The following is a 54,825-nucleotide window of genomic DNA, read 5'->3' as shown; positions in this document are numbered from 1 at the left end:
ACCATGGACCGCAAGCTCGACCTGCTGCAAAACTGGCTGCAACGCGTCTGGATCGATGGCGATCTGGACACGATCGGCCAGGACTTCACCCCTGCCGCCTGCGCCCGCGGGCTGATGGCGGGGCTGGAAATCCATCCCGATGAATTCGGCGAACTGGTGCCCGCGCTGCGTGCCCTGCTGACCGGGATCGACCTGCAGATCGCGCGCCATGTGGTCGCGGGCGACTGGCTCTGGGCGCTGATCACGGTCAAGGCGCAAGCCATGCAAAGCATGGCGCCAGTGGAATTTTCCGGCCAGCTGATGCTGCGCTTCGAAGGTGACCTGTTTGCCGAGGCGTATAATCATTTCGACATGATCTCGATGTTCGAACATCTTGGCGCGCTGCCGCCCGAAACCATGGCGCTGTGCCTGTCGGGGGAACGGCTGCGCTAGGCGGGCATTGGCCGCGGCGGGGCGCGGCCCCGGCCCGGCCCCCCTTCCCTTACGGCGCGAATCTCCTATGCTGTGGCGACCGAGGCGAAAGGACGGACATGGCGCGCAGCATCGATTACGGAAACCTCATGCACCGCGCGATGCGCGGCCTGATTCAGACCGTTCTGGCGGATGTGGCGCGTGACGGCCTGCCGGGCGAACATCATTTCTTCATCACCTTCGACACCCGCCACCCCGGGGCACAGCTGGCCGACTGGCTGCGCGCGCGCTATCCCGATGAAATGACCGTGGTGATCCAGCACTGGTTCGACAACCTTGAAGTGACGGACGACGGCTTCTTCGTGACACTCAACTTCGGCGATTCGCCCGAACCGCTGTATATCCCCTTTGATTCGATCCACACCTTCGTCGACCCGTCGGTGGAATTCGGGCTGCGCTTCGAAACCCAGTTGCATGACGACGACGAGGACGAAGACGACGACCCCGAAGAGCCCGATCCCACGCCGCGGACCGAGGCTGAGGTGGTCAGCCTGGACAAGTGGCGCAAATAAGGGACTGGCTGGCGGGGGCCGTACGGCGCCGTTAGCGGTATACATCTGCATGCCGATTGCAAAACGCCCCCCCAGCCCTTAAGACCCCCGGTAACATTTCCGTGGAGGTCCCCATGACTGCTACCCGCACCGAAACCGACAGCTTCGGCCCGCTTGAAGTTCCCGCCGACAAATACTGGGGCGCGCAGACGCAGCGTTCGATCCAGAACTTCCCGATCGGCTGGGAACGTCAGCCGGTGGCGATCATCCGCGCGCTGGGCGTGATCAAGAAGGCCTGCGCGCTGGTCAACATCGAACAGGGTGACATCGACGCCACCATCGGCAACGCCATCGCCGCCGCCGCGACCGAGGTGATCGAAGGCAGGTTCGACGACAATTTCCCGCTGGTGGTCTGGCAGACGGGGTCCGGCACGCAGTCGAACATGAACGCCAATGAGGTGATCAGCAATCGCGCGATCGAAATGCTGGGCGGGGTCATGGGCTCGAAAAAGCCCGTCCACCCGAACGACCATGTGAACATGGGCCAGTCGTCAAACGACACCTTCCCGACCGCGATGCATGTGGCGATCGGCATGGTGGCGCGCGACGTTCTGATCCCGGGCCTGCGCAAACTGCACGCGGCGCTGCTGGCGAAATCAGGGGAATTCAAGGACATCATCAAGATCGGCCGCACCCACACGCAGGATGCGACGCCGCTGACGCTGGGCCAGGAATTCGGCGGCTATGCCCATCAGGTCGCCATGGGGATCAAGCGGGTCGAAATGTGCCTGCCCCAGATCCATGAACTGGCGCAGGGCGGCACGGCCGTCGGCACCGGCCTCAACACCCGCGTCGGCTGGGACACCCGCGTCGCCGCGCAGATCGCCGCGATCACCGGCCTGCCCTTTGTCACCGCGCCCAACAAGTTCGAGGCGCTGGCCGCGCATGACGCGATGGTGATGTTTTCCGGCGCGCTGAAAACCGTGGCCGCCAGCCTGTTCAAGATCGCCAACGACATGCGCCTGCTGGGATCTGGTCCCCGGTCCGGTCTGGGTGAGCTGATCCTGCCGGAAAACGAACCCGGTTCGTCGATCATGCCGGGCAAGGTCAACCCGACCCAGGCCGAGGCGCTGACCATGGTCTGCGCGCATGTCATGGGCAATGACGCCGCCGTGGGCTTTGCCGGCAGCCAGGGCCATTTCGAGCTGAACGTCTACAACCCGATGATGTCCTACAACGTGCTGCAATCCATGCAGCTGCTGGGCGATGCGGCAGGCAGCTTTACCGACAACATGGTGGCGGGCACGCAGGCCAACACCGCGCGCATTGAAAAGCTGATGAAGGAATCGCTGATGCTGGTGACGGCGCTGGCGCCGACCATCGGCTATGACAATGCCACCAAGGTCGCCAAGACCGCGCACAAGAACGGCACCACGCTGCGCGAAGAGGCGATCGCGCTGGGGTTCGTCGATGGCGAGACCTTTGACCGGATCGTGCGCCCCGAGGACATGATCGGCCCCAAGGGCTGAACGCGGGCTGAAAAGCGATTGGAGAGAGGGGGGCACTGCCCCCCTCTTTGCGTTTCACGCAAGTTCATCCCCCCAAATTTACCCCCCCCCAAATTCCCCCTAGGTATTTAGGGCAAGGTGAAAGGGCCGCGCGATCAGGGGGCTTCGGCCGCTTCCAGTGCTTCAAGCGCGTCCAGCCAGAGCGCCTCGGCGCGGGTAAGGCCTTCGCGCGCCTCGGCATGTTTCTTCATCCATTTTTCCGCATCCGCCGCGCGCCCGGGTTCATAAAGCGCCGGATCGGCCAGGATCGCATCCAGCTTGCCGATCATCCCGGTCAGCGTGGTCACGCGGTCTTCGCATTTGCGCACCTGGGCGCGCAGGGCCAGGATCGCATCGCGCGACGGGCGCGCGGGCTTGTCCCTGACCTTGGGCGCCGGTTTGTCGGCGGGATCGCCGGCCAGCAGTTCGGCCCGGTAACTGTCCAGATCGCCGGCATAGGGCGCAACGCCCCCGCCCCTGACCAGCCACAGGCGGTCGGCCACCAGCGACAACAGGTGCATGTCGTGGCTGACCAGCACCACAGCGCCGGAATAGGCGGTCAGCGCCTCGACCAGCGCCTCGCGGCTTTCGATGTCGAGGTGGTTGGTCGGTTCGTCCAGGATCAGCAGATGCGGCGCATCCAGCGTCGCCAGCAGCAGCGACAGCCGCGCCTTCTGCCCGCCCGACAGCTTGCGCACCTGCGTTTCCGCCTGGTCGGCCAGCAGGCCAAAGCCCGCCAGCCGCGCGCGCAGCCGGGGCTGGCCCTCATCGGGGCGCAGGCGCTGGATATGCTGCAAGGGGGTTTCGTCCAGATCCAGTTCATCCACCTGATGCTGCGCGAAATAGCCGATCCGCAGCCTGGCTGACCGGGTGATCCGCCCCTCGAAGGGTTCCAGCTTGCCCGCCAGCAGCTTGGACAGGGTCGATTTCCCCTCACCATTGCGGCCCAGAAGCGCGATCCGGTCGTCCTGGTCGATCCGCAGCGACAGACGCTTGAGCACCGGCGGCCCGCCATAGCCCACCGCGCAGCCCTCCATCGCGATGATCGGGGGGGACAGCTGCTCGGGCGCTGGGAAGCTGAACACCTGCTTTGCCGCCTCTTCGGGGGGGGTGATCGGCTCCATCTTTTCCAGCATCTTGACCCGGGCCTGGGCCTGCGCCGCCTTGGTGGCCTTGGCCTTGAAGCGGTCGACAAAGCTTTGCAGATGCGCGCGCCGGGCCTCTTGCTTCCTGGCCTCGGCGGCCAGGGCCGCGCGGGCGGCAGCGCGGGCGCGGGCGAACTGGTCGTATCCGCCCGACCACAGCGTCAGCTTGCGGTTGTCCAGATGCAGGATCGCGCCCACGGCCCGGTTCAACAGGCCCCGGTCATGGCTGATGATGATGACGGTATGGGGATATTTCGCCAGATAGCTTTCCAGCCACAGCGCCCCTTCCAGATCCAGATAGTTCGTCGGCTCGTCCAGCAGCAACAGGTCAGGCTGGGCAAACAGAACCCCCGCCAGCGCCACCCGCATCCGCCACCCGCCCGAGAAATCCGAACAGGGCCGGCGCTGCGCCTCGGCATCAAAGCCCAGGCCCTTCAGGATGGCGCTGGCGCGGCCCTCGGCCGACCAGGCGTCGATATCGGCCAGCCGGGTCTGGATCTCGGCGATGCGATGCGGATCGGTCGCGGCCCCCGCCTCGGCCAGCAGCGCCGCGCGTTCGGTATCGGCCGCCAGCACCGTATCCAGCAGGCTGGTCGCGGAACTGGGCACCTCTTGCGCCACGCCGCCGATGCGGGCGCGGGCGGGCAGGCCGATCCCCCCGCCCGCGGCCGCAAGTTCCCCCCGGATCAGGCGGAACAGCGTGGTCTTGCCCGCGCCATTGCGCCCGACAAGGCCCACCTTGTGGCCCTCGGGAATCGTGGCGCTGGCGCCTTCAAACAGCGGGCGGCCTTCGACGGAATAGGTCAGGTCGGTAATCTTCAGCATGGGCCCGAGCGATGAAGCACCGCGCGGGCCTTGTCAATCGGCCAGGGGCCCCGGCCGGGCTCAGTTCAGCAGCGCCGCGACCCGCTCGACCGGCCAGGACCGGAAGCCCACCATGGGCTGGTCGTCCTCTTCGGAAAAGGCAAAGACATGGATTTCATCGTGCAGCATCGCCATGCGGCAGAACCGCCCCTGCAGCGCCAGATCCGCCGGACAAACCTCCAGGTCGACATGCGGCACCGCCGCCTCGAACATCTGATAGTTCAGCGGCAGCGGCGCGCTGTCGGCCAGAACAGGTGCAGGCAGCAGCGCAAGGGACAGCAGGACAATCGGGCGCATCGGGGTCTCCTTTCAAGGGTGTGCATAATGGCGCGCACAATTCCTGACTTTTTTAATATGTCTTTTCGATGCGGCGCACTGTCACACCCCCATGCCTCTTCGGCTTTGCGCAAATATCCTCGGGGGGTGAATTGGCGCATCGCGCCAAGAGGGGGCAGACAGCCCCCCGGCCCCGCCCGCCACAAACCCGATTTTTTCGATCAGGTATTGACCCGATCAGTTTTGTCAGGTTTACACAGGCCATATCCCGACCAAAGGAGTCACCCATGACCGCGCGATTCGCCCTGACCCTCACCACCGCCCTGATCGCCCTGCCCGCGCTGGCCGAGGAAGTGAACGTCTATTCCCACCGCCAGCCCGAACTGGTCCAGCCGCTGTTTGACGCCTTCACCCGGGAAACCGGAATCGCCGTCAATGTGGCCTTCGTGGACAAGGGCATGGTCGAACGCCTGCAGGCCGAGGGCACGCGCAGCCCGGCCGATCTGGTGATGACCGTCGACATCGCGCGCCTGCAGCAGGTGGTCGGGGCGGGCGTGACCCAGCCCGTCGCCTCGCCCGCGCTCGAAGCCGCGATCCCTGCCGAATTCCGCGATCCGGCGGGCCATTGGTATGGCCTGACCTCGCGCGCGCGCATCGTCTATGCCAGCAAGGACCGCGTCGCCGAGGGCGAAGTGACCAGCTACGAAGACCTGGCCGATCCGAAATGGAAGGGCCGGATCTGCACCCGCCCCTTCACCAGTGACTATAACGTCGCCCTGACCGCCGCCCATCTGGCCCATCACGGCGAGGCGGATACCCGCGCCTGGCTGGAAGGCGTCAAGGCCAACCTTGCGAAAAAGCCCGAGGGCAATGACCGCGGCCAGGTGAAGTCGATCTGGTCGGGCGAATGCGACATCAGCCTGGGCAACACCTATTACATGGGCCAGATGCTGGCCGACCCCGAACAGAAGGAATGGGCCGACAGCGTGCACATCGTCTTCCCGGTCTTTGACGGCACGGGCACGCATCTGAACGTCTCGGGCGTGGCGATGACGACCGCGGCCCCGAACAAGGCGGCCGCGCTGAAACTGATGGAATTCCTGGCCTCGGATGCCGCGCAGGCGATCTATGCCGAAAGCAACCACGAATTCCCGCTGAAAGAGGGCGTGAAACGCTCGGATCTGGTCGCCAGCTGGGGCGACTTCACCGCCGACACCCTGCCCCTGGCCGAGGTCGCCCGGCTGCGCCCCGCCGCGCTGAAGCTGATCGAAGAGGTCAATTTCGACGGCTGACCCCGGTGCGGGCACCCGAAAGCCCCGGCCCCCGCCGGGGCTTTCGCTTTGGGCGATCTGGACAAGGACGACCGGCCAAGCCACTGTGCCGCAAACCATCAGGAGAGCCCATGACCGCGCCGCGCAAGATCATCATCGACACCGACCCCGGCCAGGACGATGCCGTGGCGATCCTGCTGGCGCTGGCCAGCCCGGACCTTGAGGTGCTGGGCATCACGGCGGTGGCGGGCAACGTGCCGTTGCAGCTGACCGCGCGCAACGCCCGCGTGGTCTGCGAACTGGCGGGCCGACCCGACATCCGGGTCTTTTCGGGATGCGCGGCGCCGATGACGCGCCAGCTGGTGACGGCGGAATATGTGCATGGCAAGACCGGCCTCGACGGCATCGTCCTGCCTGATCCCACCATGCCGCTGCAGGATCAGCACGCGGTCGATTTCATCATCGACACGCTGCGCGCCCTGCCCGAGGGCGCGGTCACGCTCTGCCCGCTGGGGCCCCTGACCAATATCGCCACCGCCTTCACCCGCGCGCCCGACATCATCCCCCGCGTGGCCGAAATCGTGCTGATGGGCGGCGCCTGTTTCGAGGTGGGCAACGTCACCCCCGCCGCCGAATTCAACATCTATGTCGACCCCGAAGCCGCGGACATCGTGTTCGGATCCGGCGTGCCGCTGGTGGTGATGGCGCTGGATGTGACCCACAAGGTGCTGACCACCCGCCCCCGGGTCGAGGCCTTCCGCGCGCTTGGCACCCGTGTCGGCCATGCGGTCGCCAGCTGGACCGATTTCTTCGAACGCTACGACATGGCGAAATACGGCAGCCAGGGCGCACCGCTGCATGACCCCTGCGTCATCGCCTATCTGTTGCGCCCCGACCTGTTCGAGGGCCGCCATGTGAATGTGGAAATCGAGACGCGGTCCGACCTCACCCGAGGCATGACGGTGACCGACTGGTGGCGCGTCACCGACCGGCCGACCAATGCGATGTTCATGGGCAGCGTCGATGCCGAAGGCTTTTATGCGCTGCTGACCGACCGGATCGCCCGGCTTTGAATCCCGCGCGCCCGTGCCGGCTGCGGGACGCCTCCGGCGGGGGAGTATTTGGACCAAGAAGAAGCCGCATGTTTCTTCTTGGCAAAAATACTCAGGCCCGGCCCGCCACAGGCGCCACCTTGCGACGGGGGCGACGCGGCCTATATCCGGGGCAAGGAGAAGGTGATGACGCTGCGCTTTGACAACAGCTATGCCCGCCTGCCGGGCCGGTTTTATGCCCGACAAGCCCCGGTGCCGGTGGCAGCGCCAGGGCTTGTCGCGGTGAACCGGGCCCTGGCTTCGCGGCTGGGGCTGGATGCCGGCTGGCTGGAAAGCCCCGCGGGCGTGGCGATGCTGGCGGGCAATGCCGTGCCCCAGGGCGCCGAGCCCCTGGCGCAGGCCTATGCCGGGCATCAGTTCGGCGGCTGGGTGCCGCAGCTGGGTGATGGCCGCGCGATCCTGCTGGGCGAGATCGTGGCCCCCGATGGCGCCCGGTTCGATCTGCAACTGAAAGGCGCGGGGCGCACACCGTTTTCGCGCGGCGGCGACGGGCGGGCCTGGCTGGGGCCGGTGATCCGCGAATATGTCATGTCCGAGGCGATGGCGGCGCTGGGGCTGCCCACCACGCGCGCGCTGGCCGCGGTCACCACCGGCGAGCCGGTCCTGCGCGGGACGGACGCGATGCCGGGTGCGGTTCTGGCGCGGATCGCGGCCAGTCATATCCGGGTGGGCACGTTTCAGTATTTCGCTGCGCGGAACGATGAAGATGGTTTAAGGGCGTTGTGCAACCACATGATAAAACGCCATTACCCGCAAGCTGATGGCCCCTTGGGCCTGCTGCGCGCGGTGGTGGCGGCGCAGGCGCGGCTGATTGCGGGCTGGATGTCGTCTGGTTTCATCCACGGGGTGATGAACACCGACAACATGGCGCTGTCGGGGGAAACCATCGACTATGGTCCCTGTGCCTTCATGGATGCCTATCACCCGGGCCGCGTCTTTTCCTCGATCGACCGGGGGGGGCGGTATGCCTATGCCAACCAGCCGCAGATCGGGGCCTGGAATCTGGCGCAATTCGCCACCTGCCTGTTGCCGCTGATGGGCGAACGCGAGGCCGCGATCGAAGCCGCGACCGAGGCGGTTCATGGCTTTGGCCCCGCCTTCCAGGCCGAATGGCTGGCGCGCTTTGGCGCCAAGATCGGGATTGCCGCCGCCACCGGGGCCGATCTGGACCTGATCGAGACGCTTTTGTCGCGCATGGCGCTGCTGCGGGCCGATTTCACCCGCACCTTCCGCGGCCTTTTGGATGGTACGGCGCGCGCGGAATTCGCGGAACCCGATGCCTTTGACCAGTGGGCCGGTCTGTGGCGCGACCGGCTTGCGCAAGAGGCCGATCCGCGCGCGGTGATGGCCGCGGCCAATCCCGCCCGCATCCCGCGCAACCACCGCGTGGAAGAGGCGATCCAGGCCGCGGTCGCAGGTGATCTGGCCCCCTTCCACCGCCTGAACGCGGCGCTGGCCCGGCCCTTTGAGGACGATCCGGCCCTGGCCGATTACAGCCTGGCGCCGCGGCCCGACCAGATCGTCCACCGCACCTTTTGCGGCACCTGATCAGTCGCGGTGCTTGCGGAACCAGCGCCGGTTGCGCGCGACGAAATCGCCAAACACCCCGGTAAAGCCGCCCAGTTGCCGCCCCTTCAGCCAGGCAAAGCCCGCCAGCGCGCCGATGCTGGCGCCGATCACGTCGACGATCAGGTCGCCCATCGTGTCCACCAGCCCCGATTTCTGCATGTTCAGGCCAAAGATCTGATCCATGCCGAATTCGAAGATTTCCCACAGGGCGCCGATCGTGACCGCGATGGTAAAGCCGATCAGCGCCAGCGCCCAGGCGGGGGCGGCAAAGCGGTCGCCCTCGAACAGCATGAAGGCAAAGAGGAACCCCAGCATCCCGAAGCCAAGCGCCGAGCCGCCGTGCAAAACCACATCCCACCACCAGTATCTGTTATAGAAATCAAAGGCCTCGCCCAGAAAGATCGTGGCAAAGATGAACAGCGTGATCCCCACCAGAAAGGCGGTGGGCAGCCGCAGCCCCATGCGTGAGGACAGATAGATCGGCGCCAGCGTCAGCGCCGCGGTAATCGTGGCAACCCCCGCCAGCGGCCATTGGCGTTCCCACAGCGCCACCAGGAACTCCACCGCCAGCGCCGCCCAGATCATCTGGATCGCCAGGGGCTGCGCCCGCACCCGCTGCCAGTGATCCTTCATCATCCCCATCCACACCAAGTTGATCGCGGGGATGCATTTTGGCACTGCATTCGCGCGCATGATCCCCCCATATCTGCAACATGACCATCCGCATCGCGTCTTACAATGTGCATAAATGCGTGGGCTCGGACGGGCTGCGCGATCCGCATCGCGCGGTGGCGGTGATCAACGCGCTGTCGGCCGATATCGTCGCCCTGCAAGAGGTCGACCTGCGGATGGGCCATCGCCCCGCCGCCCTGCCGCCGCGCATGATCGAAGAGGAAACCGATTTCGAGGTGGTCCCCTTTGACCGCACCGGCCCCAACAGCCTGGGCTGGCATGGCCAGACGGTGCTGGCACGGCGGGGGCTGCGGGTCTCGCAGGTGCATCCCATCACCTTGCCGGGGCTGGAGCCGCGCGGCGCATTGGCCCTTGAGGTCTCCGAGGCGGGCCTGCCGCCGTTCCGGCTGGTTGCGGCGCATCTGGGGCTGCGGCGGGTGGACCGGCGCGCGCAACTGCACAGGATCGGCGAATATCTGGCGGCGGCGGCGCCGCGCCCGGCGCTGGCGATCGGCGATTTCAACGAATGGTCGCGCAAGCGTGGCTTTGAACCGCTGGCGGGCTTTGCCGTTCACGCCCCCGCCCCCACCTTCCCCGCCCGCGCACCCTTTGGCCATCTGGACCGGCTGGTGCTGGGGCCGGGGCTGCAGGTGGTGCGGGCGGGCGTGCTGGACACGCCGCTGTCGCGCCACGCTTCGGATCATCTGCCGCTTTGGGCCGATGTCGCGGGGCTGCGCGGCTGACGGACGCGCAACGGGGGGGAATTGTGGGGGGGGGAATTGTGGGGGGGGGGAATTGTGGGGGGGGGGAATTGTGGGGGGGGGGAATTGTGGGGGGGGGGAATTGTGGCCCACACAATCGCGCGCTTTACGCCGCCCCCCGCCGCGCGCTAAAGCCTGCCCGCGCGGGATTTGACCGCAGGGAAAAAGGCGGTTCGGAACAGATCATGGAAAACCTGCGCGGCAGCCTGTTGATGGTGGCGGCGATGGCCGGATTTGCCATCGAGGACATGTTCGTCAAGTCCATGTCCGCGCGCCTGCCCGTGGGCGAGATCCTGGCGCTGCTGGGCGCGGGCGGGGCGATCATCTATGCCGCCTTCGCGCGCGCCCGCGGCGAGCGGCTGATCAGCCGCGATCTGATCGCGGGATCGGTGATCCTGCGCAATCTGGGCGAACTGGTGGGCACCATCGCCTTCATCTCGGCCGTCGTCTTCACACCGCTGGCGCAGGCCTCGGCGATCCTGCAGGCGACGCCGCTGGCGGTGACGCTGGGCGCGGCGCTTTTCCTGGGCGAAACGGTCGGCTGGCGGCGCTGGTCGGCGATCGCGGTGGGGTTCGTGGGTGTGCTGATCGTGATCCGCCCGGGGACCGAGGGGTTTTCGGCACATTCGCTGTTTGCCGTGGTGGCGGTGCTGGGGCTGGCGGGGCGCGATGTGGCCACCCGCCGCGTGCCCGGCGCCATCACCTCGCTGCAGCTGGCGACCTATGGCTTTGGCGTTCTGGTGCCGGCAGGGCTGATCCTGGCCTGGGTGGCGGGCACGCCGCTGGTGGCACCCGATGCGGTCGAATGGGCCCGGATCGCGGGGGCGCTGGTGGCGGGCACGGCCGGCTATTACGCGCTGATCGCCGCGATGCGGCTGGGCGAGGTCGCGGTGATCACCCCCTTCCGCTATACCCGGCTGGTCTTTGCGCTGATCATCGGCTGGCTGGTCTTTGACGAAGCCGTCGATGCGGCAACGCTGCTGGGCGGCGCGGTGATCGTGGCCTCGGGGCTTTACACCCTGCTGCGTGAGGCGCGGTTGCGTCGCTAACACCGCCGTTATCGCCACCACACCCTTCCCGTGGAATAAACCCCGGGCTATAGAGCGGCCAACGGAACACACCCGAAGGGACCCGAGCCATGAGCACGATCATCGATATCCACGCCCGCGAAATCCTGGACAGCCGGGGCAACCCGACCGTCGAGGTCGATGTGGTCCTGGAAGACGGCACGCTGGGCCGCGCCGCGGTGCCCTCGGGCGCCTCGACGGGCGCGCATGAGGCGGTGGAACGGCGCGATGGCGACAAGGCGCGCTACCTGGGCAAGGGCGTGCTGGAAGCGGTGATGGCGGTGAATGGCGAAATCGCCGAAAACCTGGTGGGTGAGGACGTCACCGAACAGGTTGAAATCGACCGCATGATGATCGAACTGGACGGAACCCCGAACAAGTCGCGTCTGGGCGCCAATGCGATCCTGGGCGTGTCGCTGGCCGTCGCCAAGGCCGCAGCCGATTTCACCACCCAACCGCTTTACCGCTATGTTGGCGGCACCAACGCGCGCATCCTGCCGGTGCCGATGATGAACATCATCAACGGCGGCGAACATGCCGACAACCCGATCGACATCCAGGAATTCATGATCATGCCGGTCAGCGCGGGCAACATCCGCGAGGCCGTCCGCATGGGCGCCGAGGTATTCCACACGCTGAAAAAGGAACTGTCGGCCGCGGGCCTGGCCACCGGCGTCGGTGATGAGGGCGGCTTTGCGCCGAACCTGTCCTCGGCCCGCGACGCGCTGGACTTCATCCTGCGCGCGATCGAAAAGGCCGGCTACCGCCCGGGGGACGACATCTGCCTGGCGCTCGACTGCGCCTCGACCGAATATTTCAGGGGCGGCAAGTACGAGATGAAGGGCGAGGGCAAGACCCTGTCGATCGACGAAAACGTCGACTACCTGGCCGCCCTTTGCGCCGATTACCCGATCCTCTCGATCGAGGATGGCTGCGCCGAGGATGACTGGGCCGGCTGGAAGCTGCTGACCGAACGCCTGGGCGCATCGGTTCAACTGGTGGGTGACGATCTGTTCGTGACCAACCCCGCGCGCCTGGCCCGCGGCATCAGGGAAGGCTGCGCCAACTCGCTGCTGGTCAAGGTCAACCAGATCGGCACCCTGACCGAAACGCTGGACGCCGTCCGCATGGCAGACCGCGCGCGCTATACCAGCGTGATGTCGCACCGCTCGGGCGAGACGGAAGACGCCACCATCGCGGATCTCGCGGTCGCCACGAACTGCGGCCAGATCAAGACCGGCAGCCTTGCGCGATCGGACCGGCTGGCGAAATACAACCAGCTGATCCGCATCGAGGAAATGCTGGGCGAAACCGCCGAATACGCCGGCCGCTCGATCCTGAAGGGCTAAGCCCGCCGGGGGCAAGGCCCGCCCTTGCCCCCTTCTTCTTGGCCCAAATACTCACGGCCCGCGGATTGCCAGCCGCGGGCCGTGAGTATTTGGGCCAAGAAGAAGCCAGACGCGCAGGACCAGGGATCAGCGTGGCATGCTGATCTTTCCCCCACCCACATGCGCGGCAACGCCCGTGGTGGCGGGCCCCGATGTCGGCAGGCCGCGCGCCACCCGGACCGCCAGGAAGGCGAAGGCCTGCGCCTCCAGCATGTCGCCGTTCAGGCCCAGATCCTCGACTGGCGCCACCGGGCAGGGCAGACGGCGGGCAAGTTCGACCATCAAGGCCTCGTTCAGCCGGCCCCCGCCCGCGACATGGACGGCGGCGGGGGGGATCGGGAAATGTTCGCCCCCCCGGGCAACGGCTGCGGCGGCGCAGGCGGTCAGGGTCGCTGCGGCATCGGCATCGGCCAAGGCCGCGACCGCCCGAAGCAGATCGTGGAAATCGTTTCGATCCAGCGATTTGGGCGGCATCCGCAGGAAGAAGGGATGGGCAAGAAAACGGTCCAGCACCGCCGCATCGGCCTGCCCCGACAAGGCCAGAGCGCCCCCTTCATCGCAATCAAGGCCAAGGCGTTCCTGCATCAGATCGTTGACCGGCGCATTGGCGGGCCCGGTATCGAAGGCCAGCACCGCGCCGGGGGTCTCGGGGGCGGGCTGGCGCGGATCGACCCAGGTGACATTGCCCACCCCGCCCAGGTTCAGGAAGACCGCGGGCTGGCGCAGCCCTGCCCGAAGCGCGCAGGCAAAGTGAAAGAAGGGCACCAGCGGCGCGCCCTGCCCGCCCAGTTCCACATCGCTGGAGCGGAAATCCCAGACCACCGGCCGATCCAGGACGCGTGCCAGCACGGCCCCATCGCCCGCCTGATGTGTGCGCCGCCGCCCCTGGCGGCCTTGCGGGTCATGGGCCAGCGTCTGGCCGTGAAAGCCCACAAGCCCGGCCTCGGGGAAGGCCGACAGCAGTTCGGCATGGGCGGTCTCGACCACTTCGGCGGCCTCTTCCACCCCCGCCTCGCCCGGCCAGCGCCCAAGGGCCGCGCGCAGCACCGCCCGTTCGGCCTCGCTGTAGGGGCGATAGGCGTGGCGGCCAAACTCCAGGATCTGCCGCCCGTCGGTCAACACCAGCGCCGCATCGACCCCGTCCAGCGACGTGCCCGACATCGCCCCCACCGCCCAGACCGGCCCCGTTTTCAACATGGCTTCCCCTTCGCCCCTTGCGCCGATATATGCATTCCCGTCAAAGAGGGACAAGCACGATGACCTACCATCCGAAATCAGACTTCATGCGCGTGATGATCGAGCGGGGCTATCTGGCCGACTGCACCGATTATCAGGCCCTGGACGAGGCGCTGATCAAGGGCGTCGTGCCGGCCTATATCGGCTATGATGCCACGGCGGCGTCCTTGCATGTGGGCCATCTGCTCAACATCATGATGCTGCGCTGGCTGCAAAAGACCGGGCACAAGCCGATCACGCTGATGGGCGGGGGCACGACCAAGGTGGGCGATCCGTCCTTCCGGTCGGAAGAACGCCCGCTGCTGACGCCCGGCCAGATCGACGCCAACATCGCCGGCATGAAGCAGGTCTTTGCCCGCTACCTGCGCTATGGCGAGGGTGCGAATGACGCGATCATGCTGAACAATGCCGAATGGCTGGATCAGCTGAACTACCTCGATTTCCTGCGCGACATCGGGCGGCATTTCAGTGTCAACCGCATGCTGTCGTTCGAATCGGTCAAGTCGCGGCTGGACCGGGAACAGTCGCTGTCGTTCCTGGAATTCAACTACATGATCCTGCAGGCCTATGACTTCCTGGAACTGAACCGCCGCTATGGCTGTCTGTTGCAGATGGGCGGGTCGGACCAGTGGGGCAACATCGTCAACGGCATCGACCTGACGCGCCGGGTGCTGGACCATGAAATCTATGGCCTGACCTCGCCGCTGCTGACCACCAGCGACGGGCGCAAGATGGGCAAATCCGCCGGCGGCGCGGTCTGGCTGAACGGCGAGATGCTGAGCCCTTACGAATTCTGGCAGTTCTGGCGCAACACCACCGATGCCGATGTGGGCCGGTTCCTGAAGCTTTACACCGAATTGCCGGTGGACGAATGCGACCGCCTGGGCGCGCTGCAGGGGTCCGGGATCAACGCGGCCAAGATCATCCTGGCCAATGAGGTGACCGCCCTGCTGCACGGGCCCGAGGCAGCCGCGGCCGCCGAGGCCACCGCGCGCGCGGTCTTTGAAAAGGGCGGCGTGGGCGACGATCTGCCGACGCTGGCGCTGAGTGCCGCGGATGTGGCCGAGGGTATCAGCTTTGCCCAGCTGATCCTGCGCTCGGGCCTGGCCAAGACCGGCAAGGATGCGAAACGGCTGATCCTGGAAGGTGCGGCGCGGGTCAACGATGAGGTCGAGGCCGATCCGGGGCGCATGTTCGGCGCGGGCGATCTGGCCGGGCCGCTGAAACTGACCGCGGGCAAGAAGCGCCACGCGCTGGTCACTCTGGGCTGAGCCCGCGCTGCCGAAACAAAAAAGCCCGGTCCGAAATGGCCGGGCTTCTTCTTGGCAAAAATACTCTGCAGGTGGTCCGGAGGGTGCAAAACCCTCCGGCGGGGGGTCCGGGGGGCTGGCCCCCCGGCCTGGCCTTATTCAACCACCGTCGCGCTGGCGATGTAATCGGGCGCGGCCACCAGACCGTTCAGCGCCGGATCGCCCTTGGCCAGGGCATCGACGACCTGCATCCCGTCCAGCACATGACCGACGATGGTATATTGCCCGTCCAGATGCGGGGCCGCGTCGAACATGATGAAAAACTGGCTGTTGGCCGAATCCGGGTTCTGGCTGCGGGCCATGCCGACCATGCCGCGCACGAACGAGCGGTTGGAAAATTCCGCCGGCAGATCGGGGCGGTCTGACCCGCCCATCCCCGCCAGCTTCGTGTCGCCGCCGCGTTTGCCGAACTGCACATCGCCGGTCTGCGCCATGAAACCATCGATCACCCGGTGAAACACCACATCATCATAGGCGCCTTCGCGTGCCAGCGCGGTGATCTGCTCCACATGCCTGGGCGCGACATCGGGCAGCAGATCGATCACGATCTGGCCGGTGGCCGATCCGCCCACCTCCAGCACCAGATTCGGGCCGGGCGTGTCGGCAATGCCCGTGCCTTCCGCCAGCGCCGCGCCCGAAAGCGCCAGCACCGCGACGATCGACAACCCCGCCTTACGCATCCCCGCCTTACGCATCGGCCGCCACCGTGACGGAAATCATCCGGTCGGGATTCGCCGGCGGCTCGCCGCGCGCGATCTTGTCGACATGTTCCATCCCCGAGATCACCCGGCCATAGACGGTATACTGGCCATTCAGGAAATGGTTGTCGTTGAAGTTGATGAAGAACTGGCTGTTGGCCGAATTCGGGTTCATCGACCGTGCCGCCCCCAGCGTGCCGCGATCATGCGGCAGCCTGGAAAATTCCGCCGGAAGATCGGGCAGGTCCGATCCGCCCGTACCCGCGCGCCGCGCATCCCAGCCTTTTTCCATATTGGCATTTTCCACATCGCCGGTCTGGGCCATGAAGCCGTCAATCACGCGGTGGAAGGCCACGTTGTCATATTGTCCGGCGCGGGCCAGCACCTTCATGCGCTCGCAATGTTTGGGCGCGACATCGCTCAGCAGCTCGATGACGACGGGGCCATCCTTCAGCTGGATGATGATGGTGTTTTCGGGGTCCTTGATCTCGGCCATGTCACTCTCCTCGGGGTCTTTGGGCGGACCTTAAGCCGCCACGGGGGGCAAGAAAAGGGCAAAGCGCGGGCCAGACGTTGCCTTTCCCGCCCGCGCGGGGCAAGTTTGCGCCAAATCAGGAACGGAGTTTTCGCGATGGGCTGGAAGACGCTCGACGAGGTGGATCTGAACGGCAAGGTCGTGCTTGTGCGGGTCGATATCAATGTGCCGCTGGAAGACGGGCGGGTGGCCGACGCGACGCGGATCGAAAAGATCGTGCCGACGGTGCGCGACATCATGGCCAGGGGCGGCAAGCCGGTGCTGCTGGCGCATTTCGGCCGGCCCAGGGGCAAGCCCGTCCCGGAAATGAGCCTGGCGCCCCTGGTCCCGGCGCTCGCGCAGGCGCTGGGGGTCAAGGTCACCTTCGCCGAGGATTGCATCGGCGGCCCGGCCAAGCGCGCGGTGGGCGCGATGAACGACCACGAGGTGGTGTTGCTGGAAAACACCCGTTTCCATGCGGGCGAGGAAAAGAACGACGCGGAACTGGCCGCCGCCATGGCCGCGCTGGGTCAGGTCTATGTGAACGACGCCTTCTCGGCGGCGCATCGCGCGCACAGTTCGACCGAGGCGATCGCCCATATCCTGCCCGCCGCCGCCGGCCGGCTGATGGAGGCGGAACTGAAGGCGCTTGAATCCGCGCTTGGCAAGCCGCAGCGCCCGGTCGCGGCGGTGGTGGGCGGCGCCAAGGTGTCGACCAAGCTGGATCTGCTGGGCAATCTGATCGAGAAGGTCGACCATCTGGTGATCGGCGGCGGCATGGCCAATACCTTCCTGGTCGCGCAGGGGCTGGATGTGGGCCGGTCGCTGGCCGAACATGACATGGCCGACACCGCCGCCGCGATCCTGGCCAAGGCGGGAACCACCGGCTGCACGATCCACCTGCCCGTCGATGTGGTGGTGGCGCGCGAATTCCGCGCCGGCGCCGCGACCGAGGTGGTGGCCGCCGATGCCTGCCCTGCGGATGCGATGATCCTGGATGCCGGCCCCCGGGCGGTGGCGGACATCGCCGCGGTTTTTGACCGCGCCCGGACGCTGATCTGGAACGGCCCGCTGGGGGCCTTTGAAATCTCGCCCTTCGATGCCGCCACCAATGCCGCCGCGCAAAAGGCCGCCGAACTGACCGAGGCGGGCAGGCTGATTTCCGTCGCGGGGGGGGGCGATACGGTCGCGGCGCTGAACAAGGCCGGTGTCGCGGCGCGCTTCAGCTATCTGTCGACCGCGGGCGGGGCCTTCCTGGAATGGATGGAGGGCAAGGACCTGCCGGGCGTGGCCGCGCTGATGCGCCAGGCCGGGTAAAGATCAGCCGGGCGGGGGCCTGGCGCCCTGCCCGTTAGCGCGATCACAATTGCGCCGCAGACCGTGACCGGCTATCTGCGGGCGCAAGGAATTTCCCGTTCAACAGGTTCATCGCAGGGGACAGATCATGCCGAATGCCAAGCAGGCCGAACAGATGCGCAACGGGGCGGGGTTCATCGCCGCGCTGGACCAGTCGGGCGGATCCACGCCCAAGGCGCTGCGGCTTTATGGCGTCGAGGAAAGCGCATATTCCACGGAAAGCGAAATGTTCGACCTGATCCATGCGATGCGCGCGCGGATCATCAGGTCGCCCGCCTTCACCGGCGACAAGGTGATCGGCGCGATCCTGTTCGAACAGACGATGGACCGCGACATCGACGGCATCCCCACCGCCACCTACCTGTGGGACAAGCGCGGCGTGGTGCCCTTCCTCAAGATCGACAAGGGCCTTGAGGCCGAGGCGGACGGCGTGCAGCTGATGAAGCCGATCCCGGGGCTGGATGACCTGCTGGCGCGCGCCGCCCGGGCCGGCATCTTTGGCACCAAGGAACGTTCGGTGATCAACGCGGCCAATCCCGCGGGCATCCGCGCGGTGGTCGATCAGCAATTCGATCTGGGCGCGCAGGTTCTGGCCCACGGCCTGATCCCGATCATCGAGCCCGAGGTGACGATTTCCATCGCCGACAAGGCCGAGGCCGAGGCGATCCTGCGCGACGAACTGCTGCGCGCGCTGAACGCCCTGCCCGCCGACCGCCAGGTGATGCTCAAGCTGACCCTGCCCAGCGTGCCCAATTTCTACAAGCCGCTGGTCGATCATCCCCGCGTGATGAAGGTGGTGGCCCTGTCGGGCGGCTACAGCCGCGATCAGGCCAATGCGATCCTGGCGCAGAACACGGGCATCATCGCCTCGTTCAGCCGCGCCCTGACCGAAGACCTGAGCGCGCAGCAATCGGACGGCGAATTCGACGCGGTGCTGGGCGCGGCGATCGACGCGATCCACGCCGCCTCGGTCGCGGGCTGACCGCGGGGCCGCGCATCCGCAGGCCAGTTTTCTGAACCGGGGGCCAATCGGCCCCCGTTCGCATCAGGGCCCCGAATTCCGGCAATTCCCCGCCGGCGGGGATTCCCTTTCGCGCGCCCCTGTGGCATCATTCGGCCAGCCGCCCGGCAGAGGCGGCATGGGCGGCAATGGGACAGGCACATGAACAACAAGCGCCGCGGGTTCGGACCCTTGATCTTCTTCACCGCAGCCATCGCGATGGGGGCCTATTTCACCTTCGCCGCCGTGCAGGGATCTTACGGGATCTTCCGGCGCGTCCAGATCGAGGCCGAGATCGCCGCGCTGGAAACGGAACGCGACCGCCTGCGTGGCGACCTGACGCGGATGGCAAACCTGACCAGCCGGCTGTCGGATGCCTATCTTGACCTTGATCTGCTGGACGAACGCGCCCGCGACGTGCTTGGCACCGTGCGCGCGGACGAGATCGTGATCCGCTGATTGCATCGGCGCTGACCTTGCGCTATGGAATGGTTTAACATTGAACTATTCCATTCGCAGGGGAGGCTGCCTGATGGCGACACGCAAGAACCCCGAGACGAAAGGCGCCCCCCGCGCCAATGTCTCGAAGGACGAGCTTCTGAAATACTACCGTGACATGCTGCTGATCCGCCGCTTTGAGGAAAAGGCCGGTCAGCTTTACGGCATGGGCCTGATCGGTGGTTTCTGTCACCTCTACATCGGGCAAGAGGCCGTCGTCGTGGGCCTTGAGGCCGCCGCGAAAGAGGGCGACAAGCGCATCACATCCTACCGCGATCACGGCCATATGCTGGCCTGCGGCATGGAACCGGGCGGGGTGATGGCGGAACTGACCGGCCGGATCGGCGGGCTGTCCAAGGGCAAGGGCGGCTCGATGCACATGTTTTCCAGGGAAAAGCACTTCTATGGCGGCCACGGCATCGTGGGCGCGCAGGTGCCGCTGGGCGCGGGTCTGGCCTTCGCCGATCTTTACAAGGGCAACGGCGGCGTGACCTTCACCTATTTCGGCGATGGCGCGGCCAACCAGGGCCAGGTCTATGAAACCTTCAACATGGCCGCGCTGTGGAAACTGCCGGTCGTCTTCGTGATCGAGAACAACCAGTATGCGATGGGCACGTCGCAGAAACGATCCACCTCGACCCCCGACATCTACACCCGGGGCGAGGCCTTCGGCATCCCCGGCGAAACCGTCGACGGGATGGATGTGCTGGCGGTGAAGGCGGCGGGCGAACGCGCCGTGGCCCACTGCCGCGCGGGCGATGGCCCCTATATCCTTGAAATCAAGACCTACCGCTACCGTGGCCATTCCATGTCGGACCCGGCAAAATATCGCTCACGCGAAGAGGTGCAGAAGGTGCGCGACGAACGCGACGCGATCGAGCATGTGCGCGAAATGCTGCTGCAGGGCGGCCATGCCAGCGATGAGGATCTGAAAGCCATCGACAAGGAAATCAAGGCCATCGTGAACGACGCGGCCGAGTTCTCGAAGGAAAGCCCCGAGCCCGATGTTTCCGAGCTCTGGACCGACATCTACGCGTAAGGGAGAGAGACGAATGGCAACCGAAATCCTGATGCCCGCCCTGTCGCCGACGATGGAGGAGGGGACGCTGGCCAAATGGCTGGTGAAAGAAGGCGATACCGTCAGCGCCGGCCAGATCATCGCCGAGATCGAAACCGACAAGGCCACGATGGAATTTGAGGCCGTCGACGAAGGCGTGATGGGCCGTATCCTGGTGGCCGAAGGCACCGCCGGCGTCAAGGTCAACACCCCGATCGCCGTGCTGATCGAAGAAGGTGAAACCGCCGATGCCGCCCCACAGGCGGCCCCCGCCGCCCCCAGGGCACAGGCGGCCGCCGCCCCGGCCACCCCTGCCCCGGCCACCCCGGCGCCCCAAACACCGAAAGCCGGTACCAGCCCCGACTGGCCCGAAGGCACCCCCATGAAAACCATGACCGTGCGCGAAGCCCTGCGCGAGGCGATGGCCGAGGAAATGACCCGCGACGAAGACGTCTATCTGATGGGCGAAGAGGTCGGCGAATATCAGGGCGCCTACAAGATCAGCCAGGGCCTGCTCGACCAGTTCGGCGCCAGGCGCGTGATCGATACGCCCATCACCGAACACGGGTTCGCCGGAATTGCGGTGGGTTCGGCCTTTGGCGGGCTGAAACCGATCGTCGAATTCATGACCTTCAACTTCGCCATGCAGGCCATCGACCAGATCATCAACTCGGCGGCGAAGACGCTTTACATGTCCGGCGGCCAGATGGGCTGCCCGATCGTCTTCCGCGGCCCCAACGGCGCCGCCGCCCGCGTGGCCGCCCAGCACAGCCAGGATTATGCCGCCTGGTATGCGCAGATCCCGGGGCTCAAGGTCGTGATGCCCTATTCCGCCGCCGATGCCAAAGGCCTGCTGAAGACCGCGATCCGCGATCCGAACCCGGTGATCTTCCTGGAAAACGAAATCCTTTATGGCCGCAGCTTCGATGTGCCGGCGATCGATGATTTCACCATCCCCTTCGGCAAGGCCAGGATCTGGCGCGAAGGCGGCGATGTGACCATCGTCTCTTTCGGCATCGGCATGGTCCATGCGCTTGAAGCCGCCGACAAGCTGGCCGCACAGGGCATTTCCGCCGAGGTGATCGACCTGCGCACCCTGCGCCCGATCGACTATGACACCGTTCTGGCCTCGGTGATGAAAACAAACCGCTGCGTCACCGTGGAAGAAGGCTGGCCCGTGGGCGCCATCGGCAACCACCTGTCGGCGGTGATCATGGAACGCGCCTTCGACTATCTGGACGCGCCCGTGATCAACTGCACCGGCAAGGATGTGCCGATGCCCTATGCGGCCAACCTTGAAAAGCTGGCGCTCGTGACCTCGGATGAGGTCGTGGCGGCGGTGAAAAAAGTCACCTATCGCTAAGGGGGAAGCACCATGGCAACCGAAATCCTGATGCCCGCCCTGTCACCCACGATGGAGGAAGGCACACTTGCCCGCTGGCTGGTGAAGGAAGGCGACGCGGTCAAATCCGGCGACATCATCGCCGAGATCGAAACCGACAAGGCCACGATGGAATTCGAGGCGGTCGACGAAGGCACCATCGGCCGCCTTCTGGTGGCCGAGGGCAGCACGGGCGTGAAGGTCAACACCCCGATCGCGGTCCTGCTGGAAGATGGCGAAGACGCGGGCACCGCCCCTGCCGCCAAGGCCAGCCCGTCCGCACCACAGGCCCCCGCCGCCGCGCAACCCCCCGCCTCGGTCCCGGCTCCTGCGCCGACGTCTCCCGCCGCCCCGGCGCCTGCCGGCACCCGCGTCTTCGCCTCGCCGCTGGCCCGCCGCATCGCGGCGGAAAAGGGCATCGATCTGGCCGCGCTGCAAGGTTCAGGTCCGCATGGCCGGATCGTCAAGGCGGATGTCGAGGGCGCCACGGCCCGCCCGGCCGCGGCCCCCGCACCCGCCGCCGCGCCCGTCCCCGCCGCGGCACCCGCCCCCGGCCCGGTTTCCGCCAGCGCGGTCGCCAGGCTCTATGAGGGCCGCAGCTTCGAGGAAGTCCCCCTTGACGGCATGCGCAAGACCATCGCCGCCCGCCTGACCGAGGCCAAGCAGACCATCCCGCATTTCTATCTGCGCCGCGAGGTGCGGCTGGATGCGCTGATGGACTTCCGCGCCCGGCTGAACAAACAGCTGGAACACCGGGGCGTGAAACTGTCGGTCAACGACTTCATCATCAAGGCCTGCGCGCTGGCGCTGCAGGCCGTTCCCGCCGCCAATGCGGTCTGGGCCGGCGACCGGGTGCTGAAGATGAAAGCCTCCGATGTCGCCGTCGCCGTCGCGATCGAAGGCGGGCTCTTCACCCCTGTCCTGTTCGATGCCGAAGCGAAAAGCCTGTCGAAACTGTCCGAAGAGATGAAGGACCTGGCCACCCGCGCCCGGTCGCGCAAGCTGGCCCCGCATGAATATCAGGGCGGCAGCTTTGCCATCTCGAACCTCGGCATGATGGGGATCGAGAATTTCGACGCCGTCATCAACCCGCCCCATGGCGCGATCCTGGCCGTCGGCGCGGGGCTGAAAAAGCCCGTGGTGAACGCCGAAGGCACGATCGAGGTGGCAACCGTCATGTCGATGACCCTGTCGGTCGATCACCGCGTCATCGACGGCGCGCTGGGGGCCGAACTGCTGCAGGCCATTGTTGCAAATCTGGAAAACCCGATGGCGATGCTGGCCTGACCGGCCAGCCCGCAAACAGACCCCGCAAAAGGACAGGGCCGCCGGGATCCCGGCGGCCCTGTCCTTGCCCTGCATCAGATGCAGATCAGACCGTCAGCCCCCGCAGTCGCAATCCTTCAGCCGCTGGTCCATCGACACCGAAGGCTGATCGCAGCCCGCATCGCCCACGATGCGCGCAGGCACCCCCGCCACCGTCTTGCAGCAGGGCACATCCTGCAACACGACCGAACCGGCCGCGATACGGCTGTTCGCACCGATGCAGATATTGCCCAGCACCTTTGCCCCCGCCCCGATCAGCACGCCGTCACCGATCTTGGGATGGCGGTCCTCTTCCTCCTTGCCGGTGCCGCCCAGCGTCACCGAATGCAGCATCGAGACATTGTTGCCCACCACCGCTGTTTCGCCGATCACGATCGAATGGGCATGATCGATCATCACCCCGCGCCCGATCCGCGCCGCCGGGTGAATATCGACCCCGAACATTTCCGAGGTGCGCATCTGCACGAAATAGGCCATGTCGCGCCGGCCCTGCCGCCACAGCCAATGCGCCACGCGATAGGATTGCAGCGCCTGGAACCCCTTGAAGAACAGCAGCGGCTGCAGAAAACGGTGGCAGGCCGGGTCGCGTTCAAAGACCGCGACCAGATCGGCCCGCGCCGCCTGCGCCAGATCGGGGTCCAGGCCATAGGCCTCATCGGCGATCTCGCGCAGGATCTGCTCGCTCATCTCGCCCGAGGCCAGCTTGAGCGAGAACCGATAGGCCAGCGACCGTTCCAGACTGCCATGGTGCAGCACGCCCGAATGGATCAAGCCACCCAGCAGCGGCTCATCACGCACCGCGGCGCGGGCCTCGTCGCAGATCCGCGACCAGACCGGATCGATCACGGTAACTTTCGCTTTGGTTTCCACCATCTCGGCACCTCTCGGCTTGTGCGTCCAGCCTATCACATAGGTCGCCGCCCTGATAGCGGAAGGCGCGGGCGGAAAAAACCCGCCATTGCATCGCCGCTGGCCCAGGGCGTCCGCGACCAGCGCAATGGCGGCCAGAAAACCCGGGTCCGACAGGCGCGGCTCGGGCGGCAGCCCGGCCCCCGCCTGCGCCACCGCCCACAGGCTGCCATTGCCCCAGGCCGGATGCGCCCGGCCGAACCGCTTGCGGTACAGATCGGCCGCATGGGCACGACCCAGCAACCGGCCCAGCGCCGCCTCGGCCTCGGCCCGTGGCAGATCGCACACCCGCCGGGCGGCGGCGATCAGATCACCCCAAAGAACCGCGCGCATCCGCCCCCGCGCCCTACAGCCCCGGCAGGCTGATCTGCAGGTAATGCACCGCCAGCCGCACCCTGCCGCCCCCCGCGAAAACCCCGCCATCTGCGCTCAGGACCAGCGGCTCGGGCGCGTAGAAAGTCATCGGCGCGGACAGCATCCCCCGCACCCAGGACCCGCCCGACAGGCCCAGCCCCGTGCCGAACCGGTCCCCGGCCCCCGGATTGCCCAGCCGCCAGCCGCTCAGCGTGCCTGCGATCGCCTCGGTCACCCGCCCGCTGACCCCGATCACCATGGCGCCCGCGGGGATGATTGCCTGCGTCACCGAAACGTCCCCCGCCGTCACCACATGATCGATCTCGGCCAACCCCGCGACCAGTCCCGCCCCATGCGCCGACAGGGTCAGCGCCCCGGGCACCCAATCCTCGCCATCGTGCATTACCTGCAGGCCCTGATCGGCAATGAAACCGCGCCAGCCATAGCCCGGGGCCGCAAATACCCAGCCCCCGTTCGTGCCGATCGCAACCTTGCCCTCCTGCCCGCTCCAGGCATTGACCGCGCCGACGGGCACGCCATAGCAGACCCCATCGCCCACCACGCCCGGCGGCACCACCTGCGTGACCGATTGCAGCACCAGGTTCACCAGCCCGTCCAGCCGCACCATCGCCTCGTTCACGGTCACATGCTTTTGCGCCTGCGCCGGTTGCAACAGCGGCAGCGCCAGTCGGTTCGTCTCAGTCATTGATCGTGACTCCTGTGAATGGTCCGGGCCCGAAGACCTCAGAGATTTGTGCAACCGCAATTTCAAAGGCCCCCGTCAGGCCATCGCTCTCGCGCATCGCCGCGGTATAGTTCCAGGCGGGCGCGGTCGTGACCGCTTCGCGCCGGATCGCGCCCGCCTGCAGCACGCGCACCAGATAGGCCTCACGCGCCTCGCCCAACGGCACATCCAGCCCGGACCAGCTGTCGCCATCGGTCCGCGTGCGCCGCACCCAGCGGATCCCCCAATCCGCCCCCGACCGCTGCGCCCGCAGATGGCAGGGCGACAGCGGCCGCAGTCCGATCCCCTTGAAAGCCTCGACCCGGTGCACACAGGCCGGATCGTCATAGGACCGCGCCGCCGTTCCGATGCGATAATGCCGCGACACATCGCGTGCCGATGGCGCCAGCGTGATCTGCTGCGGCGCGCCATCCATCAGCACGACCATGCTGCCCGCGGGCCAGACCTCGGGCAGGATCGCATCGCTGCCCGCCTGACCGCGCAGCCGCATCGAGATGTCCCACACCCCCGGCTCCACCGGCAGGGCTTCGGCGAATTGCATCACCTCCCAGCGGTCCGAACTGCCGTCGCCGATCGCCAGCACATTCGCCCCCGCCAGAACCCGCGCGGCGGATGCCGCCTCCAGCGTGCCGCCCTTGACCCGAACCCGCAGCGCCGGGCCCCTGTCCCACAGGCCCGGCCGCGCCGCCGCCAGCGGCACCAGCGTCTGCCCGATCACCGCCGGCCGCTCGATCAGCCGGTTCAGCGCATAGCCCGCATCCTCGGGCGCGGAATAAACCGCCACACTGCCCGGCCAGGGCGTTGCCGCCACCGCCAGATGCGGCACATGGGGCAGTTCCTCGCCGGTCAGCAGCGGCAGATCCAGAAACACCGGCAGAACCGGCACCGGGGCAGCGAAGGGCACGGGCAGAACCCGCTCTTCCGCCTCGTCAGAGGCCTGATAGATCCCCGGCTCGACCCGCACCGCCTCAAGACGCCGTACGCCCGCAACCTCGGCCCGGTCGATGCGATAGCGCCGCGCGCGGCCCTGATGCGTCAACTCGACCACATCGCCCGGCCCCAGATGGCCCAATGATGGCGGCAAAGCAAAGGCAACCCCATCACGCGCCACCCGCGCCTCGGCCAGCCAGCGTTCGGCGATGCGGTGCCCCTCGGACCGCGTCAGCGCCAGCGCCAGTTCGGTGCCCGCCACACCGCTGGCCCGCTCATCGGGCATCAGCGCCTCGACCGCGCGGATCTCATAATCGCCATCCGCCTCGACATAGGCCAGCCGTACCCGCCCGGCCACCTCGGCCTCGGGCGCGCGCACCGCCTCCAGCGCGGGCCCCTCGCCCAGCGCAAGGCTGTCAGGACCCAGCCGCGCCGCAACACGCCCGTCGCGCATCGCAAAGACCAGCCGCCCGTCGCGTTCGGCCGCATCGAAACCATAGGCCAGCATCAGCCCCTGCAGCAACGCCCGCCCGCTCAGGCCCGGTGCCGGCTGATAGCCCCGCACCACCCCATGCAGCGCGCTGACATCCACATCCGCCAGCCCCGCCGCGCCGCAGATCTCGGCCACCACATTGGCCAGCGGCTGCGCCGTGGCCCGGCCCGAAATCCAATGCCCGCGCGCATGGTTCGCACCATCCGACCACAGATCGCGATTCCCCGGAAACTGCGGATAGGGCCGCGCATCCCAGGCCCAGACATGGCACCGCGCCACATCCACCATCGGCCCGCCATAGACCTCGGACACCGGGTTCGCCGCCGGGTCTGTCCAGTAATCGGTCATCACCCGCAGATACTGCATCTGGATCAGCTCATCGCGCCGCCCGTCGGAATAATGCGGCACCTGCGATTCCGAGCTTTTGGGATCCAGGAACTTGTTGGGTTCATTCGTGCCCCTGTCCACCGCGGCACAGCCCAGTTCCGTAAACCACACCGGCTTGGATCGCGGCACCCAGGGGCTGGCCTCGGCCTGCCGCACCCCCCCGATCCGTTCGTGATGGGGGGTGTCCCACCAGCTGCGGATGTCCTTGTAGCGCCAGATCCAGGGCTCGCCCAGATGATCCTCGATCGGCGTGCGGATCTGCGCATCCCGATGCGCCTGCGAAGCATAGAACCAGTCATAGCCCTCGCCGCCCTCGACATTGGCGCGCAGGTAGTCGGGGTTATAGATCGATCCCCACCGGGCATCGGCATGATCCTCGCCCGAACGCCAATCCGACAGGGGCATGTAATTGTCGATGCCGATGAAATCGATGTTCTCATCGGCCCAAAGCGGATCGAGGTGAAAGAACCTGTCGCCCGCCTCGGTCTGATAGCCGAAATATTCCGACCAGTCGGCGGCATAGCCGATCTTGCAGTCCGGCCCCAGGATCGCGCGCACATCCGCGGCCAGCGCGCGCAGCGCCGCCACGGCGGGAAAGCTGTTGCCCGGCCCCCGGATCTGCGTCAGCGCCCGCATCTCGGACCCGATGCAAAAGGCATCCACCCCGCCCGCCATCGCGCACAGCCGCGCGTAATGCAGGATAAAACGGCGAAATGACCATTCCTGCGGCCCGTCATAGGCCACGGTCGCCGATGCGGGCACGAAATCCCCCGGCCCCGCCGTGCCGAAGAACGCCGCCACCTCGGCCATCGCCGCCGCCGTTTCATCGGGGCTGCCGGGCTGGCCGGGGGCGGCCGACAGCGTGACCCGGCCGCGCCAGGGCAACACCGGCTGATCGGCGGCCCCCGTCCAGGGGTCGGTCAACCCATTGCCCGCCAGCTGCTCCATCAGGATGAAGGGATAGAAGGTCACCGCCTTCCCCGCCGCCTTCAGCGCCGCGATCGCCTCCAGCACCGCGGCATCGGCCGGCGTACCGCCATAGACCGGGCGCCCGTCCAGCCGCGCCACCTCTTGCGCCGCGCCCCGTGCCAGCCCCGAAACCCGCCAGGGCATCGGCACGCCATCCACCGCCACCGTCTCGACCTTGGGCATGATCCGGCACTGCCCGCAGCGCAGATCGTCGCCGAACCACGACACCACCAGCGACACCGCGCCACAGTTCGGCAGCTCTTCCCCCAGCGCCGTCAATGAGGTTTCCAGGTCCGTCCGCCCCGAGGGGCTGTTTTCATTCACCGAAACCTTCTCGCCCAGGCCCAGATCGTGATGCACCGGCGTCGTCGCCAGCGCATATTCGCCCGTGCCCGGGATCATCGCCACCGCCCTGATGCCCCGGGTCAGGTCCGGCAACGGGTCCACCAACGGCCCCTGCGCGGGGCGCACCACCTCAAAGCTGAACAGCGGCACACGATTGCCAAACCGCTCCAGCGCCAGATTCTCGATCACCACATAGGCAATGCCACGATAGGCCGGGGCCAGACCCACCCCCTCGACCGCCTCGATCTTCGGATCGGGCAGCTGATCCTCGGCCCCCGTATAGACCCGCATGTTCAGATCGCGCGGCGCCAGCTCGATCCCGTCCGCCCAGATACGCCCCACGCGCAGGATCTCGCCCTCGCACAGCGCCAGCGCCAGGCTGACCGAATAGCCATAGCTCGTCACGCTCTGGCGCGGCGCGCCCTTGCCGCCACTCTGGGTCCGCGCCGTCTCGATAAAGCGCGTGGCCCAGATCACCTGGCCGGGCAGCCGCATCCGCCCCCACAGCCGCGCCACCCCTTCCCCCTCCGAGGCGCTGGTCAGGCGGAACCGGTCCACCCGCCCCGTCTCGATGCTGGCCGACCCGCCGCCCAGCAGCTTCTGGTCGATCGCCCGGCCCAGCGTGGCGCCAACCGCGCGCCCGATCACCGCCCCGGACAGGCCCAGCACCGTGCCGCCAAAACCTGCGCCAATTGCGGCCCCCGCCGCTGAAAGCAATATCGTCGCCATCATCAGGCTCCTGAAGGAAAATTGAACCGCGCCACGATCCGCCGCTGCCAGGGGCGCGACAGCGGGCTTTCGATCACCCCATGCCCGGTATAGGCATGAATGAAACTGGCCCCCGCACCGATCCGGGCCGTGATGCCCAGATGTTTGGCGACCGCACCATCGCGCATCCGAAACAGCAGCACCTCGCCGGGGGCCTGCGGAACGCATCCCGGCAGCGCCACCAGATGGCGCACCGCCGCCGCCCACAACACCTCTGCCCGCTGCGGTTCGGACCAGTCGGGCGTATAAGGCGACACCGCCTCGGGCTCGGTGCCGTAAAGCGTGCGCCAGATGCCGCGCAACAACCCCAGACAATCCGTCCCCACCCCCCGGACCGATCCCTGGTGCAGATAGGGCGTGCCCAGCCAGTCGCGCGCAATCGCCTCTGCCCGAAGACCGATCATCGGAACAGGCTCCCGCCATCATTGCTGCGCCCCGACACCGGGTAAGAGGTCAGCCAGTCTTCACCCGGAATATGCGGAAAGCCGCGGAAATTGTTGAAATTGGCAAACTTCAGCCGGCAGGTATCGGCCTGCCGGTCACAGCCCGCCACGATCCGTACCCGGTCGCCCGGCGCCACCGCCGCCCCCAGCCGCTGCCACAGCTCCACCGTGCGCGCGCCATCCGCGTCCAGCCGGTCGTTCTTGACCACCCCGTCCAGCCCCGCCGCAACCCCATCCAGCACCTCGAACCGGCCCTTCTCGAACCAGCGATCGGTGAAACCCGCCATCTGCGCAAACCGGAACAGCTGCGACCCGGTCACCGCCTCGACCACCCGCTCCACCGCATAACCCGGCCTGCCCAGGTCAAAGCGGCACTGCACATCGCCCAGAACCGCGGCACAGGCCGGATGATAGATCCGCCCGGTTTCGGCACCCAAAGCCTCGCCCAGGCCCCGCAACTCGGCCCGGAACGCGCCCCCGGCCCGCGCCACCTCGCCCAGATGTCCACGAAATATCAGCGCCCGGTCGCCCGGATCGGCCCAGTTCACCAGCCAGATCCGCACCTCGGCCCCGTCATAGCGCCCCGCCAGCAGGTCGGCCTCGCAGATCGCCTCCGACCGCAACGCGCCCAGCGCCTCGGTATTGTCCACCGACAGCCCCGTCGTCTGCTGCAACGCCTGCGCCGTCATGCCGCTGTCGGGGACAAAGTCCACGCCCTCAAGGCGCAGCACCCGGTCATGATCGGTAAACCCCAGCACCCGCCCGTCGCGGCGCCGGATTTCCCAGGCCCGCGCCAGTGTCGTCGCCCCCGTGGCCAGATGGGCCCGCACCCCTTTGGAAAACCCGTTCACAGCCGCACCTCGATCACCGGAACCTGCGGCAGGTCGCCCGCCTGGAACGAGGCGACCGAAACCTGGATCCGGTCGGTATCAAACCGCACCGGCACATCGAATTCGAACCCCGCCGTCACCCGCGCGCCCGGGGGCGGCGCCTCGGCAAAGGTGACCACCCCCGTCGCCGGATCGACCCCGAAACTCACCGCCTCGGCCTGATGATCGCCCTGCAGCCCCACCCGCACGCTGCCCGCCACCGGCTTGGCAATCGGGCGCACATAGCTGACCCCGCCCGAGACATAGGTCTTGACCAGCTGGAACGCCGTGGTGACCCCGTCGCCGGTGCCGATGCGCTGATCCTCGAACCCCACCACCCCCGAGGCCAGGCAGGATTTGTAATCCGCCCAGTCCTTCCAGCGAAAGCCGTGCAGCTGTCCCTGCCGCGCCTCGAAAAAGGCGATCAGCGCCTCCACATCGTCCAGACCGCGCAGCCCGACACCCGCATCATAGCGCCGGCGCGAATGGGCCCAGGGGCTGTTGCGCTCTTCATAGCCATTGGACAGGGTGACGATTTCGGTGCGCCGCTCGGGGCCCCCGATCGACCCAAAGCTCAGGTTCGCGGGAAAGCGGATTTCGTGAAAGGCCATGATGTTCTCCTCAACGGTTGCGATCGCCACGCGCCAGCGCGCGCGACAGCTGTGCCGCGATCTGGCTCTGGCTGCGGGCGAAACCCGCGACATCGGGGGTGGTGATGTTCATCACCACGCTGACCGCACGTCCCCCGCCCGCGGCCTGCACCCCCAGACGCCCGTCAGGCCCGCGCGCCAGCGGCATGATCGCCTCGGGGCCCGCCTCGCCCATCAGCCCACGCCCGCCCCGCATCGGGAACGTCACCGGCGAGGATACGACGCCCCCCCTGGCAAAGGGCATCACCCGCCCCTGCGCAAAGGCCCCGCCCGCGGCAAAGGGCATCAGCCCGCCAAGCATGTCGTTCACCCCCTGCACGATCGCCCCGCCCAGCGCGCTCTGCACCGGCCGCATCGCCACGCCATAGACGCTGTCGGCCATCGTCCGCGCCACGCCCTGCAACGCATCCGACAGCTTCATCCCGTCAAAGACCAACCCGTCAAAGGCGCGCCGCAGGCCCCGCCCAAGGCTGTTGCTCAGAACGCCAGCCTCGCGCCCGGTGAACACCAGGCTTTCACGCATGCGCCCCAGTTCGGCATTGAAGGCCCCCGCCATTGCCTCGGCCCCGCCCAGACCACGCTCAAGCGCCGCCGCCTGCTGGCCCAGACTGTCCAGCCCGTCCACCTCGATCATCACCTGTTCCTTTCCCACCATCCGGCCCAACCGCATCCGGCCACCGCGCGGCCAGCTCCTCCAGCCGCGCGCGTGTCAGGGGCGGCGCGCCAGCCACCTCGCCCAGCATCAGCGCCAGTTCCGCGGGCGTCAGCCGCCAGAAGGCCGCAGGCGCAAGCCCAAGCCCGCGGATGCCCACCCGCATCAGCCCCGGCCAATCCAGCCCGCTCATCGCCGCCCCGGCCCCATTCCCGGCCCCGATCCCGGCCCCGATCCCGGAACCGTGAAGGCCCGCGCCAGCAACGTCGCCGCCACCCGCGCCGCCTCGACCGGGCCACCGCCGATCTCGACCGTGCGCAGATCCTCGGCCGTGCCCTGCCAGCCCCCGCCACGCAGCCCCGCCACCAACAGCGCCAGCACATCGCGCGTGCTGAACGCGCCCGCCTCAAGGCGCTCCACCATGGCGATCATGCTGCCTTCGGCCAGCTCCGCCTCCAGCTCGGCCAGGGCCCCCAGCGTCAGCCTGGCCACATGGCGCCGGCCATCCAGCCAGACCGCCACCTCTCCTGCCCAAGGGTTCGCCATCAGATCGCCGCAAAGCTCAGGGCACCGGCCGAGGCCATGCTCAGCTCATAGGTGGCCTCGCCGTTGTGGCTGCCCGCATATTCGATCGCCGTGATCATGAAGGGCCCCTGCACGATGCCGAAATCGGGAATGATGACCTGGAACTGCGGCACCTCGCCGTCGAAAAAGATCTGCCGCGCGCGTTCATCCGTCGCGGCATCACGAAACACGCCCGACCCCGAAACCGCCGCCGATCGCACCCCCGCGCCGCCCAGCAATTCGCGCCATCCGCCCTGCGATTCCAGGCTGGTCACATCCACCGTTTCCGCGTTGAAGCTGATCCGCGTGGCGCGCAGCCCCGCGATGGTCTCAAACTGCCCGCCCCCGTTCAGGTCGAGCTTGATCAGAAGGTCCTTGCCGTTCTGCGCCGCCATGTCGTCTCTCCGATTGAATGATGAAAGGCCCGCCCCCGGGCCAGCCCAAAGCGCGCTCAGCCCTCCAGCCGGGCGCGAAACACCAGATCGATGCGCCGCAGCGCGCCCGTGTCCACCCGCCGCGCCCGCGCGCGCAGGAACCAGATCCCCACGACCCGCCCGCGCGTCAGCGTCAGCGCCGCGCCCGCCAGTGCATCCGACACCGCCGCCGCCACCGCCTTGGCGGCCTGAAAGCCCGCCGCATCCGTGATCACCGAAACGGTGAAATCATGTTCCGCCCCGGCTCCGCTGACATCCGAGGCATCGCGCACATCTTCCGGGCCAAGGCTGACATAGGTCCCCGCCACGGGCCCGGGCGGGACCGCATCGAACACCGCATCGCCCACCAGCCCCGCCACCTGCGCATCCGCCCGCAGCCGCTGATAAACCGCCGCCTGCAACGCCGCGCCCATGCCATAGCTCATGCGGCCACCTCCTCTTGGGCAAAACAGACCAGGTAATGGCCGCGCGGATCGGCCTCGGTGACGGCCAGGATGCGAAAGATCCGCGCGCCCTCACGAAAACGCTGATCCGGCCTGGGCCGCGCGGGCGCCCCCACCGGCGCCGCCCGCACCGTGATGCGCAATGAAACGCTGGCCAGCGTCACCACCTCACCCGCCCGCGCGCGCCCGGTGCCGGGCCTGACCTCGGCCCAAAGCGTGCCCAGCGCGCGCCAGACCAGATCAACCCCCCCCGCGCCATCGGCGACCCGCTCGGACGCCTCCAGCACCAGCGCGCGGGCCAGAACGGGGGGCTTCATGCCCGGCTTCCCAGGCTGCGCACCGTGCGCCAACGCTCGATCAGCGCCATCACGCCAAAGGGCATCGCCCCGCCCGCGCCCATGCCTTCATGGCGCAGCTCGTAATACTGCGCCGCCAGCAGGAACACCGCCTGCGCCAGATCGACCGGCAGATCCGCCCAGGCCGGCCCGAATCCCGCGGTAAAGCCGATTTCGACCACGCCCCCCGGCGGGATCGCCGCCAAGGCGCCCCCCACCGCCTGCAGCCGCGGCCGTGCCAGATCCGCCACCAGCCGGTAGCGCGCCGGGTCGACCGGCACCTCGGCGCCGTCGCGCGCCCGCATCCGCACCGCGCCCAGCGCGCGCACCGGGGCCACCGGCAGCGGCTGACAGGCCTCACCGCGCCAACGCTCCAGCACCAGCACGAATTCGCGCGCCATCAGCACCTTGCTGGTCCGCCCCTCGATCGCGGCCATCGCCGCACGCAGATAGGCTTCCAGCGCGGCATCCTCGGCGCCCGGATCGGCAAAGCCCGTGCCCAGCCGCAAATGGTCACGAAACTGCGCCAGCGGCAGCGCCGCGCCGGGCACCGCCGTCACTTCGTTCAGCATCATCGGAACTCTCCTGAAATCCTTCCCCGGGGATCCCGGGGCATCGGGCGCGGACCCTCCCGCCATCGCTCGGACGGAGGGAGCAGCTAGACGACAGCGGTCGAACCCGCGCCCGCCCGAAACCGGGGGTCACCCCCCGGCCCGATCCGCCAGCCTCAGGCGATGGCGAACTTCAACACCTTGATCGCCGCGAAATCGCTGACATCCCCGCCCACGCGCTTGGACGCATAGAACAGCACATGCGGCTTGGCCGAGAAAGGATCGCGCAGCACCCGCAAATCGGGGCGCTCGGCAATCGTGTAACCGTTGCGGAAATCGCCAAAGGCAATCGCATTGGCGCCCGGGCCGATATCGGGCATGTCCTCGGCGATCAGCACCGGATAGCCCATCAGCCGCGCGGGTTCATGCGCCTGCAAGCCGTCGGTCCACAGGAAGCGGCCATCGGCATCCTTCATCTTGCGCACCGCACCGGCGGTCTTGGAATTCATCACGAAGGTCGCATTGGCGCGGTATTCGGCATCCAGCGCATAGACCAGATCGACGATCGCATCGCTGGCATTGGTCGCGGCGAAATCGCCCTCATTGCCGGTGGCGACATAGCCCAGGTTGCCCCAGCTCCAGCTGTCCTCGGGCACGGTGGCATGGGTCAGAAAGCCCCGTGGCTTGTCCACGCCGTCGCCCACGACAAAGGCCGCCGCCTCGGCGCGGGCGAACCTGTCGGCGATGCGGTCGGCCAGCCAGCCCTCGATGTCAAAGGCACTGTCATCCAGCAGCCGCTGGCTGGCCTTGGGCATTGCCGACAGTTCGTGCAGCGGAATGCTGATCCGGTCGATCTGCGGCGTGCCGGTCTCGGTCAGGCTGGCCGTCTCGGTGGCCCAGCCCGAGCCCATCTCGGAATGGTCCACCAGCACATCGAACGAGCTCGCCTCGACATTCACCACATTGGCGATCTGACGGATCGAGGCGGTGGCCTTCAGCACGCCCCGGATCGCCTCGGATGTCTGCGGATCCACCAGATAGCCGCCCTCGGCCGCCACCTGCGTATTCAGCGCCTTGCCCTCCAGCACAAGGCCGCGCAGCCCATCATCATCGCCGGTGCGCAGATAGGCGCCAAAGGCCTTCAGATGCGGCGCCTCATCATGGGCGGCGGCGGAAAGGGCCGGACGCCCGGTGGTCATGGTCTTGGTCTGAAGCATGATCAAACGCTCTTCCTGCTGTTGAAACTTCACTTTGATATCATCCTGAAAGCCTTTGACTTCCCTAAGGAAACCGGCCAGTTCGGTCACCACTTCCCGGGTTGCCTCCGGGCCTTCAGCCATGGGCATACCGGCCCCGGCCCCGATCTCGGTCTTCATCTTGCCTCCATCTCGATGGTTGGAAAAATCCACACGCCTCAGCGATCCGCCAGGCTGGCCGTCGCCGCACGCAGCGCCGCCGCCAGGTCCTGCAACGCAGCCCCGGCCCGGTCCCCGACAATGTCCCCGGCCTTGGCCGCCACCCGCGCCTCGCGCAGCATCGGAAAGGTCACCAGCGACACTTCCCACAGTTCAAGTTCCATCAGGCTGCGTCGGCCCTGGGCATCCTTTCCCGCCGCGATCGTGCGATAGCCGATCGACAGCCCGTCAATCGCCCCCGCCGCGATCAGCGCCGCCGCCTCGCGGGCGCGGGCCACCTCGGGCAACAGCCGCCCCCGGACAAACAGCCCACGGTCGTCCTCGCGGATCTCTTCCCAGATCCCGATCGGTTCGCCCGGATCATGCTGCCACAGCATCTTGACCGATCCGCCCCGCGCCGCGATCCGTTCCAGCGACCGCGCATAGGCCCCGCGCTGCACCACATCGCCGCCCTGATCGGCCAGCCCGAACAGGCTGGCATAGCCTTCGATCCAAAGCCCCTCCAGCTGCACCGCGCCCTGCTGGCAAAACTTCAACTCCAGCCCATATTCCGCTGTATACATGTGATTTTCCTACCTTGGGGCATATTCCAGAATGCCCTGAACCGCCTGCGTCAGGATCACCGCCACGACGCCATAGACCGTCATCCACAACCGCCGCTCCAGCCCCTCGATCAGCGCCTCGATCCGGCCCAGCCGCCGGTCCACCTGGCTGAACTGCAGCTCCATGATCCGCTCGGTCGCCTCAAATCGCTGTTCGTGAATCTCGAACGGCTCCTTGAGATAACGAGACCCGCCCTCGGCCATCTCAATCCTCCGCTGCGGGCGGCAGCCCCAGGATCGCGCGTTTTTCCGCCTGCGTCAGAAAGGTCGCCTCGCCGACCCGCTTCCATTGCGCGTCGCGTTCGGTCGCCAGCGCCGGGATCTGGTCGGGATCGGGCCGCAGCTCGACCACCTGCCCCAGATGCGCCGACAACCACCACGCCACCGCCGCCGTGACCCGTGTCGCCAGCGGCAGCACCGTCAGCCGGTAGAACGCCCGATGCGCCTCGGCGTAATTGGCATAGGTGGCATCGCCCGGAATGCCCAACAGCATCGGCGGCACGCCAAAGGCCACCGCGATTTCCCGCGCCGCCGCCACCTTGGTCTGGTGAAACTCCATGTCCGAGGGGCTGAACCCCATCGGCTTCCAGTCCAGCCCCCCTTCCAGCAGCATCGGCCGCCCGGCATTGCGCGCGCCCTGATGGTGGGTCTCCATCTCAAAGACCAGCCGGTCATATTGTTCGGGCGACAGCGTGCCCTGCCCATCCGCGCCGCGATAGATGATCGCGCCACTGGGCCGCGCGGCATTGTCCAGCAACGCCTTTGACCAGGCACTGGCGCTGTTGTGCACATCCATCGCCACCGCCGCGGCCTGCATCGGCGACAGGCCGTAATGGTCATCCTGCGGATGAAAGCTGCGGATGTGGCAGATCGGATCGGGATGGCCGGTCATGTCGAACCGATGCCGGCGCCCGCCGACGGTATAGTCATAGGCCACAGGCCAGCCATCCGCGCCCGGCACGATGCTCATCCGGTCGGCGCGCAGCACATGTAATTCGCGCGGCAGGCCCGGATCGGGCGCGACCGCCTCCAGATAGCCATTGCCCGACAACAGCAGCTGGCCATACAGCGCCTCGAACAGCTCGGCCCGCCCCTGGCCCGGATTGGGCCGCCGGATCAGATCAAGCATCGGATGCCGGTCATAGCGCCGCCCGGCATCCTGGCACAAAAGCGGCACCGCCGCCGCCGCCTCGGCGATCAGCTTGACGCAGCGAAACCCGATCGGGTTGCCGGTAAAGCCATTGCGCGTCAGGCTGGCGGTGTCCCGCGCGCTCCAGACCACGCGGCCCGCCCCATGTGCCAGCGCCACCACCCGCCCCGTGGCCGAGGCCTTCTGCTCGGGCGCGCCCGCCCCCTCGGGGGCGCCACCCGCGCCCCCCTTGCGAAAGAATTGCATCACCATCCCGATCTCCTCGTCGTACCGCAGCCCCTGGGCCCGGGCATGAAAAAGGGGCCGGAAAACCGGCCCCTCGCGTGAAACCTGCTGTCGCGCCTACAGCCTGCGCACCTGTGGGCGGCGCCAGTGCGCGGCGGGCTCGATGATCAGCTCATGCAGCGCCCAGACCAGCGCATCCACCCGGTCGGGCGATCCGCGCCCGGCATAGCCCTGCACCGTCATGCGGCACATCTGATCCTCCAGCGCGCCCAGCCGCGCCGACCGCAGATGCCTGACCCGCCCCTGTTCATACAGCGCCGCCACCGGCTCGGCCCGCACCCCCTTGCCCCGGCCCGCCCGCAGCGCGCGAAACGGCACCAGCGGGTCGATCTGGCGGATCACGCTTTCCACCAGATCACCACCCTGATTGACCTCGGCCACCAGCCGCTCGGCGCCATATTTCTCCATCACCGCAATCGCCGCGCGCGCCCAGTCGGTGGGCCGCCCGCGGACCGATGCATCCTCCAGCACGAAGGCCCGCCAATCCTGCGCCGGGCCCCGCGTCACCGCCCCCACGACCACGATCCCGCATTCATCCGACCCGGCATGACCGCTGACCGCCGGGTCCAGCGCCACCACCACCCGGTCCAGATCGGGCGCGCGGTCCACACGGCACCCCTCCAGCGCGGCGGTGGTCCACAGCGCGCCCTCGGCATCCTCCAGCAACACCCCCTCCAGTTCCTGCCGGCCCAGCCGCGTGCCGGCATAACGCGCCTGCACCTCCTCCAGGAAAGACGCCGCCAGATAGGCCCGGTTCGCCTCGGTCGGCGCATGCGTCACCACCGTGGACGGGTTCTTCAGGATCGCCTTCAGCACCCCCACATTGCGCGGCGTGGTGGTGATGACCTGCTGCGGATGATCGCCCAGCCGCAGCGCGAACTGCAGCATGTCCCAGGTCTCCTCGGCCTTCTTCCACTTGGCCAGCTCATCGGCCCAGGCCGCATCGAATTGCGGCCCCCGCAGCGCCTCGGGCTCATGCGCCGAAAACGCCTGCGCCGTCGCGCCATTGGGCCAGATCAACCGCCGCCGCCCCGCCTCCCACTCGGGCCGCCGGTCGGGGGGCGAACAGGCCAGGATGCCGCTGTCGCCAAACACCATCACATCGCGCACCTGGTCGAAGGTTTCCCCCACCAGCGCCACCCGCCGCGCCGGGCCGGGGTCCGTGGGGCCCGCGCCTTCCACCTGCGCGCGCACCCATTCCGCCCCGGCCCGGGTCTTGCCCGCACCACGCCCGCCCATGATCACCCAGCTTTTCCAGGCCCCCTCGGGCGGCAACTGATGCGGCAGCGCCCAGAATTCAAAGATCCACGGCAGGGCCAGAAGCGCATTGTCCCCCAGCCCGTCCAGAAAGCCATCAACCTCCTGCGGCGTCGCGCAGGCAAGCCAGACGGCGCCCGATCTCATCGCGCGCCGCGTCGAAATCAAGCGCGTGATCGCGGACGCATCCTGCAACCTGTTTGCGGAGTTTCTCAACCCTGGTCCTTTCATCCATCACCATCTGGAAGGCCGCGCGCAGGTCCTTGACCGCCTGCATGGCGGCCCTGGCCTCGCCGATCTCGCCCCGCCGGACCCGGTCCATGGCGGCCGCAAGCTCGGCGGCGATCTCCCGATACAGAACTTCCGTCTCCGCCAGCAAATCCGCCGGAGCCGCTTCCTCATCCGAGAAAGTCATTTTCATATGTGCTGGTCCCGCCTCTCATGCCTGTTCCGCACGAGCGAAATGAAAAAGCGGCGCCGGGTTTCCCCGTGCCGCTTGCCCACTTCTCCTAGCATGTCATATATCTACCTTAGGGCGTTCGCAAAGTCAAGCCCTAAATTCAGGGTTGTACCGCGCGTCCCGAAAAAACCCGGGGTCAAACCCCGGGTTTTTCAACATTATCAATTCCCTGCGGGCGTTTCCTGCTGTTGCTGCGCCTCGATCTCGCGCCAGCGCGCCACGTTGCGGTTGTGCTCGTCCAGCGTCACCGCGAACGCATGCCCGCCCGTGCCATCGGCCACAAAGAACAGGTATTCGGTCTGATCCGGGTTCAGCGCCGCCTCGATCGCGGCCTTCCCCGGGTTGGCGATCGGCGTCGGCGGCAGGCCTTCGATGACATAGGTGTTGTAGGGTGTCGCCCGGTCCAGTTCGCTGCGCCGCAGGCCGCGGCCCAGCACGCCCTTGCCCTCGGTCACACCATAGATCACCGTCGGGTCCGTCTGCAGCCGCATCCCCCGCTCCAGCCGGTTGACAAAGACGCTGGCCACCTGGCGGCGTTCGTCCGCCACCCCGGTTTCCTTTTCCACGATCGAGGCCATGGTCAGCGCCTGTTCCGGCGTCTGATAGGGCAGATCCCCGGCCCGCGCCGCCCAGGCCGTTTCCAGGATAACCGCCTGACGCCGCTGCATTTCCGCCAGCAGCGCCGCGCGTTCGGACCCGCGCGCCACCTCATAGCTGTCGGGCGCCAGGCTGCCTTCGGCCGGGATCTCGGCCACATCGCCGGTCAGGAAATCCGCGCGCTTCAGCGCCTCGACCACCTGCCAGCTGGTCGCCCCCTCGGCCAGCGTCACCCGCAGCCGGGTATCCGCCTTCGCCGCCTCGTCCAGGAATTCCGCCGGTGCCGCTTCCGCCGCCGGGTCGAACTTCACCTTCTCGACATAGCGCCCCGTGGCCGGGTCCAGCGCGCGCAGGATCACGTCATTGGCATTGACCCCGATGCGAAAGTTCACCTCGGTCCCGCAGGTCGATGGCCCCCCCGCCGTGATCTGATCGACGATCTGCGCCATCGAGGCCCCGGGCCGGATCAGATAGGACCCGAATTTCAGGTCATCCGCCTTGCCCGCATAATCCGCCCCCGCCCGGAAGATATAGCCCGACCCGATCGCGCCCTGCGCCACCAGATCATCGGACACGGCCGAGAAACTCGCCCCGCGCCCAACCTGCAGACACACCGCCTGCGCCAGCGGTCCGGGGTCCTGATACTGCTTCTTCGCCCAGGCGACAGCCCCGCCCACGGCGATCAGCACCACCACCAGAACCGTCAGAAAATTCGATACGATGTGACGCCACATCAGCCGCGGACCTTGCCCAGCACCAGGCTCGCATTCGTTCCGCCAAAACCGAAGCTGTTGGACAGCGCCACGTTGATTTCGCGCCTGACCGCCTTCAGCGGCGCCAGATCCAGCCTGGCCTCGACCGCCGGATTGTCCAGGTTCAGCGTCGGCGGCGCGATCTGGTCGCGGATCGCCAGCACGCAGAAGATCGCCTCGACCGCGCCGGCCGCGCCCAGCAGGTGCCCGATGCTCGATTTGGTAGACGACATCGTGGCCCTGGATGCCGCATCGCCCATCAGCCGCTCGACCGCGCCCAGTTCGATCGTGTCGGCCATGGTGCTGGTGCCATGCGCGTTGATGTAATCGATATCGGCCGGGGTGATCCCGGCGCGTGCGATCGCCGCACTCATCGACCGGAACCCGCCATCGCCATCCTCGGACGGCGCGGTGATGTGATAGGCATCGCCCGACAGGCCATAGCCCAGCACCTCGGCGTAAATCCTGGCCCCGCGCGCCTTGGCATGTTCATATTCCTCCAGCACCACGACGCCCGCGCCCTCGCCCATCACGAACCCGTCGCGGTCCGCGTCATAGGGGCGGCTGGCCGCTGCCGGATCCTCGGCACGCTTGGTCGACAGCGCCTTGCAGGCGTTGAACCCCGCGATCCCGATTTCCGAAATCGGGCTTTCCGCGCCCCCCGCCAGCATCACATCGGCATCGCCCAGCATGATCAGCCGCGCCGCATCGCCGATCGCATGCGCGCCGGTGGAACAGGCCGTCACCACCGCGTGGTTCGGCCCCTTGAACCCGTAACGGATGCTGACCTGCCCCGAGATCAGGTTGATCAGCGCCCCCGGAATGAAAAAGGGGCTGACCCGCCTGGGACCCTTTTCCCTGATCAGCACCGCCGTCTCCGCGATTGAACTCAGCCCGCCGATGCCGGACCCGATCATCACCCCCGTGCGCAGGCGGCTTTCCTCATCCTGCGGCATCCAGCCCGCATCGCGCACCGCCTGATCGGCCGCGGCCATGCCATACAGGATGAAATCATCGACCTTGCGACGCTCTTTCGGCTCCATCCAGTCGTCAGGGTTGAAGGTGCCGTCGCTGCCATCGCCGAACGGAATCTCGCAGGCGTATTTCGTCACCACGTTGCCGGCGTCGAACCGCGTGATCGGCCCCGCACCCGATTGCCCGGCCAGAAGCCGCGACCAGGTTTCCTCGACCCCGCAAGCCAGCGGCGTGACCATCCCCAACCCCGTGACAACAACCCGACGCATGCCCGACCTCTCCGGTTAACCCTCTGCCGCGCGTTGATACACGCGCCCGGCCCACCACGCAACAGATCCGGGCAACAGATCGGGGCAACAGATCGGGCCAACAGATCGGGGCACCCGGCCAAAGCCCGCCTCAGCCCACCGCCCCCAGCGGATAATCGGCCAGCGCCTGATGCACCGGCGCCCCCTTGCCCAGGATCGAGCGATACAGCGTGAAATGATCCACCCGAAACGGCGGCAGATGCGCATCGGCCCGGGCCGACAGGAACCGCCCCAGCCGGTCGCGTTCCCCCCCGTCCAGCCCCCGGCCGAACCGCGCCAGCGTCACATGCGGGCGAAATCGCACCCGCCCCAGATCCAGCCCCGCCCCGCGCAGCGCCGCCATCACCTTGCGATGCAACGCCTCCAGCGCCGGATTGGGCCGCGCGCCCAGACAGACCACATGCGGCGCATCACCGCCGAACGTGTCGATCCCGGCCAGTTCCAGATCGAATCCCGGCGCGCGCAGGGCCTGCAACGCCTCATCCACCGCCACCATGGCGCTGTCGCTCTGATCGCCCAGAAAGGCCAGCGTCAGATGCAGATTGTCGGCCTCGACAGGACGGCCCGCGCGCAAATGCTCTTGCAAGGCGACGATCTGGTCGACCACCGCCCCGGGCAGTTCGATGGCCACGAAAGCCCGCATCACGCCCCCCCCCCAGTCTGCCGCCCCAGTCTGCCGCCCCGCGGCCACAGCCTGCCAAAGCCGCGCGCCCTCGGAAAGCCCAAAATGAAAACGGCGCCCCAAGGGGCGCCGCAAGTTCCGATCGGCAGACGATCAGACGGCTTCCGAGATGAACTTCACCGCATCGCCAAAGGTCTGGATGGTCTCGGCGGCGTCATCGGGGATCTCGATGCCGAACTCTTCCTCGAAGGCCATGACCAGTTCCACGGTATCCAGGCTGTCGGCGCCCAGATCGTCGATGAAGGACGCGGTCTCGGTGACCTTGTCCTCTTCCACGCCCAGATGCTCCACGACGATCTTCTTCACGCGATCAGCGATGTCGCTCATGTTCATTCCTCAAATTCGAGGGCCGCGGCCCTGTCACTTCCTTGCTCGTTCCGAGCGGCTCAAGCGCCCCGCTTGCGCAAGGCAGCCGAAGGATCGCCCCCCGGCAAGTCCCGCCGCTAATAGCACAGTCATGCCCCAAGGCAAGCCGTTTCGCAAGCGGCGGACGGTGGCTCAGACCATGGCCATTCCGCCGTTCACATGCAGCGTCGCGCCGGTCACATACCCCGCCTCGGGGCTGGCCAGATACAGCACCGCAGCGGCGATTTCGGCCGGCGTGCCCATGCGCCCGGCGGGGATCTGCGCGGCAATCCGCGCCTTTTGCTCGTCGTTCAGCTTGTCGGTCATGGCGGTGGCGATGAACCCCGGCGCCACGCAGTTCACGGTGATGCCACGGCTGGCCACCTCTTGCGCCAGACTTTTCGACATGCCCACCAGCCCCGCCTTGGCCGCGGCATAATTGCCCTGCCCGGGGTTGCCGGTCTGCCCCACGATCGAAGTGATGTTGACGATCCGCCCCCAGCGCGCCTTCATCATGCCGCGCAAGACCCCGCGCATCAGCCGGAAACCTGATGTCAGGTTGACATCGATCACCGACTGCCATTCCTCATCCGACATCCGCATGAACAGATTGTCGCGGGTGATCCCGGCATTGTTGACCAGAATGTCCAACGCCCCCATCGCCTCGATGGCGGCCTTCGGCAGCGCCTCGACCGAGTCCGGGTCCGACAGGTTCGCCACCACCACATGCGCCCGCGCGCCCAGTTCCCCGGCCAACTCGCGCAACGGCGCCTCACGCGTGCCCGACAGGGCCACCGTGGCCCCCGCCCCGTGCAGCGCCCGCGCGATCTCGCCCCCGATACCGCCCGAGGCCCCGGTAACCAGCGCGCATTTTCCCGTCAGATCAAACATGATGTCCCCCGTTCGACAGCTTGCGCGCCTCATACCAGCGCCCGCGCCCCTTGACTACAGATTTGCCCGCCCGCGCCAGGGCGCACAGGGCCAGCCTTCGGCTTTGTCCAAATATCCCGCGGGGGTCCGGGGGCACGAAGCCCCCGGCGGCCAGCCACGGGCAAGCCCTCATCCCTTCAGCGCCGCAATATCCTCGGGCGTGCCCACGGCCTTGCACTCGGCCTCGCGCGCGATGCGCCGGATCATGCCCGACAACGCCTTGCCCGCGCCGATTTCCCAGAACTCGGTCACACCCTGACCGACCATCCAGACCACCGATTCACGCCAGCGCACCGACCCGGTGACCTGTTCCACCAACAGCTTGCGGATCAGCTCCGGATCACTGACCGCCCCGGCGCGCACATTGGCCACCAGCGGCACGGCGGGCGCGGCAATCGCCACATCGGCCAGGGCCGCGGCCATCGCATCGGCGGCGGGCTGCATCAGCACGCAATGGAAAGGCGCGGACACCGGCAACATCACCGCGCGCTTGGCGCCACGGCCCCTGGCGATCTCGACCGCGCGTTCCACGGCGGCCTTGTGACCCGACACCACCACCTGCGCGGGATCGTTGTCATTCGCGGCCTGGCAGACCTGCCCCTGCGCGGCCTCGGCCGCGACCGCGGTGGCGGTTTCGAAATCCAGCCCCAGAAGCGCGGCCATCGCGCCCACGCCCACCGGCACCGCCGATTGCATCGCCTGCCCGCGCAACCGCAACAGCCGGGCGGTATCCGACAGGCTCAGCGCCCCCGCCGCGCACAGCGCGGAATATTCGCCAAGGCTATGCCCCGCGACACAGGCCGCATCCGTCACCGCAAAGCCCTCGGCCTCCAGCGCGCGCAGCGCCGCGATCGAGGTCGCCATCAGCGCGGGCTGGGCATTGGCGGTCAGCGTCAGTTCCGCCGCGTCCCCGTCCCAGATCAGCGCCGACAGCTTTTCCCCCAGCGCCGCGTCCACCTCATCAAACACCGCGCGCGCGGCGGGATAGGCCTCGGCCAGGGCGCGGCCCATGCCGATGGCCTGCGCGCCCTGCCCCGGAAATACGAATGCCCTGCTCATGCGATCCTCCTCTGGCCCTGATCGGCCTGCACCAGATTTGCCCCGGTCTAGCGAACCTGCCCCCCCTGCACAACATCCCAGCGCATGATCGCCCGCACAACTTCGTCCCGTGCCGCACAGGCCCCGTGCCGCAACAGGCCCCGCGCCGCAACAGGCCCCGCGCCGCACAGGCCCCGTGCCGCACAACCGCTGTGCGCCTGCGGCAATGGGCGCGACGGGCGCGCGCGCCTAACCTGCGCCGGACATCGCCTTCATACCGGATCCGAAATCCCATGCTGTCCAACACCCCCCAAAGCTATGGCGGCATCGCGCGCGCCTTTCACTGGCTGAGCGCGCTGCTGATCGCCGCCGCCATCGCCCTTGGGCTTTACGGCGCCGGCCTGCCCACCGGATCGGATGCGCAGGCCGCCGCCGCGATCCGCATCTATTCGCTGCACAAGACCATCGGCGTCGCGGCCTTTGGCGTGGCCCTTGCGCGCATCCTCTGGGCGCTGACACAGCACCACCCCGCCGCCCTGAACCCCGGCCGGCGGCTGGAAACCACCCTGGCCGAGGTCGTGCACTGGGCGCTTTACGGCGCGATGCTGGTGATGCCCGCCTCGGGCTGGGTGCATCACGCGGCACAGGCGGGCTATGCGCCGATCCTGTGGCCACTGGGCCAGGGCCTGCCCTTCGTGCCGCAATCGGCGGGACTGGCCCATGCCGCGGGGCTGATCCATGCCGGCGCGGCCTGGGTGCTTTACGGCGCGATCGGGCTGCATGTGGCGGGGGCGCTGAAACATGCGCTGATCGACCGCGATGCAACGCTGGCGCGGATGCTGCGGGGCGTGGCCGCGGGCCAGCCCGGACGTCATCGCGCCGCAGTGCTGGCCCCGCTGGCGGCGCTGGCGCTGTGGGCCGGGGTCATCGCCGCCCCGGTGCTGACCGCCGCCCCCGTGGATCAGTCCGCCGCCGCCACCGTCACCCCGATGCCGCAGGCCGCCCGGCCCGGCACCTGGGCCGTGGCCGGGGGCACGCTGGATTTCACCCTGCGCCAGATGGGCGCGGCCGTCACCGGCAACCTGCCGCGCTGGACCGCCGCGATCGACTTTGATCCCGCGACCGGCGCGGGTCAGGTCAGCGTGACCATCGATACCACCGCACTTGCCCTGGGCGCCGTCAGCGATCAGGCCAGGGGCGCGGAATTCTTCGATACCGCCGGCCATCCCGTCGCGGTCTTTGCCGCAACCATCGCCCCCGTAACGGGCCCCCACGACGCGCAAGGCGCCGCGACCCACCTGGCCACCGGCATGCTGACGCTGCGCGGGGTCAGCGTGCCGGTGACGCTGCCGTTCCATCTGACGGTGGCGGGCGACAGCGCCGACATGCAGGGCCGCGTCACGCTGGACCGGCGTGATTTCGGCATGGGCGCCAGCTATCCCGACGAGGCGACCGTGGGCTTTGCGGTCGAGGTTGCGATCCGCCTGCACGCGATCCGCACCGTGCCCGCCACCGCCGGCAACAGCGCCCCCGCGATCTGATCCGGGCGCGCGCCCGGGGGACATCCATCACCGCAAGATCACACCACATGACGCTGATATAATTGAAAAAGCCGCCAGGGTTTCCCCTGGCGGCCGGCACTCATTACGCACAAGAAAAGCACTCTTTACACACGACCCGATCACTCGGCCTTGACGGCCTCGATCGAGATCCGGATGGCGACTTCGTCGCTGACATAGGGGGCGAACATGCCCAGGTTGAAATCCGACCGCAGCACCGATGTGGTGGCCGAGAAGCCCGCCCAGGGCTTGTTTTCCATCGGATGCTGGCCCGCCTGGTTCAGCGCCGCATCCAGCACGACCGCCCTGGTCACGCCATTGATCGTCAGATCGCCGGTGATCAGCGCGGTCTTTTCGCCCGTCACCTCAATCGCGGTCGAGGTGAAGGTGACCATTTCGTCATCGCCGGCACCGAAGAAATCGGACGACATGAAATGTTCGTCCCGGGCGGTCCAGCCGGTGATCATCGACCTGGCCGGAAAGGACACGCTGACAGACGAGGCGGCCGGGTCTTCCTGATCGAAGCGGATCGTGCCCTCAAACCCCGAGAACATGCCCGTGGTGGTGGAAAAGCCCAGGTGGTCATAGCTGAACACGATCTGGCTGTGGCTCGGGTCCAGGACATATTGTTCCGGCGCGGCAACTGCGGCGGTGGCAAGGCCAAAGGCCAGACCCGCAGCAAGAAGAACGGATTTCATCACAGAGACTCCTATTCGGATGAAAAGTGGCCGGTGGAACATGCGTCCCCTATACACGACCCGCAATTCTGCAGGCGCAAACAAAATCTGTTCACGCGTGCGCAGAAGGGCGCGCATTTCCCGCAATACGCACAATTCGCACCATCCCGCCGCTTGCCGATTGCGCCGCGCCGCCCGTCCCGCTAAGGGGGCAGCGATCCGCCGCAGGCCCGCGCCCGCGGCCCAACCCGTCACAGGACAGCCAGCCCCGTGCGCAACCATGCCCCGCCCGATACCGCCGCCGGTCGTGCCGCCGGTCGTGCCGCCGGTCGCGCCTCTGTCAGCGTTGCGGATCTGGTCCGCGACGGGCTGGTGCGCGCCGATCAATCCGTGGCGCTGGACCCGATCGCGGCGCAGTTCCGCATCCGCCTGACGCCGGACATGCGCGCCGCCATCGCCGCCGGCCCCGCCACGGACCCCGCCGCAGACCCGGTTGCGGACCCGGTTGCGGCGCAGTTCGTCCCCGACCCGCGCGAGGCGCTGATCCGCCCCGAAGAGATGACAGATCCGATCGGCGATCACGCCCACAGCCCGGTGCCGGGGCTGACGCATCGCTATCCCGACCGGGTGATCGTGCATGTCACCCAAAGCTGCGAGGTCTATTGCCGGTTCTGTTTTCGCCGCGAAACCGTGGGCAGCGACGGCCCCCTGCCCGCGCAGGATCTGGATGCGGTCATGGCCTATCTGGCCGCAACCCCCGCGATCTTTGAGGTGATCCTGACCGGGGGCGACCCGCTCAGCCTGTCAGCGCGGCGCATCGGCGATATTCTGGCCCGGCTGGCGGACATCCCGCATATCGGGGCGGTGCGCTTTCATACCCGCGTGCCGGTGGTGGCGCCGGCGCGGATCACGCCCGCGCTGATCGCGGCGCTGCGGGTGCGCCCGGCGGTCAGCATGGTGATCCACACCAACCACGCGCGTGAACTGACGCCCGCGGCCTGCGCGGCGCTGGCGCGGCTGGCGGATGCGGGGGTGCCGCTGATGGCGCAGACGGTGCTGTTGCGCGGCGTGAATGCCGATGCCGACACCCTGGCCGACCTGTTCCGCGCGCTGGTGCGCAACCGGGTCAAGCCCTATTACCTGCACCATTGCGATCTGGCGCGCGGCACCGGGCATTTCCGCACCACGATTGCCGAGGGTCAGGCGATCATGGCGGCGCTGCGGGGCCGCATCTCGGGGCTGGCGATGCCGACCTATGTACTGGATATTCCCGGCGGGTTCGGCAAGGTGCCGATCGGGCCGGGCTATCTGACCCGGGGCCCGGACGGCGGCTGGCAGGTGCGCGACCCGAAAGGCGGGCTGCACCGCTACGACGACCCGGCCTGACCCCCCACCGCCGACGCCAGACAAAAAGGGCGCCCGAAGGCGCCCTTTCGTGGTCATTCGATCCCTTAGCAGGAATAATACATCGCATATTCAACCGGATGCGGGGTGTGTTCATAGGCATAGACCTCTTCCCACTTCAGCCGGATATAGGCGTCCAGCTGATCGCGGGTGAAGACATCGCCCGCCAGCAGGAAGTCCATGTCCTTTTCCAGTTCTTCCAGCGCCTCACGCAAGGACCCGCACACGGTCGGGATTTCGGCCAGTTCCTCGGGCGGCAGGTCGTACAGATCCTTGTCCGAGGCCGGGCCCGGGTCGATCTTGTTGCGGATACCGTCCAGACCGGCCATCAGCAGCGCGGCAAAGGCCAGGTAGGGGTTGGCCGCCGGATCGGGGAAGCGGGCCTCGACGCGCTTGGCCTTGGGCGATTCGGTCCACGGAATACGGACGCAGCCGGACCGGTTGCGGGCCGAATAGGCGCGCAGAACGGGGGCCTCAAAGCCCGGGATCAGCCGCTTGTAGCTGTTGGTCGACGGGTTGGTCAGCGCGTTCAGCGCCTTGGCATGTTTAAGGATGCCGCCGATGAACCACAGCGCCTCCTGCGACAGGTCGGCATATTTGTCACCGGCGAACAGCGGCTTGCCGTCCTTCCAGATCGACATGTTCACATGCATGCCCGACCCGTTGTCGCCCTTCATCGGCTTGGGCATGAAAGTGACCGACTTGCCATAGGCATGGGCCACGTTGTGGATGACGTATTTGTATTTCTGGATGTTGTCGGCCTGTTCGGTCAGCCCGCCAAAGATCAGACCCAGTTCGTGCTGGCCGGTGGCGACCTCATGGTGGTGCTTGTCCACCTTCATGCCCATCCGCTTCATCGTCGACAGCATTTCGGACCGCAGATCCTGGCCCGCATCGATCGGGTTGACCGGGAAATAGCCCCCCTTCAGCGGCGCGCGGTGGCCCTGGTTGCCCATTTCATATTCGGTGTCGGTGTTCCACGCCGCGTCAACCGCGTCGATCTGATACGCCACCTTCTGCGGGCTGACCGAAAAGCGCACATCATCAAAGACAAAGAATTCCGCCTCGGGTCCGAAGAAGGCCGTATCGCCGATGCCGGTCGATTTCAGATAGGCCTCGGCCTTCAGCGCGGTGCCGCGCGGATCGCGGGCATAGGGTTCGCCGGTGTCGGGTTCGACCACGTTGCAATGCACGCACAGCGTCTTTTCGGCATAGAACGGATCGATATAGACCGAAGCCGGATCCAGCATCAGCTTCATGTCGGACTGGTCGATCGATTTCCAGCCCGCGATGGACGATCCGTCGAACATGAAGCCTTCTTCAAAGAAGTCCTCATCCACCAGGTCCACATCCAGCGTCACATGTTGCAGCTTGCCCTTGGGATCGGTGAAGCGCACATCGACATAGGCGATGTCCTCATCCTTGATCAGCTGGAGCACATCCTTGATATTGCTCATGGTCTACCCTTTCATCAGAGCATGGGTTCCGGGCCGCGGCCCGGGATTTCACAGCGCCCGGTTCACGGCGCGGATATCACGGCGCGGATATCACAGCGCATCGTCGCCGGTTTCGCCGGTGCGGATGCGGATCGCCTGTTCGACGGGCGAAACGAAGATCTTGCCGTCACCGATCTTTTCGGTGCGCGCGGCCGCGATGATCGCCTCGATCGCGGGTTCGACCAGATCGTCGGGCAGGACCATCTCGATCTTTACCTTGGGCAGGAAGTCGACGACATATTCCGCCCCGCGATACAGTTCGGTATGGCCCTTCTGGCGGCCGAAGCCCTTGACCTCGATCACCGAAAGGCCCTGAATCCCGGCCTCTTGCAGCGCTTCTTTCACCTCATCGAGTTTGAAGGGCTTGATGATCGCCTCAACCTTTTTCATCGGCCGACTCCGTCTGACTTCCGTTCTGAGCCCAGTCACCACTTTCCCCGCCCCCCGGCAATCGGTTAGCCTTGCCGTATCGGGCCAGGCGGCGGAAAACCCACCCGCATGATTAAAATTTGTGCACGTTGCGCGAAAATCGGGCAAAAATTGAAATCAGGGGGCGGCAAAATGACTGAATTTGTGACCATCGCCCAATTGCGCGCCATCACGACCGATTCCGGTCACCGAACCGGCCCCGGCACGGGGGGCATTCACCAAATCCTCAGGACAACGGGGTATCGGCAATGGTAAGCGACATTTTCCGCCCCCCTGTGCCGGAGGTTTCATGCCCCATCCGATCACGCTGAACGAACAGATGCGCCAGGCCCTGACCAAGGCCGGGGCGCAGCACAAATACGACCACGGCCATGCGCTGATCCTGTCGGGGGGGGCCGGCAGGGGCGGGGCGGCGCGGCTGGCGGCACGGGCGGCGCTGCGCGTGGGGGCGGGGCTGGTGACGCTGGCCTGCCCGCCGCGCGCGCAGGATGAAAACGCGGCGCAACTGACGGCGGTGATGCTGACCGCCCTGCCCGATTCCTTTTCCCTGCGCGGCCTGCTGCAGGACCGGCGGCTGACGGCGCTTCTGCTGGGTCCGGGGCTGGGGCTGGCGCGCGCGCGCGAAATGGTGCCCGCCGCCCTATGGGGAACACGGCCCACGGTGCTGGATGCCGATGCGTTGACGGCCTTTGAAGACGACCCCGGCCATCTGTTCACCCAATTGCACCCCGGCGTGATCCTGACCCCGCATCTGGGCGAATTCGCGCGGCTTTTCCCCGATCTGGCCGAACCCCTGCCGGGGGCGTCGCTTGACGCGCGCATCACGGCCACGACGGCGGCGGCGGAACGGGCCGGCTGCACGGTGCTGCTGAAAGGCGCGCAGACGGTGATCGCGGCCCCCGGCGCGGATCCGGCCGTGCATGATGCCACCGGCGCGCGCGCGGTGCCCTGGCTTGCCACCGCCGGGTCGGGCGATGTGCTGGCGGGGCTGATCGCGGGGCTTCTGGCCCGCGGCCTGCCGGGCATGGCGGCGGCGGGTACCGCAACCTGGCTGCATGCCGAGGCCGCGCGCCGCTTTGGCCCCGGCCTGATCGCCGAAGACCTGCCCGAACAGATCCCCGGCCTGTTCCGCGACCTGGGGCTTTAGCGCCGGCCCGCCCCCCCTTGGCGCGCGCCGATACCCGGGCCCCGGAGGCAAAGGCCCCGGGCGCAAATTTCCCCTCGCGCCCGCCGCAGCCACTTGCTAAAAGGCGGTCAGTGCGGGTGTGGCGAAACTGGTAGACGCACCAGATTTAGGTTCTGGCGCCGCAAGGCGTGGGGGTTCAAGTCCCTCCACCCGCACCACTTTGAAATCATTGATCATTCTCTGGTTTCTCCTTTGATTGATCCTGCGACACCGGCAAAGTTTCGCAATTTGTTTCGCACTTTCCCGGTTTGTCGCGGTTTCGTTCCCGCTTCTGCTGAGCGCGTTTCGACGCCTTTTTCTAATCCGCGCCCGAGGCGTATTTCTGGGCCATTTCAAGGGTCTTGTGCCCTGTGACGGCTTGGATGTCGCGGATATCGACACCGGCATCGGCCATCTCTTTGGCCGCCGTGTAGCGCCATCCGTGGGGCACCAACCTGCCCTCCCCTTTCTTGACGCCAATCGCCTCTCGAACGTCCTCGACGGCCTTCTGCACCTGCCGCTTGCCAAGTGGCTCGGTCGCAGTCTTGGCAAGAATGTGCTTTCCGCGCCGGGGAAGCCGAGCAAGATAGGCCTGTAACCGTGCGGGGCAGTAAACGTCGATCTTCGCGCCCGTCTTTTGCTGAACGACCGACATATACTCTCCGTCGAAATCGTCCCACTTCATCGCCACGCAATCCCCGAGCCGCTGGCCCGTGCCGATCGCCAGCTCATAAATCGTGCGGGCGACCGGCAGGCCATGCTCGTCGCAATACCGCTCATAGGCTTCCAGCTTGTCCGCAGGCCAAGCCTCATAGGCCGCCCCCTTCAGCTTGCGGATGCCCACAACCGGGTTTCGTTCGATCCACTCAAGATCCACCGCCCGCTGCAACAGAATCGACAGCACGGCGATCCGTTCATTGGCCTTCGACCAAGTCTCCTTCAACTCATCCCGCACACGCAGCGCGTCGGCGCGCTTGAAGTGCCGCACATCCTTGGAGCCGTTCTTCTCACGGATATCTTCGCAATGGCGGCGATAGTTCTTCTTGGTGCCAGCGGCCAGCTCCTTGAACTCGGCACTGGAATAGTAGCTGACGATCAGCGCTTCCCACGTTGTCTTGACGATCCGCTTGCTCTTCCCGTTGCGAATGGCCCAGTATTTTAAGGCGAATTCCTCGGTGTCAGGGTCGTCAGGCAGCCGCTCTCGGAATTTTCCCTTGCGAAAATAGATATAGGTTCTGCCCTTGACGGTCTTGAATTCGAGATAAGGAAGATTGGGGCGCTTCATACCACAAACGCCTCAGGCTCGATCTTGCAGCCCGTCAGGACGGCCTCGATCTCGCCCACCACCCAGAGGGTATGCTTTCCAAGTCGGATCGGTGGGGGAAGCGCGCCTTGTTCGACGAGAAAGAGGAAGTCCTGCAGGGACAGCGACAGCATCCGCGCCGCTTCCTTGTTGGATACCGCTAGCTTTGAAAGGGAACGGGGCACCGCACGACTCCTAAACTAACCGACTAGGTGGGGCCGGCAGCCACGAGAAAATCACTGGCGTGGCTCTACGGGGGAGGTTTGCTCGGCCATGGCCGCTCTTAGGCAAGATACGATCTGCGCCCCTTGTGAACGCACGTTTCTCTTTGCCTCATCTTCCAGCCAGGCTTTGACGTCGGCCGGGAGGTTCACCTTGAACTGTATGAGTTTCATCGACACCTCTGATGCTACCTCCGCAAGTAAGGACATAAAATGTCCGTAGCATCAAGGACAAAATTTGTCCATTGTGTCGGCATGAAAGATCCTGAATCGGTACAGTTCAAACTTATGATCCCCGCGCCGCTCAAGGTGCGCATGGAAGAGAGGGCAGCCCACAATCGCCGCAGTCTCTCCCAGGAGATCATCGTTGCCTTGGAGGAAAAGTATCCCCCAATGCGGCCAGAAACCGTCCGCGATCCTGCTGCTAAAATTCTGTTCTGGTTGGCGGACCGGATACGTCGACGCAATCCACGACCGGGTTCCGCCAGAGATAGGCAGGCGGCACTCTACGAAGGACTTGCATCGGACATCATCTCCAGAATGGAGACCATTGAAAACACAACCTCAAAAAAAGAATAACGCAAATGACCACCCAGTTCCCAGAGCCTTTCAAAGTGCAAGCCATTGATTTGTTCTGTGGTGCAGGAGGTCTGTCCTGCGGCCTTCAACAAGCAGGCATAAAAATAGCCGCTGGCCTCGATTTTGATGCGAAATGCGAGTTCCCATTCACGCACAATATTGGCGGAGAGTTCCTGGGGCGGGATTTGGCTGAAACGCAATCCAGTGAACTGGAGTCGTTCTTCAAGAACCCAAAGTACTCCCTAATTGCTGGTTGTGCTCCGTGCCAGCCATTTTCGACGTTGAGCAATGGAAGTGACAGAAAAAAAAGCAATAAATGGCCTTTGCTACGCCAATTTGGGCGCGTTGTTAAGGATTTAAGACCCACCTTGGTCACCATGGAGAACGTACCTGTTCTGAAGCGCGAGGAGATTTTCGATGAATTCGTCCATGGCCTGGCAGACTTGGGCTATCATGTAGTTCATCGCGTTCTTGATGCTTCAACCTATGGAGTGCCGCAGCGTCGAAAACGACTGGTGCTTCTGGCTTCAATGCTAGGCCCAGTCAGGATCGTTTCGCCTGAGGAACTCGGTGTTGAGACAAGGACTGTGCGAGATGCGATCTCACACCTTCCTCCCCTGAAAGCTGGTGAAACCAGCAAGACAGATCCTTTGCACAAAGCGCGTTCTATCACGCCGATTAACCTGGAGAGAATCCGGCATTCTAAGCCGGGAGGCACCTGGCAAGATTGGCCGGACGAATTAATACTTGCCTGCCACAAAAAATCACAAGGCGCATCTTTCAAGAGTGTCTATGGGCGTATGGAATGGGATAAGCCGTCAAGCACAATGACAACACAATCATTTAACTTCGGGACGGGCCGCTATGGTCATCCGGAGCAAGATCGTTCTTTAACCCTGAGAGAAATGGCTATTCTTCAGTCTTTTCCGGACGATTATCAATTCGTCGCGCCCGGAACCTCTCCCGAATTCGCCTCGATCGGAAGGCTGATCGGGAATGCGGTGCCTGTACGCTTGGGCTATGTTATTGGAAAATCTATCCAGCACCATCTAGAGCATTATGAAGGTTTAGACATTGCAAAATAAACATAATTTTCAATTCGAAGTTGATTTGAATGTGATAAACCACTTGGGTGTTGGGCTTTATAGTTCAACTCCTGCTGCGCTCACTGAGTTGGTTGCAAATGCTTGGGATGCTGAGGCCAACAACGTATGGATTACGATTGATGCCGCCAATGATACGATTGTCATTGAGGATGACGGTCATGGTATGTCAGCGAATGATATTAAAGGGAAATTCCTACACGTTGGATATTCTCGACGGATTGTGTCTGCCTCTAATTATA

The 54,825-nt window shown here is 66.5% G+C and carries 58 protein-coding genes, 1 tRNA gene and 1 pseudogene; 23 read left to right on the top strand and 37 right to left on the bottom strand.

Translation table 11 applies throughout. The features are described 5' to 3' along the window. The first annotated feature begins 3 nt into the window (after positions 1-3). The 3 genes from ACK8OU_RS12115 (at position 4) to fumC (ending at position 2,491) form a co-directional block, all read left to right on the top strand. Entirely contained in the window at positions 4-432 is a 429-nt protein-coding gene (locus ACK8OU_RS12115) for a hypothetical protein (RefSeq protein ID WP_410303685.1), read from the top strand. Positions 433-530: 98 nt separating this feature from the next. After that, positions 531-983 carry an SspB family protein gene (locus ACK8OU_RS12110; protein ID WP_410303684.1) on the top strand — a complete coding sequence of 151 codons (453 nt, stop codon included), beginning with the start codon at positions 531-533 and terminating at the stop codon, positions 981-983. A gap of 113 nt (positions 984-1,096) precedes the next feature. Beyond that, positions 1,097-2,491 (top strand): class II fumarate hydratase, encoded by a 1,395-nt coding sequence (gene fumC / locus ACK8OU_RS12105; RefSeq protein WP_410303683.1) that lies wholly within the window; start codon positions 1,097-1,099, stop codon positions 2,489-2,491. Between the two features lie 134 nt (positions 2,492-2,625). On the opposite strand, the gene ACK8OU_RS12100 is transcribed toward fumC, so the two are convergent. Continuing rightward, positions 2,626-4,479 (bottom strand): ABC-F family ATP-binding cassette domain-containing protein, encoded by a 1,854-nt coding sequence (locus ACK8OU_RS12100; RefSeq protein ID WP_410303682.1) that lies wholly within the window; start codon positions 4,477-4,479, stop codon positions 2,626-2,628. Between the two features lie 60 nt (positions 4,480-4,539). Further along, a complete protein-coding gene (locus ACK8OU_RS12095; RefSeq protein WP_410303681.1) occupies positions 4,540-4,815 on the bottom strand; it encodes a hypothetical protein in 276 nt (91 codons plus the stop codon). Positions 4,816-5,081: 266 nt separating this feature from the next. Here ACK8OU_RS12095 and ACK8OU_RS12090 point away from each other — a divergent pair, with 266 nt between their 5' ends. The 3 genes from ACK8OU_RS12090 to ACK8OU_RS12080 all read left to right on the top strand — a co-directional run bounded on the left by ACK8OU_RS12090 (position 5,082) and on the right by ACK8OU_RS12080 (position 8,725). After that, on the top strand, positions 5,082-6,086 hold the full coding sequence (locus ACK8OU_RS12090) for a Fe(3+) ABC transporter substrate-binding protein (protein ID WP_410303680.1): 1,005 nt from the start codon (positions 5,082-5,084) through the stop codon (positions 6,084-6,086). 110 nt (positions 6,087-6,196) lie between these two features. Next, positions 6,197-7,138 (top strand): nucleoside hydrolase, encoded by a 942-nt coding sequence (locus ACK8OU_RS12085; protein ID WP_410303679.1) that lies wholly within the window; start codon positions 6,197-6,199, stop codon positions 7,136-7,138. 165 nt (positions 7,139-7,303) lie between these two features. Then, the gene (locus ACK8OU_RS12080; RefSeq protein ID WP_410303678.1) at positions 7,304-8,725 is read left to right on the top strand and encodes a protein adenylyltransferase SelO; all 1,422 of its coding nucleotides are present in this window, start codon (positions 7,304-7,306) and stop codon (positions 8,723-8,725) included. Here the strand turns inward: ACK8OU_RS12080 and ACK8OU_RS12075 are convergent, their stop codons facing one another. Beyond that, positions 8,726-9,379, bottom strand: a complete 654-nt coding sequence (locus ACK8OU_RS12075; RefSeq protein ID WP_410303677.1) for a hypothetical protein — start codon at positions 9,377-9,379, stop codon at positions 8,726-8,728. It lies immediately after the preceding gene. An 80-nt stretch (positions 9,380-9,459) separates the two neighbouring features. On the opposite strand from ACK8OU_RS12075, the gene ACK8OU_RS12070 reads away from it, so the two are divergent. The 3 genes from ACK8OU_RS12070 (at position 9,460) to eno (ending at position 12,595) form a co-directional block, all read left to right on the top strand. Continuing rightward, on the top strand, positions 9,460-10,161 hold the full coding sequence (locus ACK8OU_RS12070) for an endonuclease/exonuclease/phosphatase family protein (RefSeq protein WP_410303676.1): 702 nt from the start codon (positions 9,460-9,462) through the stop codon (positions 10,159-10,161). A gap of 203 nt (positions 10,162-10,364) precedes the next feature. Continuing rightward, positions 10,365-11,228, top strand: coding sequence for a DMT family transporter (locus ACK8OU_RS12065; protein WP_410303675.1), 864 nt, complete (start codon positions 10,365-10,367; stop codon positions 11,226-11,228). An 89-nt stretch (positions 11,229-11,317) separates the two neighbouring features. After that, positions 11,318-12,595, top strand: coding sequence for a phosphopyruvate hydratase (gene eno / locus ACK8OU_RS12060; RefSeq protein ID WP_410303674.1), 1,278 nt, complete (start codon positions 11,318-11,320; stop codon positions 12,593-12,595). Between the two features lie 126 nt (positions 12,596-12,721). On the opposite strand, the gene ACK8OU_RS12055 is transcribed toward eno, so the two are convergent. Then, the gene (locus tag ACK8OU_RS12055) at positions 12,722-13,831 is read right to left on the bottom strand and encodes an anhydro-N-acetylmuramic acid kinase (RefSeq protein WP_410303673.1); all 1,110 of its coding nucleotides are present in this window, start codon (positions 13,829-13,831) and stop codon (positions 12,722-12,724) included. Positions 13,832-13,890: 59 nt separating this feature from the next. Between ACK8OU_RS12055 and tyrS the strand changes: the two genes are divergently transcribed. Beyond that, complete coding sequence (gene tyrS / locus ACK8OU_RS12050) at positions 13,891-15,141, top strand: tyrosine--tRNA ligase (protein ID WP_410303672.1); 1,251 nt, start codon at positions 13,891-13,893, stop codon at positions 15,139-15,141. A 134-nt stretch (positions 15,142-15,275) separates the two neighbouring features. Here tyrS and ACK8OU_RS12045 read toward each other — a convergent pair whose 3' ends face one another. Both ACK8OU_RS12045 and ACK8OU_RS12040 read right to left on the bottom strand, forming a co-directional pair. Continuing rightward, positions 15,276-15,875, bottom strand: a complete 600-nt coding sequence (locus ACK8OU_RS12045) for a peptidylprolyl isomerase (protein ID WP_410303671.1) — start codon at positions 15,873-15,875, stop codon at positions 15,276-15,278. Then, positions 15,868-16,374 (bottom strand): peptidylprolyl isomerase, encoded by a 507-nt coding sequence (locus ACK8OU_RS12040; RefSeq protein WP_410303670.1) that lies wholly within the window; start codon positions 16,372-16,374, stop codon positions 15,868-15,870. Before ACK8OU_RS12040 ends, ACK8OU_RS12045 begins: the two co-directional genes overlap by 8 nt. A 135-nt stretch (positions 16,375-16,509) precedes the next feature. Here ACK8OU_RS12040 and ACK8OU_RS12035 point away from each other — a divergent pair, with 135 nt between their 5' ends. The 6 genes from ACK8OU_RS12035 to ACK8OU_RS12010 all read left to right on the top strand — a co-directional run bounded on the left by ACK8OU_RS12035 (position 16,510) and on the right by ACK8OU_RS12010 (position 22,971). Next, positions 16,510-17,709 carry a phosphoglycerate kinase gene (locus ACK8OU_RS12035; RefSeq protein WP_410303669.1) on the top strand — a complete coding sequence of 400 codons (1,200 nt, stop codon included), beginning with the start codon at positions 16,510-16,512 and terminating at the stop codon, positions 17,707-17,709. A 127-nt stretch (positions 17,710-17,836) separates the two neighbouring features. Beyond that, positions 17,837-18,730: a fructose bisphosphate aldolase gene (locus tag ACK8OU_RS12030; protein ID WP_410303668.1), complete on the top strand. Its 894-nt coding sequence runs from the start codon at positions 17,837-17,839 to the stop codon at positions 18,728-18,730. 180 nt (positions 18,731-18,910) lie between these two features. Then, on the top strand, positions 18,911-19,207 hold the full coding sequence (locus ACK8OU_RS12025) for an FtsB family cell division protein (protein ID WP_410303667.1): 297 nt from the start codon (positions 18,911-18,913) through the stop codon (positions 19,205-19,207). A 73-nt stretch (positions 19,208-19,280) separates the two neighbouring features. Then, positions 19,281-20,285 (top strand): pyruvate dehydrogenase (acetyl-transferring) E1 component subunit alpha, encoded by a 1,005-nt coding sequence (gene pdhA, locus ACK8OU_RS12020; protein ID WP_410303666.1) that lies wholly within the window; start codon positions 19,281-19,283, stop codon positions 20,283-20,285. A 13-nt stretch (positions 20,286-20,298) separates the two neighbouring features. Beyond that, positions 20,299-21,666 (top strand): pyruvate dehydrogenase complex E1 component subunit beta, encoded by a 1,368-nt coding sequence (locus tag ACK8OU_RS12015; RefSeq protein ID WP_410303665.1) that lies wholly within the window; start codon positions 20,299-20,301, stop codon positions 21,664-21,666. Between the two features lie 12 nt (positions 21,667-21,678). Then, a complete protein-coding gene (locus ACK8OU_RS12010; protein ID WP_410303664.1) occupies positions 21,679-22,971 on the top strand; it encodes a pyruvate dehydrogenase complex dihydrolipoamide acetyltransferase in 1,293 nt (430 codons plus the stop codon). 93 nt (positions 22,972-23,064) lie between these two features. Here ACK8OU_RS12010 and cysE read toward each other — a convergent pair whose 3' ends face one another. The 26 genes and pseudogenes from cysE to fabD form a co-directional block, all read right to left on the bottom strand. After that, the gene (gene cysE, locus ACK8OU_RS12005; protein WP_410303728.1) at positions 23,065-23,883 is read right to left on the bottom strand and encodes a serine O-acetyltransferase; all 819 of its coding nucleotides are present in this window, start codon (positions 23,881-23,883) and stop codon (positions 23,065-23,067) included. A 114-nt stretch (positions 23,884-23,997) separates the two neighbouring features. Then, a pseudogene (locus ACK8OU_RS20630) lies at positions 23,998-24,252 on the bottom strand (DUF7742 family protein); the annotation flags it as partial. A gap of 13 nt (positions 24,253-24,265) precedes the next feature. Further along, a complete protein-coding gene (locus ACK8OU_RS12000; protein ID WP_410303663.1) occupies positions 24,266-24,979 on the bottom strand; it encodes a DUF2793 domain-containing protein in 714 nt (237 codons plus the stop codon). Further along, a complete protein-coding gene (locus ACK8OU_RS11995) occupies positions 24,972-28,871 on the bottom strand; it encodes a baseplate multidomain protein megatron (protein WP_410303662.1) in 3,900 nt (1,299 codons plus the stop codon). Before ACK8OU_RS11995 ends, ACK8OU_RS12000 begins: the two co-directional genes overlap by 8 nt. A gap of 2 nt (positions 28,872-28,873) precedes the next feature. Continuing rightward, the gene (locus tag ACK8OU_RS11990) at positions 28,874-29,314 is read right to left on the bottom strand and encodes a C40 family peptidase (protein WP_410303661.1); all 441 of its coding nucleotides are present in this window, start codon (positions 29,312-29,314) and stop codon (positions 28,874-28,876) included. Then, on the bottom strand, positions 29,311-30,204 hold the full coding sequence (locus ACK8OU_RS11985; RefSeq protein WP_410303660.1) for a DUF2163 domain-containing protein: 894 nt from the start codon (positions 30,202-30,204) through the stop codon (positions 29,311-29,313). Before ACK8OU_RS11985 ends, ACK8OU_RS11990 begins: the two co-directional genes overlap by 4 nt. Next, positions 30,201-30,833, bottom strand: coding sequence for a phage distal tail protein, Rcc01695 family (locus tag ACK8OU_RS11980; protein ID WP_410303659.1), 633 nt, complete (start codon positions 30,831-30,833; stop codon positions 30,201-30,203). Before ACK8OU_RS11980 ends, ACK8OU_RS11985 begins: the two co-directional genes overlap by 4 nt. 10 nt (positions 30,834-30,843) lie before the next feature. Continuing rightward, positions 30,844-31,506: a phage tail tape measure protein gene (locus ACK8OU_RS11975; RefSeq protein WP_410303658.1), complete on the bottom strand. Its 663-nt coding sequence runs from the start codon at positions 31,504-31,506 to the stop codon at positions 30,844-30,846. Next, the gene (locus ACK8OU_RS11970; protein ID WP_410303657.1) at positions 31,454-31,717 is read right to left on the bottom strand and encodes a rcc01693 family protein; all 264 of its coding nucleotides are present in this window, start codon (positions 31,715-31,717) and stop codon (positions 31,454-31,456) included. Before ACK8OU_RS11970 ends, ACK8OU_RS11975 begins: the two co-directional genes overlap by 53 nt. After that, positions 31,714-32,070, bottom strand: a complete 357-nt coding sequence (locus ACK8OU_RS11965; RefSeq protein ID WP_410303656.1) for a gene transfer agent family protein — start codon at positions 32,068-32,070, stop codon at positions 31,714-31,716. The genes ACK8OU_RS11970 and ACK8OU_RS11965 overlap by 4 nt, the downstream gene beginning before the upstream one ends. Then, the gene (locus ACK8OU_RS11960; RefSeq protein ID WP_410303655.1) at positions 32,070-32,483 is read right to left on the bottom strand and encodes a phage major tail protein, TP901-1 family; all 414 of its coding nucleotides are present in this window, start codon (positions 32,481-32,483) and stop codon (positions 32,070-32,072) included. Before ACK8OU_RS11960 ends, ACK8OU_RS11965 begins: the two co-directional genes overlap by 1 nt. 56 nt (positions 32,484-32,539) lie before the next feature. Then, positions 32,540-32,947: a DUF3168 domain-containing protein gene (locus ACK8OU_RS11955; protein WP_410303654.1), complete on the bottom strand. Its 408-nt coding sequence runs from the start codon at positions 32,945-32,947 to the stop codon at positions 32,540-32,542. After that, positions 32,944-33,282, bottom strand: coding sequence for a head-tail adaptor protein (locus ACK8OU_RS11950; RefSeq protein ID WP_410303653.1), 339 nt, complete (start codon positions 33,280-33,282; stop codon positions 32,944-32,946). Before ACK8OU_RS11950 ends, ACK8OU_RS11955 begins: the two co-directional genes overlap by 4 nt. Next, on the bottom strand, positions 33,279-33,875 hold the full coding sequence (locus ACK8OU_RS11945; RefSeq protein WP_410303652.1) for a head-tail connector protein: 597 nt from the start codon (positions 33,873-33,875) through the stop codon (positions 33,279-33,281). Before ACK8OU_RS11945 ends, ACK8OU_RS11950 begins: the two co-directional genes overlap by 4 nt. A gap of 152 nt (positions 33,876-34,027) precedes the next feature. Next, positions 34,028-35,227, bottom strand: a complete 1,200-nt coding sequence (locus ACK8OU_RS11940; RefSeq protein ID WP_410303651.1) for a phage major capsid protein — start codon at positions 35,225-35,227, stop codon at positions 34,028-34,030. Positions 35,228-35,265: 38 nt separating this feature from the next. Next, on the bottom strand, positions 35,266-35,829 hold the full coding sequence (locus tag ACK8OU_RS11935) for an HK97 family phage prohead protease (protein ID WP_410303650.1): 564 nt from the start codon (positions 35,827-35,829) through the stop codon (positions 35,266-35,268). A 9-nt stretch (positions 35,830-35,838) separates the two neighbouring features. Next, the gene (locus tag ACK8OU_RS11930) at positions 35,839-36,072 is read right to left on the bottom strand and encodes a GTA head formation protein, RCAP_rcc01685 family (RefSeq protein WP_250042810.1); all 234 of its coding nucleotides are present in this window, start codon (positions 36,070-36,072) and stop codon (positions 35,839-35,841) included. Position 36,073: 1 nt separating this feature from the next. Next, entirely contained in the window at positions 36,074-37,270 is a 1,197-nt protein-coding gene (locus tag ACK8OU_RS11925) for a phage portal protein (RefSeq protein ID WP_410303649.1), read from the bottom strand. Between the two features lie 90 nt (positions 37,271-37,360). Next, positions 37,361-38,707, bottom strand: a complete 1,347-nt coding sequence (locus tag ACK8OU_RS11920; RefSeq protein ID WP_410303648.1) for a DNA-packaging protein — start codon at positions 38,705-38,707, stop codon at positions 37,361-37,363. After that, the gene (locus tag ACK8OU_RS11915) at positions 38,658-38,981 is read right to left on the bottom strand and encodes a hypothetical protein (RefSeq protein WP_410303647.1); all 324 of its coding nucleotides are present in this window, start codon (positions 38,979-38,981) and stop codon (positions 38,658-38,660) included. The genes ACK8OU_RS11920 and ACK8OU_RS11915 overlap by 50 nt, the downstream gene beginning before the upstream one ends. Before the next feature lie 200 nt (positions 38,982-39,181). Further along, a complete protein-coding gene (gene mltG, locus ACK8OU_RS11910; protein WP_410303646.1) occupies positions 39,182-40,351 on the bottom strand; it encodes an endolytic transglycosylase MltG in 1,170 nt (389 codons plus the stop codon). After that, complete coding sequence (gene fabF / locus ACK8OU_RS11905) at positions 40,351-41,613, bottom strand: beta-ketoacyl-ACP synthase II (protein WP_410303645.1); 1,263 nt, start codon at positions 41,611-41,613, stop codon at positions 40,351-40,353. Before fabF ends, mltG begins: the two co-directional genes overlap by 1 nt. Before the next feature lie 130 nt (positions 41,614-41,743). Then, entirely contained in the window at positions 41,744-42,295 is a 552-nt protein-coding gene (thpR, locus tag ACK8OU_RS11900; protein WP_410303644.1) for an RNA 2',3'-cyclic phosphodiesterase, read from the bottom strand. 132 nt (positions 42,296-42,427) lie between these two features. After that, a complete protein-coding gene (locus ACK8OU_RS11895) occupies positions 42,428-42,661 on the bottom strand; it encodes an acyl carrier protein (protein ID WP_068765186.1) in 234 nt (77 codons plus the stop codon). A 171-nt stretch (positions 42,662-42,832) separates the two neighbouring features. After that, complete coding sequence (gene fabG, locus ACK8OU_RS11890) at positions 42,833-43,570, bottom strand: 3-oxoacyl-ACP reductase FabG (protein ID WP_410303643.1); 738 nt, start codon at positions 43,568-43,570, stop codon at positions 42,833-42,835. A gap of 168 nt (positions 43,571-43,738) precedes the next feature. Then, a complete protein-coding gene (gene fabD / locus ACK8OU_RS11885; RefSeq protein WP_410303642.1) occupies positions 43,739-44,668 on the bottom strand; it encodes an ACP S-malonyltransferase in 930 nt (309 codons plus the stop codon). Positions 44,669-44,940: 272 nt separating this feature from the next. Here fabD and ACK8OU_RS11880 point away from each other — a divergent pair, with 272 nt between their 5' ends. Beyond that, the gene (locus tag ACK8OU_RS11880) at positions 44,941-46,188 is read left to right on the top strand and encodes a cytochrome b/b6 domain-containing protein (protein WP_410303641.1); all 1,248 of its coding nucleotides are present in this window, start codon (positions 44,941-44,943) and stop codon (positions 46,186-46,188) included. A 140-nt stretch (positions 46,189-46,328) separates the two neighbouring features. On the opposite strand, the gene ACK8OU_RS11875 is transcribed toward ACK8OU_RS11880, so the two are convergent. Continuing rightward, positions 46,329-46,904, bottom strand: a complete 576-nt coding sequence (locus tag ACK8OU_RS11875) for a YceI family protein (protein ID WP_410303640.1) — start codon at positions 46,902-46,904, stop codon at positions 46,329-46,331. 249 nt (positions 46,905-47,153) lie between these two features. On the opposite strand from ACK8OU_RS11875, the gene ACK8OU_RS11870 reads away from it, so the two are divergent. Beyond that, positions 47,154-48,269, top strand: a complete 1,116-nt coding sequence (locus ACK8OU_RS11870) for a lysine-2,3-aminomutase-like protein (RefSeq protein ID WP_410303639.1) — start codon at positions 47,154-47,156, stop codon at positions 48,267-48,269. Between the two features lie 65 nt (positions 48,270-48,334). Here ACK8OU_RS11870 and glnA read toward each other — a convergent pair whose 3' ends face one another. Both glnA and ACK8OU_RS11860 read right to left on the bottom strand, forming a co-directional pair. Continuing rightward, positions 48,335-49,744 (bottom strand): type I glutamate--ammonia ligase, encoded by a 1,410-nt coding sequence (gene glnA / locus ACK8OU_RS11865; RefSeq protein ID WP_410303638.1) that lies wholly within the window; start codon positions 49,742-49,744, stop codon positions 48,335-48,337. A gap of 90 nt (positions 49,745-49,834) precedes the next feature. Further along, positions 49,835-50,173 carry a P-II family nitrogen regulator gene (locus ACK8OU_RS11860; protein WP_410303637.1) on the bottom strand — a complete coding sequence of 113 codons (339 nt, stop codon included), beginning with the start codon at positions 50,171-50,173 and terminating at the stop codon, positions 49,835-49,837. Positions 50,174-50,501: 328 nt separating this feature from the next. On the opposite strand from ACK8OU_RS11860, the gene ACK8OU_RS11855 reads away from it, so the two are divergent. Next, the gene (locus ACK8OU_RS11855) at positions 50,502-51,359 is read left to right on the top strand and encodes an NAD(P)H-hydrate dehydratase (RefSeq protein ID WP_410303636.1); all 858 of its coding nucleotides are present in this window, start codon (positions 50,502-50,504) and stop codon (positions 51,357-51,359) included. 112 nt (positions 51,360-51,471) lie between these two features. Further along, positions 51,472-51,556, top strand: a tRNA-Leu gene (locus ACK8OU_RS11850). 140 nt (positions 51,557-51,696) lie between these two features. Here the strand turns inward: ACK8OU_RS11850 and ACK8OU_RS11845 are convergent. Together ACK8OU_RS11845 and ACK8OU_RS11840 are read right to left on the bottom strand one after the other, a co-directional pair. After that, positions 51,697-52,662, bottom strand: a complete 966-nt coding sequence (locus ACK8OU_RS11845; RefSeq protein WP_410303635.1) for a site-specific integrase — start codon at positions 52,660-52,662, stop codon at positions 51,697-51,699. Then, entirely contained in the window at positions 52,659-52,814 is a 156-nt protein-coding gene (locus tag ACK8OU_RS11840; protein ID WP_410303634.1) for a hypothetical protein, read from the bottom strand. Before ACK8OU_RS11840 ends, ACK8OU_RS11845 begins: the two co-directional genes overlap by 4 nt. Before the next feature lie 342 nt (positions 52,815-53,156). Here ACK8OU_RS11840 and ACK8OU_RS11835 point away from each other — a divergent pair, with 342 nt between their 5' ends. From ACK8OU_RS11835 to ACK8OU_RS11825, 3 genes are all read left to right on the top strand, one after another. Beyond that, positions 53,157-53,480, top strand: coding sequence for a hypothetical protein (locus ACK8OU_RS11835; protein WP_410303633.1), 324 nt, complete (start codon positions 53,157-53,159; stop codon positions 53,478-53,480). 5 nt (positions 53,481-53,485) lie between these two features. Continuing rightward, positions 53,486-54,565: a DNA cytosine methyltransferase gene (locus ACK8OU_RS11830; RefSeq protein ID WP_410303632.1), complete on the top strand. Its 1,080-nt coding sequence runs from the start codon at positions 53,486-53,488 to the stop codon at positions 54,563-54,565. 31 nt (positions 54,566-54,596) lie between these two features. Continuing rightward, positions 54,597-54,825: ATP-binding protein (locus ACK8OU_RS11825; RefSeq protein WP_410303727.1), on the top strand; the 229-nt coding region annotated here is incomplete at its 3' end.

Source organism: Pontitalea aquivivens (genome assembly GCF_046507575.1).
Lineage (GTDB): Bacteria > Pseudomonadota > Alphaproteobacteria > Rhodobacterales > Rhodobacteraceae > Pontitalea > Pontitalea aquivivens.
Note: the sequence above shows the minus strand (reverse complement) of the source record. Positions and strands in the feature narration are given on the sequence as shown.

Excerpts from the sequence above, each read along its gene's own strand:
- ACK8OU_RS11955 (WP_410303654.1), bottom strand. The coding sequence starts at position 32,947 with ATGAGCTATGGCATGGGCGCGGCGTTGCAGGCGGCGGTTTATCAGCGG.
- ACK8OU_RS12015 (WP_410303665.1), top strand. The coding sequence starts at position 20,299 with ATGGCAACCGAAATCCTGATGCCCGCCCTGTCGCCGACGATGGAGGAG.
- ACK8OU_RS12110 (WP_410303684.1), top strand. The coding sequence starts at position 531 with ATGGCGCGCAGCATCGATTACGGAAACCTCATGCACCGCGCGATGCGC.
- ACK8OU_RS11980 (WP_410303659.1), bottom strand. The coding sequence starts at position 30,833 with ATGGCCTTTCACGAAATCCGCTTTCCCGCGAACCTGAGCTTTGGGTCG.
- fumC (WP_410303683.1), top strand. The coding sequence starts at position 1,097 with ATGACTGCTACCCGCACCGAAACCGACAGCTTCGGCCCGCTTGAAGTT.
- ACK8OU_RS11895 (WP_068765186.1), bottom strand. The coding sequence starts at position 42,661 with ATGAGCGACATCGCTGATCGCGTGAAGAAGATCGTCGTGGAGCATCTG.
- fabG (WP_410303643.1), bottom strand. The coding sequence starts at position 43,570 with ATGTTTGATCTGACGGGAAAATGCGCGCTGGTTACCGGGGCCTCGGGC.
- ACK8OU_RS12055 (WP_410303673.1), bottom strand. The coding sequence starts at position 13,831 with ATGTTGAAAACGGGGCCGGTCTGGGCGGTGGGGGCGATGTCGGGCACG.
- tyrS (WP_410303672.1), top strand. The coding sequence starts at position 13,891 with ATGACCTACCATCCGAAATCAGACTTCATGCGCGTGATGATCGAGCGG.
- ACK8OU_RS12000 (WP_410303663.1), bottom strand. The coding sequence starts at position 24,979 with ATGACTGAGACGAACCGACTGGCGCTGCCGCTGTTGCAACCGGCGCAG.
- ACK8OU_RS12095 (WP_410303681.1), bottom strand. The coding sequence starts at position 4,815 with ATGCGCCCGATTGTCCTGCTGTCCCTTGCGCTGCTGCCTGCACCTGTT.
- cysE (WP_410303728.1), bottom strand. The coding sequence starts at position 23,883 with ATGGTGGAAACCAAAGCGAAAGTTACCGTGATCGATCCGGTCTGGTCG.
- fabF (WP_410303645.1), bottom strand. The coding sequence starts at position 41,613 with ATGCGTCGGGTTGTTGTCACGGGGTTGGGGATGGTCACGCCGCTGGCT.
- ACK8OU_RS11830 (WP_410303632.1), top strand. The coding sequence starts at position 53,486 with ATGACCACCCAGTTCCCAGAGCCTTTCAAAGTGCAAGCCATTGATTTG.
- ACK8OU_RS12010 (WP_410303664.1), top strand. The coding sequence starts at position 21,679 with ATGGCAACCGAAATCCTGATGCCCGCCCTGTCACCCACGATGGAGGAA.
- ACK8OU_RS12080 (WP_410303678.1), top strand. The coding sequence starts at position 7,304 with ATGACGCTGCGCTTTGACAACAGCTATGCCCGCCTGCCGGGCCGGTTT.
- eno (WP_410303674.1), top strand. The coding sequence starts at position 11,318 with ATGAGCACGATCATCGATATCCACGCCCGCGAAATCCTGGACAGCCGG.
- ACK8OU_RS12035 (WP_410303669.1), top strand. The coding sequence starts at position 16,510 with ATGGGCTGGAAGACGCTCGACGAGGTGGATCTGAACGGCAAGGTCGTG.
- fabD (WP_410303642.1), bottom strand. The coding sequence starts at position 44,668 with ATGAGCAGGGCATTCGTATTTCCGGGGCAGGGCGCGCAGGCCATCGGC.
- ACK8OU_RS11855 (WP_410303636.1), top strand. The coding sequence starts at position 50,502 with ATGCCCCATCCGATCACGCTGAACGAACAGATGCGCCAGGCCCTGACC.
- ACK8OU_RS11840 (WP_410303634.1), bottom strand. The coding sequence starts at position 52,814 with ATGCTGTCGCTGTCCCTGCAGGACTTCCTCTTTCTCGTCGAACAAGGC.
- ACK8OU_RS11845 (WP_410303635.1), bottom strand. The coding sequence starts at position 52,662 with ATGAAGCGCCCCAATCTTCCTTATCTCGAATTCAAGACCGTCAAGGGC.
- ACK8OU_RS12090 (WP_410303680.1), top strand. The coding sequence starts at position 5,082 with ATGACCGCGCGATTCGCCCTGACCCTCACCACCGCCCTGATCGCCCTG.
- ACK8OU_RS11950 (WP_410303653.1), bottom strand. The coding sequence starts at position 33,282 with ATGAAGCCCCCCGTTCTGGCCCGCGCGCTGGTGCTGGAGGCGTCCGAG.
- glnA (WP_410303638.1), bottom strand. The coding sequence starts at position 49,744 with ATGAGCAATATCAAGGATGTGCTCCAGCTGATCAAGGATGAGGACATC.
- ACK8OU_RS11990 (WP_410303661.1), bottom strand. The coding sequence starts at position 29,314 with ATGATCGGTCTTCGGGCAGAGGCGATTGCGCGCGACTGGCTGGGCACG.
- ACK8OU_RS11960 (WP_410303655.1), bottom strand. The coding sequence starts at position 32,483 with ATGGCGGCGCAGAACGGCAAGGACCTTCTGATCAAGCTCGACCTGAAC.
- ACK8OU_RS11930 (WP_250042810.1), bottom strand. The coding sequence starts at position 36,072 with ATGGCCGAGGGCGGGTCTCGTTATCTCAAGGAGCCGTTCGAGATTCAC.
- ACK8OU_RS12040 (WP_410303670.1), bottom strand. The coding sequence starts at position 16,374 with ATGGCCGAGATCAAGGACCCCGAAAACACCATCATCATCCAGCTGAAG.
- ACK8OU_RS12070 (WP_410303676.1), top strand. The coding sequence starts at position 9,460 with ATGACCATCCGCATCGCGTCTTACAATGTGCATAAATGCGTGGGCTCG.
- ACK8OU_RS12075 (WP_410303677.1), bottom strand. The coding sequence starts at position 9,379 with ATGAAGGATCACTGGCAGCGGGTGCGGGCGCAGCCCCTGGCGATCCAG.
- thpR (WP_410303644.1), bottom strand. The coding sequence starts at position 42,295 with ATGCGGGCTTTCGTGGCCATCGAACTGCCCGGGGCGGTGGTCGACCAG.
- ACK8OU_RS12085 (WP_410303679.1), top strand. The coding sequence starts at position 6,197 with ATGACCGCGCCGCGCAAGATCATCATCGACACCGACCCCGGCCAGGAC.
- ACK8OU_RS11945 (WP_410303652.1), bottom strand. The coding sequence starts at position 33,875 with ATGATGCTGAACGAAGTGACGGCGGTGCCCGGCGCGGCGCTGCCGCTG.
- ACK8OU_RS12115 (WP_410303685.1), top strand. The coding sequence starts at position 4 with ATGGACCGCAAGCTCGACCTGCTGCAAAACTGGCTGCAACGCGTCTGG.
- ACK8OU_RS12065 (WP_410303675.1), top strand. The coding sequence starts at position 10,365 with ATGGAAAACCTGCGCGGCAGCCTGTTGATGGTGGCGGCGATGGCCGGA.
- ACK8OU_RS11880 (WP_410303641.1), top strand. The coding sequence starts at position 44,941 with ATGCTGTCCAACACCCCCCAAAGCTATGGCGGCATCGCGCGCGCCTTT.
- ACK8OU_RS11915 (WP_410303647.1), bottom strand. The coding sequence starts at position 38,981 with ATGAAAATGACTTTCTCGGATGAGGAAGCGGCTCCGGCGGATTTGCTG.
- ACK8OU_RS12045 (WP_410303671.1), bottom strand. The coding sequence starts at position 15,875 with ATGCGTAAGGCGGGGATGCGTAAGGCGGGGTTGTCGATCGTCGCGGTG.
- ACK8OU_RS11965 (WP_410303656.1), bottom strand. The coding sequence starts at position 32,070 with ATGGCGAACCCTTGGGCAGGAGAGGTGGCGGTCTGGCTGGATGGCCGG.
- ACK8OU_RS12100 (WP_410303682.1), bottom strand. The coding sequence starts at position 4,479 with ATGCTGAAGATTACCGACCTGACCTATTCCGTCGAAGGCCGCCCGCTG.
- ACK8OU_RS11875 (WP_410303640.1), bottom strand. The coding sequence starts at position 46,904 with ATGAAATCCGTTCTTCTTGCTGCGGGTCTGGCCTTTGGCCTTGCCACC.
- mltG (WP_410303646.1), bottom strand. The coding sequence starts at position 40,351 with ATGTGGCGTCACATCGTATCGAATTTTCTGACGGTTCTGGTGGTGGTG.
- ACK8OU_RS11940 (WP_410303651.1), bottom strand. The coding sequence starts at position 35,227 with ATGAAGACCGAGATCGGGGCCGGGGCCGGTATGCCCATGGCTGAAGGC.
- ACK8OU_RS11920 (WP_410303648.1), bottom strand. The coding sequence starts at position 38,707 with ATGAGATCGGGCGCCGTCTGGCTTGCCTGCGCGACGCCGCAGGAGGTT.
- ACK8OU_RS11835 (WP_410303633.1), top strand. The coding sequence starts at position 53,157 with ATGAAAGATCCTGAATCGGTACAGTTCAAACTTATGATCCCCGCGCCG.
- ACK8OU_RS12025 (WP_410303667.1), top strand. The coding sequence starts at position 18,911 with ATGAACAACAAGCGCCGCGGGTTCGGACCCTTGATCTTCTTCACCGCA.
- ACK8OU_RS11975 (WP_410303658.1), bottom strand. The coding sequence starts at position 31,506 with ATGATCGAGGTGGACGGGCTGGACAGTCTGGGCCAGCAGGCGGCGGCG.
- ACK8OU_RS11995 (WP_410303662.1), bottom strand. The coding sequence starts at position 28,871 with ATGGCGACGATATTGCTTTCAGCGGCGGGGGCCGCAATTGGCGCAGGT.
- ACK8OU_RS11925 (WP_410303649.1), bottom strand. The coding sequence starts at position 37,270 with ATGGTGATGCAATTCTTTCGCAAGGGGGGCGCGGGTGGCGCCCCCGAG.
- ACK8OU_RS12030 (WP_410303668.1), top strand. The coding sequence starts at position 17,837 with ATGCCGAATGCCAAGCAGGCCGAACAGATGCGCAACGGGGCGGGGTTC.
- pdhA (WP_410303666.1), top strand. The coding sequence starts at position 19,281 with ATGGCGACACGCAAGAACCCCGAGACGAAAGGCGCCCCCCGCGCCAAT.
- ACK8OU_RS11935 (WP_410303650.1), bottom strand. The coding sequence starts at position 35,829 with ATGTATACAGCGGAATATGGGCTGGAGTTGAAGTTTTGCCAGCAGGGC.
- ACK8OU_RS11860 (WP_410303637.1), bottom strand. The coding sequence starts at position 50,173 with ATGAAAAAGGTTGAGGCGATCATCAAGCCCTTCAAACTCGATGAGGTG.
- ACK8OU_RS11970 (WP_410303657.1), bottom strand. The coding sequence starts at position 31,717 with ATGAGCGGGCTGGATTGGCCGGGGCTGATGCGGGTGGGCATCCGCGGG.